This is a genomic window from Cellulomonas sp. Marseille-Q8402 (genome assembly GCF_965119525.1).
On record NZ_CBCPLX010000001.1, the window covers coordinates 2,274,360 to 2,328,721 of the forward strand.

Annotated in this window: 58 protein-coding genes, 1 tRNA gene, 1 other RNA gene and 1 pseudogene (2 of these 61 cut by a window edge); 28 read left to right on the forward strand and 33 right to left on the reverse strand. The window is 75.6% G+C overall.

Annotated features, from left to right (window positions below):
- From ACWPWW_RS10480 to ffs, 3 genes are all read right to left on the reverse strand, one after another.
- Positions 1–1,126, reverse strand: the 5' portion of a protein-coding gene (locus ACWPWW_RS10480; protein ID WP_454050240.1) for an FtsX-like permease family protein. It extends 248 nt beyond the left edge of the window; only the first 1,126 of its 1,374 coding nucleotides appear in the window; its start codon is at positions 1,124–1,126; the stop codon falls past the left edge of the window.
- Positions 1,123–1,866: an ABC transporter ATP-binding protein gene (locus ACWPWW_RS10485; RefSeq protein WP_454050241.1), complete on the reverse strand. Its 744-nt coding sequence runs from the start codon at positions 1,864–1,866 to the stop codon at positions 1,123–1,125. Before ACWPWW_RS10485 ends, ACWPWW_RS10480 begins: the two co-directional genes overlap by 4 nt.
- A gap of 136 nt (positions 1,867–2,002) precedes the next feature.
- Positions 2,003–2,099, reverse strand: an RNA gene (gene ffs, locus ACWPWW_RS10490) — signal recognition particle sRNA small type.
- A gap of 244 nt (positions 2,100–2,343) precedes the next feature.
- Between ffs and ACWPWW_RS10495 the strand changes: the two genes are divergently transcribed.
- Together ACWPWW_RS10495 and ACWPWW_RS10500 are read left to right on the forward strand one after the other, a co-directional pair.
- Positions 2,344–2,709 (forward strand): hypothetical protein, encoded by a 366-nt coding sequence (locus ACWPWW_RS10495; RefSeq protein WP_454050242.1) that lies wholly within the window; start codon positions 2,344–2,346, stop codon positions 2,707–2,709.
- A gap of 28 nt (positions 2,710–2,737) precedes the next feature.
- Entirely contained in the window at positions 2,738–3,112 is a 375-nt protein-coding gene (locus tag ACWPWW_RS10500) for a roadblock/LC7 domain-containing protein (protein WP_454050243.1), read from the forward strand.
- A 38-nt stretch (positions 3,113–3,150) separates the two neighbouring features.
- On the opposite strand, the gene ACWPWW_RS10505 is transcribed toward ACWPWW_RS10500, so the two are convergent.
- Complete coding sequence (locus ACWPWW_RS10505) at positions 3,151–3,849, reverse strand: AAA family ATPase (protein WP_454050244.1); 699 nt, start codon at positions 3,847–3,849, stop codon at positions 3,151–3,153.
- A gap of 111 nt (positions 3,850–3,960) precedes the next feature.
- Between ACWPWW_RS10505 and ACWPWW_RS10510 the strand changes: the two genes are divergently transcribed.
- From ACWPWW_RS10510 to ACWPWW_RS10530, 5 genes are all read left to right on the forward strand, one after another.
- Positions 3,961–4,045: transfer RNA gene (locus ACWPWW_RS10510), tRNA-Ser, on the forward strand.
- A 365-nt stretch (positions 4,046–4,410) separates the two neighbouring features.
- Positions 4,411–4,890, forward strand: coding sequence for a response regulator transcription factor (locus tag ACWPWW_RS10515; RefSeq protein ID WP_454050245.1), 480 nt, complete (start codon positions 4,411–4,413; stop codon positions 4,888–4,890).
- 108 nt (positions 4,891–4,998) lie between these two features.
- Positions 4,999–6,168, forward strand: a complete 1,170-nt coding sequence (locus ACWPWW_RS10520; RefSeq protein WP_454050246.1) for a glutathione-independent formaldehyde dehydrogenase — start codon at positions 4,999–5,001, stop codon at positions 6,166–6,168.
- Positions 6,169–6,293: 125 nt separating this feature from the next.
- Positions 6,294–6,956 carry a DUF1345 domain-containing protein gene (locus ACWPWW_RS10525; RefSeq protein ID WP_454050247.1) on the forward strand — a complete coding sequence of 221 codons (663 nt, stop codon included), beginning with the start codon at positions 6,294–6,296 and terminating at the stop codon, positions 6,954–6,956.
- Positions 6,953–7,960 (forward strand): hypothetical protein, encoded by a 1,008-nt coding sequence (locus ACWPWW_RS10530; RefSeq protein WP_454050248.1) that lies wholly within the window; start codon positions 6,953–6,955, stop codon positions 7,958–7,960. Before ACWPWW_RS10525 ends, ACWPWW_RS10530 begins: the two co-directional genes overlap by 4 nt.
- Positions 7,961–8,024: 64 nt before the next feature.
- Here ACWPWW_RS10530 and ACWPWW_RS10535 read toward each other — a convergent pair whose 3' ends face one another.
- From ACWPWW_RS10535 to ACWPWW_RS10545, 3 genes are all read right to left on the reverse strand, one after another.
- Positions 8,025–8,399 (reverse strand): VOC family protein, encoded by a 375-nt coding sequence (locus ACWPWW_RS10535; RefSeq protein WP_454050249.1) that lies wholly within the window; start codon positions 8,397–8,399, stop codon positions 8,025–8,027.
- A 118-nt stretch (positions 8,400–8,517) separates the two neighbouring features.
- On the reverse strand, positions 8,518–9,405 hold the full coding sequence (locus tag ACWPWW_RS10540) for a glycosyltransferase family 2 protein (RefSeq protein ID WP_454050438.1): 888 nt from the start codon (positions 9,403–9,405) through the stop codon (positions 8,518–8,520).
- A gap of 181 nt (positions 9,406–9,586) precedes the next feature.
- A complete protein-coding gene (locus tag ACWPWW_RS10545) occupies positions 9,587–10,408 on the reverse strand; it encodes a DUF5926 family protein (protein WP_454050250.1) in 822 nt (273 codons plus the stop codon).
- A gap of 82 nt (positions 10,409–10,490) precedes the next feature.
- Here ACWPWW_RS10545 and pgm point away from each other — a divergent pair, with 82 nt between their 5' ends.
- Together pgm and ACWPWW_RS10555 are read left to right on the forward strand one after the other, a co-directional pair.
- A complete protein-coding gene (gene pgm / locus ACWPWW_RS10550) occupies positions 10,491–12,161 on the forward strand; it encodes a phosphoglucomutase (alpha-D-glucose-1,6-bisphosphate-dependent) (RefSeq protein WP_454050251.1) in 1,671 nt (556 codons plus the stop codon).
- A gap of 104 nt (positions 12,162–12,265) precedes the next feature.
- Positions 12,266–12,430: a hypothetical protein gene (locus ACWPWW_RS10555; protein WP_454050252.1), complete on the forward strand. Its 165-nt coding sequence runs from the start codon at positions 12,266–12,268 to the stop codon at positions 12,428–12,430.
- A gap of 30 nt (positions 12,431–12,460) precedes the next feature.
- On the opposite strand, the gene ACWPWW_RS10560 is transcribed toward ACWPWW_RS10555, so the two are convergent.
- Positions 12,461–13,117, reverse strand: coding sequence for a DUF998 domain-containing protein (locus ACWPWW_RS10560; protein ID WP_454050253.1), 657 nt, complete (start codon positions 13,115–13,117; stop codon positions 12,461–12,463).
- A gap of 95 nt (positions 13,118–13,212) precedes the next feature.
- Between ACWPWW_RS10560 and ACWPWW_RS10565 the strand changes: the two genes are divergently transcribed.
- Positions 13,213–13,890: an HAD family hydrolase gene (locus ACWPWW_RS10565; RefSeq protein ID WP_454050254.1), complete on the forward strand. Its 678-nt coding sequence runs from the start codon at positions 13,213–13,215 to the stop codon at positions 13,888–13,890.
- A gap of 23 nt (positions 13,891–13,913) precedes the next feature.
- Here the strand turns inward: ACWPWW_RS10565 and ACWPWW_RS10570 are convergent, their stop codons facing one another.
- Complete coding sequence (locus tag ACWPWW_RS10570) at positions 13,914–14,210, reverse strand: GNAT family N-acetyltransferase (RefSeq protein WP_454050255.1); 297 nt, start codon at positions 14,208–14,210, stop codon at positions 13,914–13,916.
- Between the two features lie 67 nt (positions 14,211–14,277).
- Here ACWPWW_RS10570 and ACWPWW_RS10575 point away from each other — a divergent pair, with 67 nt between their 5' ends.
- Positions 14,278–15,552, forward strand: coding sequence for an MFS transporter (locus ACWPWW_RS10575; protein WP_454050256.1), 1,275 nt, complete (start codon positions 14,278–14,280; stop codon positions 15,550–15,552).
- Between the two features lie 139 nt (positions 15,553–15,691).
- Here the strand turns inward: ACWPWW_RS10575 and ACWPWW_RS10580 are convergent, their stop codons facing one another.
- Entirely contained in the window at positions 15,692–19,555 is a 3,864-nt protein-coding gene (locus ACWPWW_RS10580; protein WP_454050257.1) for an SCO7613 C-terminal domain-containing membrane protein, read from the reverse strand.
- A gap of 236 nt (positions 19,556–19,791) precedes the next feature.
- On the opposite strand from ACWPWW_RS10580, the gene ACWPWW_RS10585 reads away from it, so the two are divergent.
- On the forward strand, positions 19,792–21,564 hold the full coding sequence (locus tag ACWPWW_RS10585; protein ID WP_454050258.1) for a pyruvate dehydrogenase: 1,773 nt from the start codon (positions 19,792–19,794) through the stop codon (positions 21,562–21,564).
- A gap of 261 nt (positions 21,565–21,825) precedes the next feature.
- On the opposite strand, the gene ACWPWW_RS10590 is transcribed toward ACWPWW_RS10585, so the two are convergent.
- Complete coding sequence (locus ACWPWW_RS10590) at positions 21,826–22,518, reverse strand: FadR/GntR family transcriptional regulator (RefSeq protein WP_454050259.1); 693 nt, start codon at positions 22,516–22,518, stop codon at positions 21,826–21,828.
- Positions 22,519–22,761: 243 nt separating this feature from the next.
- Here ACWPWW_RS10590 and ACWPWW_RS10595 point away from each other — a divergent pair, with 243 nt between their 5' ends.
- Complete coding sequence (locus tag ACWPWW_RS10595; protein WP_454050260.1) at positions 22,762–23,304, forward strand: gluconokinase; 543 nt, start codon at positions 22,762–22,764, stop codon at positions 23,302–23,304.
- On the forward strand, positions 23,304–24,704 hold the full coding sequence (locus ACWPWW_RS10600) for a GntP family permease (RefSeq protein WP_454050261.1): 1,401 nt from the start codon (positions 23,304–23,306) through the stop codon (positions 24,702–24,704). The genes ACWPWW_RS10595 and ACWPWW_RS10600 overlap by 1 nt, the downstream gene beginning before the upstream one ends.
- A gap of 58 nt (positions 24,705–24,762) precedes the next feature.
- Here ACWPWW_RS10600 and ACWPWW_RS10605 read toward each other — a convergent pair whose 3' ends face one another.
- On the reverse strand, positions 24,763–25,035 hold the full coding sequence (locus tag ACWPWW_RS10605) for a helix-turn-helix transcriptional regulator (RefSeq protein WP_454050262.1): 273 nt from the start codon (positions 25,033–25,035) through the stop codon (positions 24,763–24,765).
- Positions 25,036–25,102: 67 nt separating this feature from the next.
- Here ACWPWW_RS10605 and map point away from each other — a divergent pair, with 67 nt between their 5' ends.
- Positions 25,103–25,882: a type I methionyl aminopeptidase gene (gene map, locus ACWPWW_RS10610; protein WP_454050263.1), complete on the forward strand. Its 780-nt coding sequence runs from the start codon at positions 25,103–25,105 to the stop codon at positions 25,880–25,882.
- Here map and ACWPWW_RS10615 read toward each other — a convergent pair.
- Together ACWPWW_RS10615 and ACWPWW_RS10620 are read right to left on the reverse strand one after the other, a co-directional pair.
- Entirely contained in the window at positions 25,833–27,590 is a 1,758-nt protein-coding gene (locus ACWPWW_RS10615; protein WP_454050264.1) for an NAD(P)/FAD-dependent oxidoreductase, read from the reverse strand. The two genes, map and ACWPWW_RS10615, sit on opposite strands and share 50 nt — an antisense overlap.
- 13 nt (positions 27,591–27,603) lie before the next feature.
- Positions 27,604–27,939, reverse strand: a complete 336-nt coding sequence (locus ACWPWW_RS10620; RefSeq protein WP_454050265.1) for a YtxH domain-containing protein — start codon at positions 27,937–27,939, stop codon at positions 27,604–27,606.
- Between the two features lie 140 nt (positions 27,940–28,079).
- Between ACWPWW_RS10620 and ACWPWW_RS10625 the strand changes: the two genes are divergently transcribed.
- The 4 genes from ACWPWW_RS10625 (at position 28,080) to ACWPWW_RS10640 (ending at position 31,798) form a co-directional block, all read left to right on the forward strand.
- Positions 28,080–29,471, forward strand: a complete 1,392-nt coding sequence (locus ACWPWW_RS10625; RefSeq protein WP_454050266.1) for an APC family permease — start codon at positions 28,080–28,082, stop codon at positions 29,469–29,471.
- Between the two features lie 56 nt (positions 29,472–29,527).
- Entirely contained in the window at positions 29,528–30,346 is an 819-nt protein-coding gene (locus tag ACWPWW_RS10630; RefSeq protein WP_454050267.1) for a nucleotidyltransferase domain-containing protein, read from the forward strand.
- A gap of 130 nt (positions 30,347–30,476) precedes the next feature.
- Positions 30,477–31,292 (forward strand): polyphosphate kinase 2, encoded by an 816-nt coding sequence (gene ppk2, locus ACWPWW_RS10635; protein WP_454050268.1) that lies wholly within the window; start codon positions 30,477–30,479, stop codon positions 31,290–31,292.
- A gap of 26 nt (positions 31,293–31,318) precedes the next feature.
- Positions 31,319–31,798, forward strand: a complete 480-nt coding sequence (locus ACWPWW_RS10640) for a GNAT family N-acetyltransferase (RefSeq protein WP_454050269.1) — start codon at positions 31,319–31,321, stop codon at positions 31,796–31,798.
- 35 nt (positions 31,799–31,833) lie between these two features.
- Here ACWPWW_RS10640 and ACWPWW_RS10645 read toward each other — a convergent pair whose 3' ends face one another.
- Complete coding sequence (locus tag ACWPWW_RS10645) at positions 31,834–32,487, reverse strand: sugar O-acetyltransferase (protein WP_454050270.1); 654 nt, start codon at positions 32,485–32,487, stop codon at positions 31,834–31,836.
- A gap of 221 nt (positions 32,488–32,708) precedes the next feature.
- Here ACWPWW_RS10645 and ACWPWW_RS10650 point away from each other — a divergent pair, with 221 nt between their 5' ends.
- The 3 genes and pseudogenes from ACWPWW_RS10650 to ACWPWW_RS10660 all read left to right on the forward strand — a co-directional run bounded on the left by ACWPWW_RS10650 (position 32,709) and on the right by ACWPWW_RS10660 (position 35,825).
- Positions 32,709–33,161, forward strand: a complete 453-nt coding sequence (locus ACWPWW_RS10650) for an ATP-binding protein (protein ID WP_454050271.1) — start codon at positions 32,709–32,711, stop codon at positions 33,159–33,161.
- A 101-nt stretch (positions 33,162–33,262) separates the two neighbouring features.
- Positions 33,263–34,840: pseudogene (locus tag ACWPWW_RS10655) on the forward strand (glycosyl hydrolase 53 family protein); the annotation flags it as partial.
- Positions 34,841–35,684: 844 nt separating this feature from the next.
- The gene (locus tag ACWPWW_RS10660) at positions 35,685–35,825 is read left to right on the forward strand and encodes an LPXTG cell wall anchor domain-containing protein (protein WP_454050439.1); all 141 of its coding nucleotides are present in this window, start codon (positions 35,685–35,687) and stop codon (positions 35,823–35,825) included.
- A 58-nt stretch (positions 35,826–35,883) separates the two neighbouring features.
- Here ACWPWW_RS10660 and ACWPWW_RS10665 read toward each other — a convergent pair whose 3' ends face one another.
- The 7 genes from ACWPWW_RS10665 to ACWPWW_RS10695 form a co-directional block, all read right to left on the reverse strand.
- Entirely contained in the window at positions 35,884–36,807 is a 924-nt protein-coding gene (locus ACWPWW_RS10665; protein ID WP_454050272.1) for a carbohydrate ABC transporter permease, read from the reverse strand.
- Between the two features lie 17 nt (positions 36,808–36,824).
- Complete coding sequence (locus tag ACWPWW_RS10670; protein WP_454050273.1) at positions 36,825–37,841, reverse strand: carbohydrate ABC transporter permease; 1,017 nt, start codon at positions 37,839–37,841, stop codon at positions 36,825–36,827.
- A gap of 6 nt (positions 37,842–37,847) precedes the next feature.
- The gene (locus ACWPWW_RS10675) at positions 37,848–38,747 is read right to left on the reverse strand and encodes a phosphodiesterase (RefSeq protein WP_454050274.1); all 900 of its coding nucleotides are present in this window, start codon (positions 38,745–38,747) and stop codon (positions 37,848–37,850) included.
- Positions 38,744–39,547, reverse strand: a complete 804-nt coding sequence (locus ACWPWW_RS10680) for a tyrosine-protein phosphatase (RefSeq protein ID WP_454050275.1) — start codon at positions 39,545–39,547, stop codon at positions 38,744–38,746. The genes ACWPWW_RS10675 and ACWPWW_RS10680 overlap by 4 nt, the downstream gene beginning before the upstream one ends.
- A 2-nt stretch (positions 39,548–39,549) precedes the next feature.
- Positions 39,550–40,914 carry an extracellular solute-binding protein gene (locus ACWPWW_RS10685; RefSeq protein ID WP_454050276.1) on the reverse strand — a complete coding sequence of 455 codons (1,365 nt, stop codon included), beginning with the start codon at positions 40,912–40,914 and terminating at the stop codon, positions 39,550–39,552.
- Positions 40,915–40,977: 63 nt separating this feature from the next.
- Positions 40,978–42,123 (reverse strand): ABC transporter ATP-binding protein, encoded by a 1,146-nt coding sequence (locus ACWPWW_RS10690; protein WP_454050277.1) that lies wholly within the window; start codon positions 42,121–42,123, stop codon positions 40,978–40,980.
- A 144-nt stretch (positions 42,124–42,267) separates the two neighbouring features.
- Complete coding sequence (locus tag ACWPWW_RS10695; RefSeq protein WP_454050278.1) at positions 42,268–43,152, reverse strand: MurR/RpiR family transcriptional regulator; 885 nt, start codon at positions 43,150–43,152, stop codon at positions 42,268–42,270.
- 117 nt (positions 43,153–43,269) lie between these two features.
- Between ACWPWW_RS10695 and ACWPWW_RS10700 the strand changes: the two genes are divergently transcribed.
- Positions 43,270–43,680, forward strand: coding sequence for a hypothetical protein (locus ACWPWW_RS10700; RefSeq protein WP_454050279.1), 411 nt, complete (start codon positions 43,270–43,272; stop codon positions 43,678–43,680).
- Positions 43,681–43,746: 66 nt separating this feature from the next.
- Positions 43,747–43,977, forward strand: a complete 231-nt coding sequence (locus ACWPWW_RS10705) for a hypothetical protein (RefSeq protein WP_454050280.1) — start codon at positions 43,747–43,749, stop codon at positions 43,975–43,977.
- Between the two features lie 28 nt (positions 43,978–44,005).
- Here ACWPWW_RS10705 and ACWPWW_RS10710 read toward each other — a convergent pair whose 3' ends face one another.
- The 7 genes from ACWPWW_RS10710 to ACWPWW_RS10740 form a co-directional block, all read right to left on the reverse strand.
- Positions 44,006–44,512, reverse strand: coding sequence for a hypothetical protein (locus tag ACWPWW_RS10710; protein WP_454050281.1), 507 nt, complete (start codon positions 44,510–44,512; stop codon positions 44,006–44,008).
- Between the two features lie 99 nt (positions 44,513–44,611).
- The gene (locus ACWPWW_RS10715; protein ID WP_454050282.1) at positions 44,612–46,258 is read right to left on the reverse strand and encodes an ABC-F family ATP-binding cassette domain-containing protein; all 1,647 of its coding nucleotides are present in this window, start codon (positions 46,256–46,258) and stop codon (positions 44,612–44,614) included.
- Between the two features lie 41 nt (positions 46,259–46,299).
- Entirely contained in the window at positions 46,300–46,647 is a 348-nt protein-coding gene (locus tag ACWPWW_RS10720; RefSeq protein WP_454050283.1) for a DUF3817 domain-containing protein, read from the reverse strand.
- 71 nt (positions 46,648–46,718) lie between these two features.
- Positions 46,719–46,928 carry a hypothetical protein gene (locus tag ACWPWW_RS10725; protein WP_454050284.1) on the reverse strand — a complete coding sequence of 70 codons (210 nt, stop codon included), beginning with the start codon at positions 46,926–46,928 and terminating at the stop codon, positions 46,719–46,721.
- A 107-nt stretch (positions 46,929–47,035) separates the two neighbouring features.
- Complete coding sequence (locus ACWPWW_RS10730) at positions 47,036–47,959, reverse strand: pseudouridine synthase (RefSeq protein ID WP_454050285.1); 924 nt, start codon at positions 47,957–47,959, stop codon at positions 47,036–47,038.
- A 22-nt stretch (positions 47,960–47,981) separates the two neighbouring features.
- Complete coding sequence (locus tag ACWPWW_RS10735; protein ID WP_454050286.1) at positions 47,982–48,548, reverse strand: dienelactone hydrolase family protein; 567 nt, start codon at positions 48,546–48,548, stop codon at positions 47,982–47,984.
- 29 nt (positions 48,549–48,577) lie between these two features.
- Positions 48,578–48,964 (reverse strand): winged helix-turn-helix transcriptional regulator, encoded by a 387-nt coding sequence (locus ACWPWW_RS10740; RefSeq protein ID WP_454050287.1) that lies wholly within the window; start codon positions 48,962–48,964, stop codon positions 48,578–48,580.
- Between the two features lie 74 nt (positions 48,965–49,038).
- On the opposite strand from ACWPWW_RS10740, the gene ACWPWW_RS10745 reads away from it, so the two are divergent.
- A complete protein-coding gene (locus ACWPWW_RS10745) occupies positions 49,039–49,407 on the forward strand; it encodes a DoxX family protein (RefSeq protein WP_454050288.1) in 369 nt (122 codons plus the stop codon).
- A gap of 10 nt (positions 49,408–49,417) precedes the next feature.
- On the opposite strand, the gene ACWPWW_RS10750 is transcribed toward ACWPWW_RS10745, so the two are convergent.
- From ACWPWW_RS10750 to ACWPWW_RS10765, 4 genes are read right to left on the reverse strand one after another with little or no spacing between them, the layout of a single operon-like run.
- Entirely contained in the window at positions 49,418–49,846 is a 429-nt protein-coding gene (locus ACWPWW_RS10750; protein ID WP_454050289.1) for a pyridoxamine 5'-phosphate oxidase family protein, read from the reverse strand.
- Positions 49,843–51,342, reverse strand: coding sequence for a gluconokinase (locus tag ACWPWW_RS10755; protein ID WP_454050290.1), 1,500 nt, complete (start codon positions 51,340–51,342; stop codon positions 49,843–49,845). The genes ACWPWW_RS10750 and ACWPWW_RS10755 overlap by 4 nt, the downstream gene beginning before the upstream one ends.
- A 58-nt stretch (positions 51,343–51,400) precedes the next feature.
- Positions 51,401–51,985: a pyridoxamine 5'-phosphate oxidase family protein gene (locus ACWPWW_RS10760; RefSeq protein WP_454050291.1), complete on the reverse strand. Its 585-nt coding sequence runs from the start codon at positions 51,983–51,985 to the stop codon at positions 51,401–51,403.
- The gene (locus tag ACWPWW_RS10765) at positions 51,982–52,314 is read right to left on the reverse strand and encodes an ArsR/SmtB family transcription factor (protein WP_454050292.1); all 333 of its coding nucleotides are present in this window, start codon (positions 52,312–52,314) and stop codon (positions 51,982–51,984) included. The genes ACWPWW_RS10760 and ACWPWW_RS10765 overlap by 4 nt, the downstream gene beginning before the upstream one ends.
- Here ACWPWW_RS10765 and ACWPWW_RS10770 point away from each other — a divergent pair.
- From ACWPWW_RS10770 to ACWPWW_RS10780, 3 genes are all read left to right on the forward strand, one after another.
- Complete coding sequence (locus ACWPWW_RS10770; RefSeq protein WP_454050293.1) at positions 52,286–53,158, forward strand: NADPH-dependent F420 reductase; 873 nt, start codon at positions 52,286–52,288, stop codon at positions 53,156–53,158. The genes ACWPWW_RS10765 and ACWPWW_RS10770 overlap by 29 nt on opposite strands.
- Before the next feature lie 122 nt (positions 53,159–53,280).
- Positions 53,281–53,940: a type IV toxin-antitoxin system AbiEi family antitoxin domain-containing protein gene (locus ACWPWW_RS10775; protein WP_454050294.1), complete on the forward strand. Its 660-nt coding sequence runs from the start codon at positions 53,281–53,283 to the stop codon at positions 53,938–53,940.
- Positions 53,941–54,059: 119 nt separating this feature from the next.
- Positions 54,060–54,362, forward strand: partial view of a hypothetical protein gene (locus tag ACWPWW_RS10780; protein WP_454050295.1) — the 5' end (the start) only. It continues 366 nt past the right edge of the window; the window shows 303 of its 669 coding nt (coding positions 1–303); the start codon lies at positions 54,060–54,062; its stop codon lies off the right edge, out of view.

Sequence of the window (54,362 nt, forward strand, 5' to 3'; positions counted from 1 at the left end):
CCACCGGGGTCCCGGCCAGCACCTGCAGCGCGAGCTCCCGGCGCCGGTCCAGCACCGACGCGGCCTGCGTGATGCCCGCGGACGCCGCGGCGACCAGGAACGTGATGACCAGGGTCAGCAGCGCGCCGCGCACCAGGTCACCGGTGAGCGTGGCGTTCGCGGCCCGCTCGGCCGGGCTCGCGTCGAGGGGGGTCGCCGAGGCGATCATCGGCACGACCGCGAGCGCCCCGGCCACGAAGCCCGCCAGGCCCAGCCCGCCGACCACCCGCCAGGTCGCGCGCGGGTCGTCCACCAGGCGCCGCGCGGCGAGCAGCTGCGCGGGCGTCCGCGCCCGCCGGGCGCGCAGCCGGCCGAGCAGGCCGAGCACCCACGGGCCGATCAGGTTCAGCGCGGCGAACCCCAGCGCCAGCGAGACGACCCCGAACGCGACGGCGGCCGCACCGAAGGCGCCGAGCGCCGACGTGACCACCATGAAGCCGCCCATCGCGACGACGGCCAGCACGGCGCGGACCGCCCGCATCGCCGGCGGCGTCTGCCGGCGCGCGACGCCGAGCGGCGAGACGACCACCCGGCGCAGCGAGACCACGCCGCTGACGACGGCCAGCAGCGGGACGGCGACGCACGTCGCCAGCAGCACCGGCCAGCCGACCCAGAGCTCGGCGGCCGAGAACGTGGACCCCTGGAACGGCACGCGGGTCCAGACGGGCAGCAGCAGCCCGTACCCGACGACGCCGGCGAGCGCGCCGAGCAGCCCCTGCCAGGCGGTCTCGACCACCGTCAGCGCCACCACCTCGCGCGGCGTCACCCCCAGCAGGCGCAGCGTCGCGAGCCGGGCGTCGCGCCGGGCCACCCCGAGCCGGGCCGCCGACCCGCCCAGCGTCAGCAGCGGCACCACCAGCAGCACGACCGCGGTCCAGGCGAGCACGACGTAGAAGTCGCCGTTCTCCCGCTGGTACGCGCCGACGGGACTCGCCGCACGGTCCAGGAACCCGAGCAGCCCGCCGACGACGGACAGGACCAGCGCCGTCGTCACCGCGAACGCCGCGACCGCGAGCGCGGTCGTGAGGACCGCGTCCCGGCCGCCGGCCCGGCGCAGCCGCGGGGCCAGGGCGAGGACGGTCCTCATCGCGCACCGTCCCGGCGCACGTCCGACACCACGCGCCCGTCGCGGACCTCGACGCGCCGGTCGCACCACGCCGCCACGTCCGCGTCGTGCGTCACCAGCACCAGGGACGCGCCCGCGAGCCGCGTCGTCTCCGTCAGCACGCGCATCACCTCCTGGCCGGTGGCCTGGTCCAGCGCGCCCGTCGGCTCGTCGGCGAACACCACCTCCGGGCCGGTGATCAGCGCCCGCGCCACCGCGACCCGCTGCGCCTGCCCGCCCGAGAGCTCGCCCGGCCGGCGGCCCTCCGTGCCCGCGAGCCCGAGCGAGGCCAGCCACCGCCCGGCCAGCGCTGTCGCCTCCCGGCGGGACGTGCCGAGCAGCATCGGCGCCAGCGCGACGTTCTCGATCGCCGGGAGCTCCGCCAGCAGCTGGCCGAACTGGAACACGAACCCGTACTGCCGCCGCCGCACCAGCGAGCGCTGCCGCTCGTCCAGGTCGTGCAGCGCGCGGCCCGACAGCTGCACCGTGCCCGCGTCGGGCACCAGGATGCCGGCGAGGCAGTGCAGCAGCGTCGACGTGCCCGACCCCGACGGGCCCATCACCGCGACCGACTCCCCCGCGGCGACGTCGAGGTCGACGCCCGCGAGCGCGGTGGTCGGCCCGAACCGCTTCACCACCCCGCGGGCGGCGAGCCGGGCGTGCGGCGGCGACGGCGCGGCAGCGGGCGCGCCCCAGGACTGGGCGGGGGTCTCGTGGCTCATGCGTCCAGCCTCCGGCGCGCGGCGCGGGCGCCGCGTCGGCCCGGGGTCGCGGCCCCCACGCCGTCGCGGTGCGACCGGGGGCGGACGCCCGCGGTGGCGTCCGCCCGGGGTGGGAGGCGCGTGTCCCCCCGGGGACGCGAAGGACCCCCCGCACACCCGCCAGAGCTCGCCTGCCCTTGCTGCCTTCCGGCCCTGGGGGGGTTCAGCGAGATGACGCCGCACGAGGGGTCTGCCGCCATCGTAACGCAGGCGGGCGGACGCCCTGCGCGCCCGTGGCCTGCGTCACGGACGGCGCCGGATCCCGGCGTGGGAGCGCGGCGTCGCCCGTCTGCGCAGGTCGGATCACCCGACCGCCCGGTTCAGGGGGTCGTCCCACCTGTCGATACGGCTGAGTGCGGCGCGACCTCTGCGGTCGACGCCGCCACCCCCCGACCGACCCCCGGTGGCACCTGGCCGCCGCATGCGAAAGGCACCTGCGTGGCAACCGTTGACTCCACCCTGACCGCGGCCATGGCGATCGAGGGTGCGACCGCCGTCGCCCTCGTGGACTTCGACTCCGGCATGACCCTCGGCTCCGCCGGCGGCGGCCTGGACCTGGACCTGGCCGCGGCCGGCAACACCGAGGTCGTGCGCGCGAAGTTCCGCACCCTGCAGTCGCTCGGCCTGTCGGACGGCATCGAGGACATCCTCATCACCCTGACCTCGCAGCTGCACCTGATCCGGCTGCTGCAGAGCGACCACGGCCAGGGCCTGTTCCTGTACCTCGTGCTCGACCGCAGCCGCGCCAACCTGGCCATGGCCCGGCGCCAGCTGCTGAACCTCGAGCGCGAGCTCGCCATCTGACGGACGAGGACGAGGAGGACGGCGCGGCATGATCATCCGCCAGAACGGCATGCAGGTGTCGGCGAGCCTGCGGCACGCCGTCGAGGGGATCCGACGCGTCATCCTCGTGCAGCGGGACGGGACGCCGTTCAGCGACGACGGCCCGGAGCACGACCGCGACCGGCTCGCCGCCCTGGTGGTGCACTGCCTGGAGATGGCGCACCACACCGCGGCCGGCGCCGAGCTGCACGGCCTGGCCACCTGCACCGTGCGCACCGACGAGGGCGCCGTGCTCGTCACCCCGGTCGGCGACCGGTTCGCGCTGGCCGTCGTGGTGGAGCCGCAGGTGAACCTGGTGCTGCTGCAGCGCGCGATCGCCCCGCAGGTCGAGAACCTGCTGGCGCTGGACGGCGCGGTCGCCTGACCCCCCGGGGTCGGGCGGCCGTGCCGGGTCTGTGGCGGTCAGTCCCCGTCGTCCAGCCGGCGCAGGTAGCGCTCCGGCGCGTCGAGGAACCCGCGCCAGGACAGGACCAGGTCGGTCTCGTCCCACGGCGTCTCCCGCAGCCCGTGCTCGCCGACCTCCAGCACCCGCGCGCCCGGCAGCGCGGCGAGCACCGGCGAGTGCGTCGACAGCAGCACCTGCGACCCGTCGGCGACCAGCCCGCGCAGGTGCGCGAGCAGGGCCAGCGACCCGGTGAACGACAGGGCCGACTCCGGCTCGTCCAGCACGTAGAACCCGGGCCGGACCATCCGCGACGTGGCCACCTCGAGGAACGACTCCCCGTGCGACATCTCGTGGAACACCGGCTCCGGGACCAGCCCGGGGTTGGCCTCGAGGTACGTGTAGAAGCCGTGCATCGTCTCGGCGCGCAGGAAGAAGCCGCGCCGGGGCGCCCCCGCGCCGCGCTCGAGCAGCAGGTGACCGGACAGGCCCGACTCCGACGCGCGCGTCTCGTTGCGCGCCCCCGTCGACCCGCCCTCGGCGCCCATGCCGAAGGCCATCGCCAGGGCCTCGACGAGCGTGGACTTGCCGGCGCCGTTCTCGCCGACCAGCACCGTCGCCGGGCCGAGCTCCCACCCGTCGCGCAGGACCTGCGCCACGGCGGGCACCCGGGCGAACCACGCGCCGGCGGGCACCGGCTCGCGGTCGTCGGCACGCACGCGGCGGACGGGCAGGTCACGAGGTCGCACGGGGTCCAGCCCACCACAGGCGGCGGTCGCCGGGGGCCGGTTACCGGGCACCGGTCCGACTCAGGTACCCTCTTACGGCCGGGAGGATTCGCCTAGTGGCCTATGGCGCACGCTTGGAAAGCGTGTTGGGTGAAAGCCCTCGGGGGTTCGAATCCCCCATCCTCCGCAGGTGAAGGGCCCGTGACCACGTCAGCGCTGGTCACGGGCCCTTCGTCGTCCCCGGAGGCGCTCGTGCTCGGCGGTGGTTAACCTGGCCGCGCCGAGCGGGAGCCCGTGGACGGGTCGGCGTGTCGCAGGTGCACCGCGGTCCGCGCCGCCCGGTCGTGTCGTCGCCGACGTGCCGAGCTCCGACCCGGAACCGGTCGCTGATCCTCGTCGGCCCGCTGCTGCCCAGGGGGAGGCGACAGCACCGTGCCCCAGTCCGACCGTGCCGGTCCCGCGCCCTTCGCCGTGGCTGTCCCCGGCCTCCTCGGCACGCGTGCTCGTCGACCGCTGGATGCGCTCCTCACCGCCGCGAGCCTGATCCGGGAGGTGACGGCGGGAGCCCTCGTGCGCACGGACGGCCGGACCCGGCCGCTGCCAGGCGTCCCGGGTGACCCCCTGCTCGCCCCGGGGTCTCCCGTCCTCGCCGTCGCGTGCGCGCGCATCGCGGCGGGCCAGGTGTACTCGTCGTTCCTCTGGCCCCTCGGCGGCTGGCACGCCCCCCGCGGCCACGCGCGGGTGACGGTCCTGTCCGCGCCTGCGGACGCACCGGGGCGCGGGGGTGGTGCGGTGCTGCTGTCGGCCGGCCCTGCCGTGCACGGGCTGACCCCCCGTGAGCTCGAGGTGCTGGGGCTCGTGGTCGACGGCTGCTCCAACCACGAGATCGCCCGCGTGCTCGTCGTGGCGCCGCGCACGGTCGCCGCGCACGTCGAGCACCTGCTCGTGAAGCTCGGTGCCGCGACGCGGACGCTCGCCGCGGTGCGCGCGGAGCGGGAGGGCCTCTACGTCCCGGCGGTCCCGCAGCCCTGAGCCACGCAGGATCGGCAGGTCTGCCGATACCCACCGCGCGGTACGCCGGGTCCAATGAAGGGACCGCGACGTGCCACCAGCGCCGGGATCCCAGGACGAGGAGCGATCATGAAGGCAGTCGTGTACGACGGGCCGAGGCAGGTCAGCGTCACGGACGTCCCGGACGCCCGTATCGAGCGGCCGACCGACGTCCTGGTGCGGATCACGTCGGCGAACATCTGCGGGTCCGACCTGCACATGTACGAGGGCCGGACAGACTTCGAGCCCGGCCGGTGGTTCGGCCACGAGAACCTCGGCCAGGTCGTCGAGGTCGGCGACGGGGTCGACAAGATCCGGGTCGGCGACTGGGTCGTCCTCCCGTTCAACATCGCGTGCGGGCACTGCAAGAACTGCGAGCGGCAGCTCACCAACTACTGCCTGACGGCGCAGCCGGAACCGGCGCTCGCGGGTGCGGCGTACGGCTTCGCCGACATGGGTCCGTACGGCGGAGGTCAGGCCGAGCTGCTGCGGGTGCCCTGGGGCGACTTCAACTGCCTGCGGCTCGGGGAGGACGCCGAGGAGCGGCAGACGGACTACGTGATGCTCGCGGACATCTTCCCCACCGGCTACCACGCCACCGAGGTGGCCGGCGTGCGGCCCGGCGACCAGACGGTGATCTACGGCGCCGGACCGGTCGGGCTGATGGCCGCCCTGTCGGCGACGATCCGCGGCGCGAGCAAGGTCATGGTGGTCGACCGCCAGCCGGACCGGCTGCGGCTGGCGGAGTCGATCGGGGCGATCGCCATCGACGACTCCGCGGTCGACCCGGTGCAGGCCGTGCTCGACCAGACGATGGGCCTGGGTGCGGACAGCGGCTGCGAGTGCGTCGGCTACCAGGCGCACGAGCCCGACGGCGAGGAGCGCCCCAACCTGACGATGAACCGCCTGGTCGCCTCCGTCCGGTTCACCGGACGGATCGGCACCGTGGGGGTCTTCGTGCCCGAGGACCCCGGAGCCGGCGACGAGCTGGCCAAGCAGGGCCGGCTGGCGTTCGACTTCGGCCTGTTCTGGTTCAAGGGCCAGAAGATCGGCAGCGGCCAGGCGCCGGTCAAGAAGTACAACCGGCAGCTGCGCGACCTGATCGCCGGCGGCAAGGCGGAGCCGTCGTTCATCGTGAGCCACGAGCTGTCCCTGGACGAGGCCCCGGGGGCCTACGAGCACTTCGACAACCGGGACGACGGCTGGACGAAGGTCGTCCTGCACCCGTCGACGACGGGTGAGGAGGCGCGTCGTGGCTGACGAGCTGGCGGGACGGACGGTCGCGGTTCTCGCGGCGGACGGGGTGGAGGACGGGTGCGTCCGCGCGGTGTTCCGTCCCGGCACGTGAGGCACCGGGCGCCGCCCGGGCGGCCGCGGGCGCGCGGGTGAGCGCGCACCGCGGCAGGACCGGTGCGTCGCCGACCATCCTGTCCTCGCGCCGGCTGCTGGTCTGCTTCGGCGGCGGGCTGCTCGTGGCGGCGGTCGCCGTGGTCGCGGGCGTCCCGGAGATCGCGGTGCTCGCCGGCTGGGCCGTCACCGCCGGCGCCGCGCTGGTGTGGGTGTGGCGGATCAGCTGGCCGCGCGACGCGGCGGGCACCAAGCAGCTCGCGGAGGACGAGGCGCGCACGCGCGTCACCGACACGTTCGTCCTGGGCGCGGCCGTGGTGAGCCTCGCGGCCGTCGCGGAGGCGCTCGTCCGCTCCAGCAGCGGCGACGCCGTCGGGGTGGTGACCGTGATCCTCGGGGTGCTGGTGGTGATCCTGTCGTGGGCGCTGGTGAACACGGTCTTCGCCCTGAAGTTCGCGCGGCTGTACTACTCGGGCGGGGACGGCGGCATCGACTTCTGCCAGGAGGAGCCGCCGGCCTACAGCGACTTCGCCTACCTCGCGTTCACGGTGGGCATGAGCTTCGCGGTCCCGGACACGCAGATCGGCACCACGCCGATCCGCAAGGTCGCCCTCGCGCACGCGCTGCTGTCCTACCTGTTCGGGACGGTCGTGATCGCCGTCGCCGTCAACCTGGTCACCAACCTGGGGCAGCAGGGATGACCGCGACGGAACCGGTCCACGTCGGCCTGGTGGCGGACCCGGAGTCGCCCACCGAGATCGCGCGCCGCCTGGAGGACCTCGGCCCGCCCGGGGACGATGCCGACGCCACGTGGGACGTCGAGGTCGTCAGCGAGCCGTTCACCACGGACTCCGAGGACGTCGGCACCGCCGTCGAGCGGCTGGAGGACCACGCGCGCCGGCACGGGTGGGACGTCGTCGTCGGCCTGACCGAGCTGCCGCTGCGCGACGACGACGGCCGGTACCTGCTGGCCACGACGGACGCACCGCGCCGGACGGCGGTCCTGTCGCTGCCCGCGCTGGGTGGGCTCCGCATGCACGCGCGCACGCGCCGTGCGGTGCGGGCGCTCATCAGCGGGCTGGCCGACGCGACCGCGTCCGGGGACCAGGACGTCCGGGTCCCGCGTCCCGGCAGCCGCCTCCGGCTGCTGACGGGCATGGTGCTCGCCAACCGCCCGTGGCTCCTCGTGCCCGGTCTGAAGTCCGCGCTCGTCGCCGCGCTGGCGACCGGTGCCGTCGCCACCATCAACTCCACCGTGTGGCTCCTCGCGGGCTCGCTCTCGACGTGGCGGCTCGTCGTGGCGACGATCGCCTCCGTCGCGGTCGTGGTGGCGTGGCTCGTGGTCGACGGCGGGCTGTGGGACCGGCCGGACGACGGCTCGCCCGAGGCCCGCGACCGCTCCCGCCTCTACAACGTCTCGACGGTCGTGACGCTGACCGCCGGGGTGTTCATCTCCTACCTCGGGCTGTTCGTCGTCAACCTGGCGTGGGCCCTGTTCGTGCTGGACCCGGACGTGATGGGCGGGTACCTCGGCACCACGCTGGGGTACGGCGACCTCGTCCTGCTCGCGTGGTTCGTCGCGTCGGCGGCGACGGTCGGCGGCGGCCTCGGCTCCGGCTTGGACTCGGACGAGGCGATCCGGACCGCGGCGTACTCGAAGCGCGAGCAGGATCGCCGCAGCCGGCTCGCGCGACGCCGGGGCTGAGGGCCGGGCCCGCGACCCGCTCCGGCCCGCGACCCCGTGTCGGCCCCCCGCCGAGCCGGCGCGCCTACTCCGTCCCGTCCCCTTCCGACGTCCCCTCGTACAGCCCGATCTCGTTGCCCTCGGTGTCCAGGAACGACGCCCACCAGCTGGTCGGGCTGATCTCCGTGCGCGGGATGACGACCCGGCCGCCGGCCGCCGTCACCTTCGCGAGCACGTCGTCGATCGAGTCGACCTCGACGTAGGACCGGGGCCGGTCGAGGCTGTCGTCCCGGGGCGCCAGGCCGCCGCCGCTGATCTGGTTCGGCGCCCGCCACATCGGGTAGCCCTCGTATCCGGGGTACTCCTGGATCTCCCAGCCGAACAGCCCGCTGTAGAACGCCTTCGCGCGCTCCATGTCGTCGACCGGGATGTCGATGTGCGTGATGTCGCCGTGTGCCATGGCCAGCTCTCCCCCGAGGCGGGCGACCCTGCGCCGCTGCAGGATCAGCTCACGCCAGCGTAGGGGTCGGCCCGGTCCGAGGACCAGGGTGCCGAGAGCCTCGCGCGAGCCCGGTGGGTCAGGCCGTGGGGCGCCGGGACCCGCCGACCGAACGGAGCCGGCGCGCCGCGACGGCCAGCTGCACGTCGCGGTACTGCGCCGCGCGGTGCATCTGCCCGCGCAGGTCGCTGCCCGACGGCCGGTGCCGCAGGTCGCACGGCACCTCGACGGCGACGAAGCCCTTGCGCAGCAGGTCGATGGTCATGCCGGTCTCGACGCCCCAGCCGCGAGCCAGCGGGGTGGCGGCCTCGAAGGCCTCGCGGGTGAGGCAGCGCATGCCGGACAGCGGCTGCGTGGGGGTCCAGCCGGTCATCGACTGGATCGCCCGGCGGGCCGCGCCGACGACGATGCCGCGACCACCGGCGCCCGGCTGCGGCGGGAGCAGGGCGATCGCCACGTCGGCAGTGCCCTCCAGGACCGGCGGCACCAGCGGCGCCGTGTTCACGGCGGTGTCGCCCAGGTCGCCGTCGATGAACAGCAGGAGGCGCGGCGGCCGGTCCGGGGCGTCGCGCATGGCGACGACGGCGGCGCCGGTCTCCATGGCGGCGGCCTTGCCGCGGTTGTGCGAGTGCCGGACGACGACGGCACCGGCCTCGCGGGCGACGTGCTGCGTGTTGTCCTCGGAGCCGTCGTCGACCACGAGCACGAGGTCGACGTGCGGGATCGCCCGGGCGGACCGGACGGTGGCGGCGATGCGCCGGGACTCGTCCTTGGCCGGGATGACGACCGCGACGCGCTGCCGGGTGCGCCCGGTGCGGGTGGTGGTCGTCGCCGTCTCGAGCGGCGCCGGCGGCTGGTGCCGGCGCGACTTGCGCGGGGCGCCGGCGGGCTTCGCCGGCGGCGGGGTCGCCGCGGCAGGCCCGTCAGCGACCGGTCGGTCCTCGGTCTGGTCCTCCGCCTCGCCCATCACGAGCGCAACCCTATCGATCCGGGCACCTCCCCGCGCTCCGCGGGGGCGGGACACGCGGACGCTCCACACGACGGTCACACCGGGGGCGCGAGCCCGTCACCTGCGGGTCCGTCGGTCGCCTGACGCGACAGGCCGTCCCGAAGCACCGGTGCGGTTCCCGGGGACGGCCCGCGAGCGGTCAGCGGAGCGTGACCTGCCGGGCGACGATGCCGGCGCGGGCGCGGCGCGCGTTCGCGTCGAGCGGCTCGGTGTCGGCGAGCGCGGCCTCGAACGCCGGCGCGAACGCGGCGAGGGGCGCCTCGACGTCCTCGGCCTCGCTGCCGCGGGCCAGCTCCCACACCGGGACGACCAGGCCGTTGGAGCGGAAGTAGCCGATGAACTTGGCGCCCTCGAACCCGGACTCGCGACGGCCGTGCAGCCGGGCGAGACCGTCGATGACCTGCTGCTCGTCGTGCGGCTGCGCCCAGCGCAGGTACTCGCGGGCACCCATGCGGACCCAGTAGGCGGCGTCGACGGCCGCGATCTTCTTGGTGTCGACGACGCCGGCGTCGGCCTCCTCGACGGCGGCCTTCAGCTCGGGCGTCATCTCGGTGTCGGCGGCGATCCAGTAGGCGAAGCTGTCCTCGATCGTGACCTCGAACGGCACGGTCGGGTCCAGCACGTCCTGCAGGCGCGGGCCCGGCTCGGCCAGGCCGAAGGTCTGCACCGCGGTGCCGGGCTCGGAGTCGAGCGCCTCCAGCAGCGCGGCGGCGAGGTCGCGGCTGGCGTCGCCGGAGCCGCCGACGACCTGCAGCGCGAGCAGCACGACGCCGTCGGCGCGGTGCAGCGCGGCCCAGCCGTCGGGCAGGACGGTGGTGACGGTGACGTCGCGCGCACCGTGCTCGGCGTTGGTGCGGGCGGTCGCGGTGGCGGCGGGCACCAGCTCGCGCAGGGCGACCCAGTCGGGCTCACCGGGGAGGCCCTCGAAGGGACGCAGCACGAACTCGACAGAAGAAGGCATGTCCGTCAGCGTACCGACCCGCGCCACGACCGGGCGCCGCGGAAACCGCCGCCGACGACGCTTCGATGGCAGGATCGGGGCCATGGACCCGCGCGCCGGAACCCCCGCCCAGCCGTCCGACCTCGTGGACGTGGAGGCGCTGCTCGCCGCCTACCACGACCGCCGCCCCGACCTCGACGATCCCGCGCAGCGCGTGGTGTTCGGCACGAGCGGTCACCGCGGCTCCAGCCTCGACGGCGCGTTCAACGAGCTGCACATCGTGGCGATCACCGCCGCGATCGTCGAGTACCGCCGCAGCCAGGGGACCGACGGCCCGCTGTTCATCGGCCGCGACACCCACGGGCTGTCCGAGCCGGCATGGCGCACGGCGCTCGAGGTGCTGGCCGCGGCCGGCGTCGAGGTGCGGGTGGACGCCCGCGACTCGTGGACCCCGACCCCCGCGGTGTCGCACGCGATCCTGCTGCACAACGGCGCGGCGACGTCCGAGGGCGTCCGCGCCACCGGGCCGGGCCTGGCCGACGGCATCGTCGTGACCCCGTCGCACAACCCGCCGCGCGACGGCGGGTTCAAGTACAACCCGCCGCACGGCGGACCCGCCGGCTCCGAGGCCACGAAGTGGATCGCCGACCGCGCCAACGAGCTGCTGGCGTCCGGGGTGGACCGCGTGGCGCGCGTGAGCCTGGACGCGGCGCTCGCCGCCGACACGACGCGCAAGCACGACTTCCTCGGCGCCTACGTCGACGACCTGCGGCACGTGCTGGACCTGGACGCGATCCGGTCCGCCGGCGTGCGGATCGGCGCGGACCCGCTCGGCGGCGCGTCCGTGGAGTACTGGGGCGCCATCGCCGAGCGCTACGGCCTGGACCTGACCGTCGTGAACCCGCGGGTCGACCCGCAGTGGTCGTTCATGACGCTCGACTGGGACGGCAAGATCCGGATGGACTGCTCGTCGCCGTCGGCGATGGCCTCGCTGGTGACCGCGATGAGCGGGGACGCCCCGTACGACATCGCGACCGGCAACGACGCGGACTCCGACCGGCACGGCATCGTCACCCCCGACGCCGGCCTGATGAACCCGAACCACTTCCTCGCCGTGGCGATCGGCTACCTGTACGGCGGCGCGCGACCCGGCTGGCCCGCGGACGCCGCCATCGGCAAGACGCTGGTCTCGTCGTCGCTGATCGACCGGGTGGCGGGCAGCCTGGGCCGCCGGCTGCTGGAGGTCCCGGTCGGCTTCAAGTGGTTCGTGCCCGGCCTGCTCGACGGCTCGGTCGGGTTCGGCGGCGAGGAGTCGGCGGGCGCGTCGTTCCTGCGCACCGACGGCACGGTGTGGACCACGGACAAGGACGGCATCATCCTGGCGCTGCTGGCCTCGGAGATCCTCGCGACCACCGGGAAGTCGCCGTCGCAGCACCACGCGGACCTGGTCGCCGGGTTCGGCGAGTCCTGGTACGCCCGGGTCGACGCCCCGGCCACCCTCGAGCAGAAGGCCACGCTCGCGAAGCTGTCGCCCGAGCAGGTCACCGCGACCACCCTGGCCGGCGAGGACATCACCGCCAAGCTCACGTCGGCGCCCGGCAACGACGCCCCGATCGGCGGCCTCAAGGTGACGACGGAGAACGCCTGGTTCGCCGCACGGCCGTCGGGCACCGAGAACGTCTACAAGATCTACGCCGAGTCGTTCGTCAGCCCCGAGCACCTCGCGCAGGTGCAGGAGGCGGCCAAGGACGTCGTCTCCGACGCGCTCGGCTGACCGGGCCCGTCCGCAGGTCACCGTGGCCGTCCGCGCTCGCCGCGCGGGCGGCCACGCGCGCGCCTAGCGTGGGCGGCCCACCCCGCTGAGCGAAGGAGCGCGCGATGAGCGAGCACGCCGAGACGACGCCGGACAACCTCCCCGACGCCCTGGTCGACCCCGACGTGGACGAGGTCCGCGACGAGGAGATCAGCGACGACGAGGTCGCACGCTCGATGCCCGACGCGAGCACGAGCGACCAGGACCCCGCCTCGTTCCTCAACCCCTGACGGACCGCACCCGCGCGGGCGGCGTGCCGGTCAGCGGCGCGCCGCCCGGCGCAGGGCGAGGACGCACGCCAGCGGTGCGAGCGACTGCGCCCCGGCGAGCGCGCGCTCGCTGAGGCCGACCCGACCCCCGCCGCCGGTCAGCTCGACGACGAACCAGGCCAGCAGCCCCAGCAGCACCCCGCTCGCCGCCAGGGCGACCGCGGGTCGCAGCGCGCCCCGGCCCCGCCGCCGTGCCGACGCCGCGGGCCACAGCGCCAGCGCCCCGAACGCGATCCCCGCCGCCACGCCGTGGCCGGCGGGCACCCGGTCGACCGGCAGCAGGCCGACGGCGGCCGTCCCCAGGCCGCCCAGCGCGAGCAGCAGCCGCCCGGGCACCGGGACGCCGCGCAGCCCCGCGGCCGTCACCCCGTGCGCGGCACCCGTGACCAGCAGGCCCGCAGTCATCACCCCGGGGTGCGCGACGGCCGCCGTCGCGAGCTCGCTGATCGTCGCGCGCACCGGGTCGAACCCCGGCTGCAGCGCCGCCGCCAGCGTCCAGCCGCCGATCATCGCGACCGGGGCGGCCACCGCCGAGGCCACGGCCCAGCCGCGGGGGCGGGTGCCGCCGGCAGCCGGCGGGGCGGGGACGGCGGGGCGGTCGACGGCGGGGCGGTCGGCGGCGGGGCGGTCGGCGGCGGGGCGGGGCACCGCCGCACCGTAGCCGCCGGTCGCGACGTGCGCCCGGCGTGCGCCGCCCGTCCCGCCGGGTCGCGGGCCGGGCACGTAGCCGCTAGACCGGACGCATGACCGACCGTGCCACGCCCGCCGCCGTGCTCTTCGACATCGACGGGACCCTCGTCGACTCCAACTTCCTGCACGTGCACGCGTGGACGCTGGCGTTCGCGGAGGCCGGCCACCCCGTCGACGCGTGGCGCATCCACCGGCGCATCGGCATGGGCTCCGGCCGCCTGCTCGCCGAGCTGCTGGGCGACGACGCGGACCGGCTCGCCGACGACGTCAAGGAGCGGCACACCGCGCACTACGCCGAGCTCGCCGACCAGCTGCGGGCCTTCGACGGCGCGCGCGACCTGGTGCGGACGCTCGCGGACCGCGGGCTGCGCGTCGTGCTGTCGACGTCGGCCGCCCCGGAGGAGGTCGAGAAGCTGCGCGCCGTGCTCGACGTCGACGACCTGGTGCAGGTCACCGGCGCGGAGGACGTCGAGGAGGCCAAGCCCGAGCCCGACCTGGTCCAGGCCGCGCTCGACCTCGCCGGTGTCCCCGCCGAGCGGGCGGTGTTCGTCGGCGACGCGGTCTGGGACGTGCAGGCCGCGGAGCGGGCCGGGGTCGTGTGCGTCGGGGTGCTCTCCGGCGGGACGTCCGAGGCCGAGCTGCGGGACGCCGGCGCCCGGACGGTCGTCGAGGACGCCGCGGCGCTGCTGCGCGACCTGGACCGGACGCCGGTGGGCGAGCTGCTCGGCTGACCCGTCACGGCGGGCCGGCACCGTCAGCGCGCGGGGTCGGCCACCAGGTCCGCGTACTCGGCGTGCTCCGCCACGAAGTCCCGGACGAACGGGCACTGCGGCTCGATCCGCATCCCCGCCGCCCGCACGGTGTCCAGCGCCTCGCGGACCAGCGTCGTGCCGACGCCGTGCCCCTCGTGCCGGGGGTCGACCTCCGTGTGCGTGAACACCACGACGCCGGGGGCACGCCGGTACGAGGCCACCCCCAGCACGGTGCCCTCGGCGTCGCGGATCTCGAACCGGTCGTCGGCGGGCAGGTCGGTCACGGTGTACGTCGTCATGCCCCGAGTATCCGTCGGGGCCGATATGCCGGCGCGCGGCGTCGGCGGCGGGTGCGAGACTGACGCCGTGCTGGGGCCCTACCGCGACGTGCTCTCCCGCCCGGGGGCGCTGTCGTTCTCCGCAGCCGGCGTCGTCGCCCGGCTCCCGATGTCCATGGTCGGCATCGGCATCGTCCTGATGGTCGAGGCGCTGTACGACTCGTACGGCCTGGCCGGCAGCGTGTCGGCGGTCTGCGTGCTCGCGCAGGCCGTGTGCTCGCCGCAGCTCGCCCGCCTCGTCGACCAGCACGGGCAGGCCCGGGTGATGCGGCCGGCGATCGGCATCTCCGCCTCCGCGCTGGTCGCGCTGGTGCTGTGCGCGACGGCGGGCGCACCCGTCTGGACGCTCTACGCCACCGCCGTGCTGGTCGGCGCGACCGTCGGGTCCTTCGGCGCCCTGGTCCGCGCCCGCTGGTCGTACGTCCTGGACGACCCGCGCGCCGTGCACACCGCGTACTCGCTGGAGTCGGCCCTGGACGAGCTCGTGTTCGTCGTCGGCCCGATCCTCGCGACGACGCTGGCCACGTCCGTCGCGCCGTCCGCCGGACTCGTCGTGCCCGTGGTCGGCATGGTCGCCGGCGGGTTCTGGTTCCTCGCGCAGCGCCGGACCCAGCCGCCCCCGCACCCGCGGGCCGACGGCGTCACCGCTCCCGACGGCACCCCCGTGCGCCGGACCTCGGTGATGCGGTCCGGCGGGATGGTCGTGCTGGCGGTCGTGTTCGTCGCCATGGGCTCGATCTTCGGCGCCACCGACGTCAGCACCGTGGCCTTCGCCGAGGAGGCGGGCCGGCCCGGGCTCGCCGGCGTGGTGCTGGCCGTGTTCGCGTGCGGGTCGCTGATCTCCGGCCTGCTGTACGGCGCGCGGCACTGGACGACGCCGCTGTGGCGCCGGTTCACGATCGGCATCGTGGCGCTGGCGGTCGGCGCGGCGCTGTTCGTGGTGGTGTCGTCGATGGTCGTGCTGGCGGTGGTCATGTTCGTCGCCGGGTTCGCCATCGCGCCCACCCTGATCAACGGCAACGCGCTGGTGCAGCACTTCGTCGCGCGCGAGCGGCTCACCGAGGGGCTGACCTGGGTCGGCACCTCGCTCGGCGTCGGCGTGTCCGTCGGGTCCTGGGTCGCGGGCAGCCTGATCGACCGGCAGGGCTCGCACGGCGGGTACCTGGTCGTGGTCGGCGCGGCGGCGCTCGCCGTGGTCGCCGTGCTGGCGTCGCTGCGCACGCTCCGCGCCGGGACCACGGGTCTCGACGCGACCACGCCCGTCGCGGCGATGCCCCTGCCCGGGGACGCCCGCGGGAACTGAGGCTCCGCCCCGCCCGCGCGGCCCGCGCGGCCCGCGCGGCCCGCGCGGCCCGCGCGATCGCGAGTGTGCTGCCGACACGTCGAGCGAGCACCCAGCGGATACCCGCTCGACGTGTTCCGTGCCCGCTCGACGTGGAGCGTCAGCGCAGCGCGCGGGGCTCGCCGGCGGCGTCGCCGTCGTGCGCGGCGGAGCGACGGCGCTCGGCGAAGATGCCCAGCACCAGCAGCAGCCCGCCCGCGGCGAGCAGGGTCAGCAGCCACGGCCCGGCGGAGATGGTGCGGCCGATCTGCGCCGCGAACACGCTGACCACCGCGACGGGGAGTGCCGCCGCCCCGACGACGAGCGGTGCCCGGAGCAGCTGCCGGGCGCCGATCAGCATGAACGACAGCGCGAGGACCACCACCAGGATCGCCCGCCAGGTGAGCGGGTCGGTCCAGATGGCCAGCATCGACGGACCCAGCGTGGCGACGATGCCCGGGGTGAGCGTCGCGGCGGACGTGCGGTGGCCGACCGGCCAGCTGTCGCCCGCGCGCCGTGCGGCGGCCGGCTCCGCGAGCGCCGCCTGCAGCGCCACCCAGCCCATCGCCACCAGCGCGAGCCCGAGCGGCAGCGCGAACACCTCCACGCGCAGCTCGCGCGGGCTCCATGCCCCGATCCCCCAGGCCAGTGCCGCGAGCCAGAGCGTCCAGCCCGGCGGCACGACGGTGTCGAGGACCCCGCGCTGGCGCCGGGCCTCGGCCCGGACGGCGGCGACGGCCAGCGCGAGGAGAGCGAGCTCGACCAGCAGGCCGATCCAGACCAGCGCCCAGGACGGTCGCACAGCGCTCAGGGCCCCGACGGTGCCGGCGACCAGGGCCGGGGCCAGCGCCCAGCGCCGGAGCGTCGCAGACCGCCGGGTGGCGAGCAGACCGAGCGCCCCGAGCAGCGCGGCCCCGACGGCCGACCAGAGCAGGGCCGCGCCGAACAGCCGGGCGTTGGTGACGCCGCCGCCGACCGGGGTGGCGGCGGCGAGGTGCGCGGCGCGGACGGCTCCCGCGAGGGCCGCGGCCGCGCCACCGAGCACGAGCGGCCGGGCCAGCGCCGACAGCACCGGTCGGGGACCGGCCGGTGCGCGGCGCTCGAGCAGCCCGACCACCACGGCGACCGCGGCGAACCCCAGGAGCGCGGTGCTGCGGATGCCGACGTCGCGCCCCGCCAGGGCGAGCAGCAGCGTCGGCACGACCAGCAGCGCGGTGCCGGACGCGACGAGCGGCCGCCACCGGTCGCCGCGGCGGGACAGCAGCGCCCCGATCACGACGGCCGCGAGCGCCGGGGGTGCCGTGTACGCCTCGACGAGGCCGACGCCCCACCAGACCAGCGCGGACCAGACGACGCCGGTCCAGAGCGCCGCCGCGACCCACCAGACCGGGCGTCGGTCAGGCCGCTGGGCGACGACCGACGCGCCGGCGGCGAGCACCGCGCAGAGCACCAGGACCGTGTCGGCGCCGGTGGGCGTCCGCGCGACGCCGAGCAGCAGCGCCACGGCGGCCGTGCCGGCGGAGGCGAGCTCGATCGCGAGGCGGGCCCGATCGGCCGCCACCCCGGGGACGCGCCGCCGCAGCCGGTCCGCGACCGCGGGCGCCACGACGGCCGCGGCGGCCGCGAGCACCGCGACGACCGGCAGCAGCACCGGCGACCCGGACCCGGGCAGCAGCAGGGCGCCGGCGCAGATGACGACGACGGACACGGTCGGCACCACCAGCGCGGCGGCGAGCACCCGGAGCCAGGACGGCACGGGACGGGCACGGGTGTCGAGCAGGACGGCCTCGAGCAGCAGCAGCGCCGCGGCCCCGGCCGCGCCCCACCAGGTCCGGTCGACGGCCACCACGGCGACGCCGAGCACCGCGGGCAGCGGTGCCACGACGAGCACGCCGAGCCAGGTGGCCTGACCGACCCCGCGCAGGACCGTGAGCAGCGCGGCGACCAGCGACAGCGCCACGGCCACGGCGCCCACGACGCCGAACGCGTCCCACCCCGCCCAGCCGGCCAGCAGGACGGCGAGCACCGCGCCGCCGTAGAGGGTGCCCGCGGCGACGAGGAGACCGCGCAGCTCGGTGACGACCAGCGGGCGCGCGCGCAGGAGCAGCAGCAGCACCGCGAGCGCGCCGAGGGCGGTCGTCGGCCACGACACCCAGGTCAGCACGCCGAGGAACGCGATCTGCACGAGAGCCGCGACGACCAGGGTGCCGCGCCACGGGCCACGGCCGACGGGCGCGCCGGCGGCCGGGAACCACCGCGCGCCCTCCACGAACGCGACGGCGAGGACGAGCTCCGCCACCAGCAGCGGCACCGCCCAGGGGCGCAGCAGGCCCGCGGCCACCCAGAGCGTCAGCACGACGGCCGGCGGCAGCAGGGCGCGGCCGACCAGGTGCACCGCCGGCTCCCGCCAGGTGACCGGCGCCGGGACGGCGGGGGCCGCGCCGGGCACGGGCACCACGACCGGCTGCGCGGCCACCGGCGCGAGCCGCACCCGGCCGATCGCCGCCAGGATCCCGGCCGCCACGACCAGCGCCAGCACCGGTCCCACGCCGGCGCCGGCGACGTCCGCGTCGAACACCCCGCCGTCGAGCCGGTCGAGCGACCCCGATCCGGCGGCGGTGCCGACGCCGGCGAGCAGCGCGAGCGTGCCGCCGATCCCCGCCAGCACCCCGGCGCCCGCCAGCGCGAGCACCGCCACCCAGCCCCCGGCCACCTGCGCGCGGTACAGCGGGTCCGTCGCGCGGTCCTGGCCGGGTCGGCCCGGGAGCAGCACGAGCAGCGCCCACACCACGGCTCCGGCGAGCGGCGCGGCACCGGCCGGCGCCGGGAGCACGGACACCACCGCGAACGCCCCGGCGGCCACGGTGAGCACCGCCGCGCCCGCCACCCACGGCGCCGCCTGCCCGGCGGGCGCCTGCGCCCGGGCCACCACGGCCGCGAGGAGCAGCGCGAGCGCGGTGCCACCGGTCTCCCAGGCGGCGACCGGGGGCGGTACCAGGAGCGCGTTCACCAGCGCGGCGCCGACGAGGCCCAGCGCCGCGAGCGCGAGCAGCGCGTCGACCACCCGGGCCGGTGCGCCGAACCGCTCGCCGACCGCCCGGCGGTGCCCGACGCGCACCAGCGTCACGAGCGCGGCCGCGAGCAGCCCGAGGTGCCAGGCCCACCGCCCGGTGACCGCACCGGCCACGCACAGCGGGACCAGCGGCAGCACGAGCACGGCGACGGTCCACGAGCGGACCCGGGCGGCCAGGCCCGCGGCCGTGAGCCCGAGCCCGACGGCCAGCAGCAGCGCCGCGAGGACGAGCCGGCGCGCGCTGCCGTCCACCAGCGCGGCGACCACCCAGGCGTCGACCACGGCGAGCACCGCGACCAGCCCGCCGACCGCCTCCGCCGACGACCCGACGCCCATCCGCCGCAGCGCCAGCGTCCCGCCGACCGCGAAGCCCGTGACCAGGAGGAGCACCGCGACCCGCGCGAGGGGCGCCTCGTCGAGGACGAAGAACGCGAACACCAGCGCGGCCGCGGCGACGAGGCCGGCCCCGGCGAGCACGAAGAGCCGCACGACGTCGAAGGGACGCTCCGGGACCGGTGCGCCCGCCACGGGGGACGGCGGGCCACCGGCAGGCGGCGTCCAGGCACGCGCCGGTCCCAGGGCGCCGACGGGCACCCGTGGCACCGGAGGCACCGGCCCCGGCCCGGCGAACCCCCGGGGCGGCACCGGCACCGGCCCCGCCGGGTACCAGGCACCGCCGGCCGCGGTCCCTGCACCGGCCTGCTGCGCCCGCACCCGGGCGACGAGCGCCTGCCGGTCGTCGAGCGCCCGGGCCGCGGCGTACGAGGCCGCGGCGATCCGGACGCCGTCCGCGCCGGCGAGGTCGAGGCCGCACCGCCCGCAGCGCGGCGCGGGGAGCGGTGCGCCGCAGGCGGGGCAGCGCGTGAAGTCGGTGAGCTCGCGCCGTACGGCGTCCGCCGAGATGTGGTCCACGTGCCGAGCGTGCCAGCCCGCAGGGGTGTGAGTGGCGTCGTCCACAGATCCTGCGCAGCGTTTCACCAGGTTGCGCGCGCACCGGGTGGCGGTGCCGTGCCGCCCGAGGTGCCGCCGGGCCGGGTCCGCGCCAGGCTGGAGGGGCCGTGCGTGACCGGCGAGACAGCGTCCCCGGGTGGCACGGCGCCGATTCATGGGACGAATATGGCTCCACACGACAACGACAGGAGCGCAGCGTGGCACGCAGCAGCACGGTGGCCGACCAGCTCGTCGCCCAGGTGGTGGCGGCCGGCGCGAAGCACATCTACGGCATCGTCGGAGACAGCCTCAACCCGGTGGTGGACGCGGTCCGCCGGTTCCAGAAGGACGGCGTGGACATCCAGTGGGTGCACGTCCGGCACGAGGAGGCCGCCGCGTTCGCCGCCGCCGCGGAGGCCGAGATCACCGGGAACCTCGCGGTGTGCGCCGGCTCGTGCGGGCCGGGCAACCTGCACCTGATCAACGGCCTGTACGACGCGAACCGCAGCCGGGTCCCGGTGCTGGCCATCGCCTCGCACATCCCCAGCACGCAGATCGGCACGCAGTTCTTCCAGGAGACGCACCCCGACCGGCTGTTCGTCGAGTGCTCCGTGTACTCGGAGATGATCACGTCGCCCGCGCAGGCGCCGCGCGTCATCCGCAGCGCGATCCACCACGCCTACGGCGCCCCGGGCGTCGCCGTGATCACGCTGCCCGGCGACGTCGCCGACCTCGAGGCCCCGGCCCCTGCTCCCGACACGCTGACCCGCCCTCGCTCGCCGCGCGTGGTCCCGGCCGAGGCGGACGTGGCCGCGCTCGCCGACGCGATCGACGGCGCCAAGAAGGTCACGATCCTGGCCGGCGCGGGCGTGCGGGGCGCGCACGACGACGTGATCGCCCTCGCGGACACGATCGCCGCCCCGGTCGGCCACAGCCTGCGGGGCAAGGAGCACATCCAGTACGACAACCCCTTCGACGTCGGCATGACGGGCCTGCTCGGGTACGGCGCCCTGCAGGCGTCGATGGACGAGGCCGACCTGCTGATCCTGCTCGGCACGGACTTCCCGTACGACCAGTTCCTGCCCGCCGACGTGCGCACCGCGCAGGTCGACATCGAACCCACCCGCCTGGGCCGCCGGACCCGCACCGACCTCGCCGTCGTGGGCGACGTCGGCGAGACCGTCCGCGCGCTGCTGCCGCTGGTCGGCCGCAAGAAGTCGCGCCGGTTCCTGGACCAGATGCTCAAGAAGCACGAGAAGGCGATGTCCGGCGTGGTGGGCGCCTACACCAAGGACGTCGAGCACCACACGCCGATCCACCCCGAGTACGCCGCCGTGCTGCTCGACGAGGAGGCCGCCGACGACGCGGTGTTCACCGTCGACACCGGCATGGGGAACGTGTGGGCCGCGCGCTACCTCACGCCCAACGGGCGGCGGCGCGTCATCGGGTCGTTCCTGCACGGGTCGATGGCCAACGCCGTGCCGCACGCGATCGGCGCGGCGTTCGCGGCCCGGGACGGCGGTGCCGGCCAGAAGCACGTCGTGGCGATCGCCGGCGACGGCGGCCTGTCGATGCTGCTCGGCGAGCTGATCACGCTGGTGCACTACCAGCTGCCGGTCAAGATCATCCTGTTCGACAACGCGACGCTCGGGATGGTCCGGCTGGAGATGCTGGTCGACGGCCTGCCGAGCTTCGGCACCGACTCCCCGGCCATCGACTACGCGGCCGTCGCGCGGGCGGTCGGCATCCCGGCCGTGCGCGTCGAGGACCCGGCCCAGATCCGTACAGCGCTGCGCGAGGCGTTCTCGCACGACGGCCCCGCGCTGGTCGACCTGGTCACCGACCCGCGCGCGCTGTCGCTGCCGCCCAAGATCACGCGGCAGCAGGTCAGCGGCTTCACCGCCGCCATGAGCAAGGAGATCCTCGGCGGCGGCATGGGCGAGGTCATGGCGATGGCCCGCTCCAACCTCCGCAACGTCCCCCGCCCCTGACCCCCACACCCGCCCCACCCCACCCCACCCCCCCCCACGCCCCCGGCCCCCACGCCCCCGGCCCACCACCACCACGCCCTCACGCCGAGGTAGTGCGCCGTCGCCGAGGTAGTGCGACATCCCGCACTACCTCGGCGCGTACGCACTACCTCGGCGAACGGGTCGGGCGGGGGCGGGGCGGGGTCGGGGCGGGGTGGGGGGCGGGGTCCGGGTGGGGCAGAGCGGAGCGGGGCGGGGCGGGGCGGGGCGGGCTTCGGGGGGTCAGTGCAGGTCGCCGAGCGCGGCGCGGATCTCGGCCGTGATCACGGTCATCGCCCGCTCGGCGGCCTCGGGGTCGCGCGCACGGATCGCCGCGGCGACGGCGTCGTGCGCGTCGAGGGCCTCGGGCCGCGGGTGCGCCGGCATCAGCCCGTGACGGGTGCGCCCGGCCAGGACCTCGGCGACCACGTCGACCAGCGCGGCGAACATCTCGTTCCGCCCGGCGCGCAGCAGCAGCGCGTGGAACTCGACGTCGCAGGCGAGGAACTCCTCGAGCCGGCCGGCCTCGCCGAGCTCCCGCATCCGGGCGACGAGCGCGAGCAGCCGGTCGACCTCCTCGCCGTCGGCGTGCCGGGCGGCGGCCGCGGCGGCGACGGGCTCGACGGCCGCGCGCAGCTCGGTGAGCGACCGGAGCTGCCCGAGCCGGCCGGGCCCGGCGAGCCGCCAGCGGATCACGCGCGGGTCGAAGACCATCCAGTCCTCGGCGGGCCGGACGACGAGGCCCACCCGGCGCCGGGACGTGACCAGCCCGAGCTGCTCGAGCGACCGCATGGTCTCCCGGGCGACGGTGCGGGAGATGCCGAACCGCTGCTGCAGCTGCTCCAGCGTGAGCACCGCGCCCTCGGGCAGCGTGCCGGCGGTGATCTCCGCGCCGACCACCTCGAGCACGGTGCTGTGCAGCACCTCCGCAGCCACGCGGTGCCCCCTTTCGACCTGGTCAAGCGGCCGGTCCCGGCGTCGTCGGCGCGCGGGGTGCTGGCAGCCGTGCCAGGGTCGCACACGGGACGGAGGGCAGGCGTCAGACCAGGGCGTCGACCGACAGGTATGACCTTTGACTTCCAAAGATCGCACCTTTGTGCCAGAGTGTGCGGCGCCCCGGGGCGATCCGAGGGCGCCGGACGCTCGCCGCCCGGACAACGACGTCAAGGAGGGGCTGCCATGCCGGAGGTCCAGCACCTGGTGGTGATGGGTGTCTCAGGGTCGGGCAAGACCACGACCGCCCAGATCCTCGCCGAGCGGCTCGGCTGGCCGTTCGCCGAGGCCGACGAGTTCCACCCGCAGGCCAACATCGACAAGATGTCGGCGGGGACCCCGCTGACCGACGAGGACCGGTGGCCCTGGCTGCGCGCGATGCGCGACTGGCTCACCGAGCAGACCCGCGCCGGGCGGTCGACCATCGTCACCTGCTCCGCCCTGCGCGTCGCCTACCGCGACGTGCTCCGCGAGGCCGAGGGCCGGGTCCGGTTCGTGCACCTCACCGGCACGATCGAGTCCATCGGCGACCGCCTGTCGGGCCGCGCCGGCCACTTCATGCCGCCGTCGCTGCTGCCGTCGCAGTTCCAGACGCTCGAGCCGCTGACCGACGCCGAGGACGGCGTGCTGGTCCCGGTCGAGGTGTCCCCCCACTCCGTCGCCGACGCCGCCCTGCGCGAGCTCGGCATCGACCCGGCCACCGCGCGCGTGGCCGCTGAGGAGGCCTGATGCTCACGCTCCCCGCCGCAGCCACGACGCTGCTGGCCGCCGCTGCCGAGGACGCACCCGCCGTCTCCGACACCCGGCTGATCGTCGCCGCCGTCATCGGCATCGCGGTGATCGTGCTGCTCATCGTGTGGCTCAAGCTGCACCCGTTCCTGGCCCTGATGCTCGGTGCCGGCGTCCTCGCCGTCGCCGCGGGCCTGCCCTACGTCGACGCGTTCGCGTCCTTCACCGTGGGGCTCGGCACCACCGTCGCCGGCGTCGGCATCCTCATCGCCCTCGGCGCGATCATCGGCAAGATGCTGATCGACTCCGGCGGCGCCGACCAGATCGTCGACTCGATCCTGGCCAGGACGCCCGTCCAGCGCCTGCCGTGGGCGATGGCGTTCGCGGCGTTCATCATCGGCATCCCGCTGTTCTTCGAGGTCGGCGTCGTGCTGCTGATCCCCGTCGTCATGCTCGTGGCCCGCCGGTCCAAGGTGTCGATGATCGTCGTCGGCATCCCGGCGCTGGCCGGCCTGTCCGCCCTGCACGGCCTGGTGCCGCCGCACCCCGGCCCGCTGATCGCGATCGACGCCCTCGGCGCGGACCTCGGCCTCACCCTCGGGCTCGGCCTGCTCGTCTCGATCCCGACCGTCGCGATCGCCGGACCGCTGCTGGCCAAGCCCATGGCCCGCTGGGTGCCGCTCGCGCCGCCGACGGAGATCCTCGGCGGCTCCGAGCGCGAGGACACCGACCGCCGCCCGTCGTTCGCCGTCGCGATCACCGTCGTCCTGCTGCCGGTCGTCCTGATGCTGGCCCGCACGCTGGCCGAGACGGTGGGCTTCCAGGAGTCCGGCGTCGGTCAGGTGCTCGACTTCGTCGGCACGCCGCTGGTCGCGCTGCTCATCACGACCCTGGTGTCGCTGGTGCTGCTCGGGACGCGGCAGGGCCGCGACCGCAGCCAGGTCAGCAAGCTGGTGGACTCCTCGTTCGCCCCGATCGCGTCGATCCTGCTGATCGTGGGCGCCGGCGGCGGCTTCAAGCAGACGCTGGTCGACTCCGGCGTCGGCGACGTCATCGCCAAGGGCCTCGCGGACGCGCCGATCTCCCCGCTGCTCGCGGCCTGGCTGGTCGCCGTGCTGATCCGCGTGGCCACCGGCTCGGCCACGGTCGCCACCGTGACCGCCGCGGGCATCGTCGCGCCGCTGGCCGCCGACCTGTCGCCGACGCACGTCGCCCTCATGGTCCTGGCGATCGGCGCGGGCTCGGTGTTCCTCAGCCACGTGAACGACGCCGGGTTCTGGCTGGTCAAGGAGTACTTCAAGATGACGGTCGGCCAGACGTTCAAGACCTGGTCGCTGATGGAGTGCGTGCTGTCGGTGACGGCGCTGATCGTGGTGCTGCTGCTCAGCCTCGTGATCTAGCGGGCTCCACCGCCCGCGACGAGGGCCCCGCCGGTCGTGACCGGCGGGGCCCTCGTCGTCACCGGGAGACGAGCCGGTCGTCCCGCTCGAGCCGGTTGACCTCGGCCCACACGGCGTCCAGCGAGAGGCCGAGGACGTCGGCGATCGCCGCGACCGTCGGGAAGGCCGGCGTCGCGACCCGGCCCGACTCGATCTTCCGCAGCGTCTCGGGCGAGACCCGCGCGTCGAGCGCGACCTCCAGCATCGAGCGCTCGCCGCGGGCGCGGCGCAGCAGGGCACCGAGGCGCTGCCCGCGCTCGAGCTCGGCGGGGGTGAGCGGGAGCCGGACCATGCCGCCGATCCTAGTCCCGGTATAGTCTGGCCGGTATTGTTATCCGAACCGCGCGAAGGACACCCGCATGATCGAGATCCTCGACCCCGCCGAGGTCGCCCGGGCGCGCGTCACGGGCACCCTGGTCGCCGACATCCTGCACACGGCGAAGGCGCGTGCGACCGTCGGCACCAACCTGCTGGAGATCGACCGGTGGGCCCAGGAGATGATCCTCGCCGCCGGCGCGCAGTCCTGCTACGTCGACTACGCCCCGTCGTTCGGTCGCGGACCCTTCGGCCACTACATCTGCACCTCGGTCAACGACGCCGTGCTGCACGGGCTCCCCCGGGACTACGCGCTCCGGGACGGCGACCTCGTGACGCTCGACCTCGCCGTGCTGCTCGACGGCGTCGCGGCGGACTCCGCGATCAGCTTCGTCGTCGGGGCGTCGCGGCGGCCCGAGGACCTGGCGATGATCGAGGCGACCGAGCGGGCGCTGGCCGCGGGCATCGCGGCGGCCGGCCCCGGCGCGCGCATCGGCGACCTGTCGCACGCGATCGGCTCCGTGCTGACCGAGGCGGGCTACCCGGTCAACGTCGAGTTCGGCGGGCACGGCATCGGGTCGACCATGCACCAGGACCCGCACGTGTCGAACACCGGCCGGCCCGGCCGCGGGTACCGGCTGCGCCCGGGGCTCCTGCTGGCGCTCGAGCCGTGGATCATGGCGGACACGGACGAGCTGGTCACGGACGCCGACGGCTGGACGCTCCGCAGCGCGACCGGCTGCCGCACCGCGCACAGCGAGCACACCATCGCCATCACCGACGACGGCGCCGAGATCCTGACCCTCCCCACCTCGGCGCGCTGACCCGGCCCGCGAGGTCGACGGTTCCGCACCGCCACGTCGCGCGACACGCCGGCCGCACCGCCGAACCCTCGACCTCGCGGCGGCTTCGCGGCGGCCTCGCGGCGGCCTCGCCGGCCGTCAGCCGCGCGGGGCGAGCGGGCGGGTGGCGGGGCCCTCCAGGACCTCGCCGTCGGGGGCGAACCGGCTGCCGTGCAGCGGGCAGTCCCACGAGCCCTCGACCTGGTTCCACGTGACGACGCCGCCGAGGTGCGTGCAGACCGCGGACACCCGGCGGGTGACGCCCCCGACCGTGCACACCGCCTCCGGCCGCAGCCCGGTGCGCTCGACGCCGCCCTGGCCCTCCGGCGGGTCGGGCCGGGCACCGGCAGCGGGTCGCGGCGCCGTCCAGCCCGCGAGCAGCGCGCGCGACCGCCCCGTTGAGCCGGGCGGCGTCGCCCAGGCCGGCGAGCTCGTGCCGGCCCAGCGGCCGCCAGGCCTCGGCCCAGCGCGGCGGGTGGTGGCCCAGCAGGTCGGCGGCGAGCACCAGGGCCGCCGCGACCGCCGTCGTCATCCCCCACTTCGCGTACCCGGTGGCGACGTGCACCCGCGGGTCGCTCGGCAGCAGGCGGCCGACCAGCGGCAGCCCGTCGGCCGACGTGTAGTCCTGCGCCGACCAGACGTGCGTCAGCGCGGCGCCGGGGAAGTGCTCCTGCGTCCAGCCGGTCAGCATGCGGACGGACGCGCCCGTCGGTACCCGGCGGCCGACCGGGTGGCCCGCACCGCCGACCAGCAGCAGGTCCGGCGTCGTCGGGGCGACGGCCGTGGGCGCGTCGCCCGGCAGCACCGGCGGCCGCTCCAGCCCGGGACCGGCCAGGGCCGGGGTCGAGCGCACGGAGCGCGGGTCCGGGTCCACGGAGATCGACATACTCGCCGGCGGCGGCCCGGGCACCCGGAACGCGAGCGCGTACGACCGCTGCGGGTGCAGCCGGGCGAACGCGCCGCCGCGGTCGAGCACCGGGGTGCCGGTGGCGAGCACCACGTGGTCGGCGCCCACGTCGCCGGCCGTCGTCCGCAGGACCACGCCGTCGCCCGGACCGCGCCGGGTGCCGACCACGCGCACGCCCTCGACGATCCGCCCGCCGCGGGCCACGACGTCGGCCGCGAGCGCCCCCAGCACGTCCAGCGGGTCGACCTGGGCCTGGTCGGCCAGGCCGATCGCGCCGGTCACCCGCAGGGGCAGGTCGGTGCTGCGCCGCCAGCCGACGGGCACCCCGGCGCGCTGCGCGGCCGCCAGCTCGGCCTCGACCCGGTCCCGCCCCTCGGCGGTCGTCGCGTACGTGAGCGCCTCGCGCCGCTGGTACGGCACCTCGTGGTCGTCGAGGTAGCGCAGCAGCCAGTCCTTGCCCTCGGCGCTGGCCTCGGCGTACGCGGCGACCACCCGGTCGTCGTGCACGCGGGCCAGGCCGGCCAGGCGGTCGCCCTGCAGCAGGCTGACCTTGGCGGTGCTGCGCCCCGTGGTGCCCGCGCCCACCGTGCGGGCCTCGAGCACCGTGACGCGGCTGCCCGCCCGGGTCAGCAGGAGCGCGGTCGTCAGACCGGTCAGGCCGGCCCCGACGACGACCACGTCCACCGGCTCGTCGCCCGGGTGCGCGCCCTCGCCGGGTGCGAGGTGGTGCGGGTGCGCCGGCGACGGGCGCCGGTCCCACCACAGCGAGGTCCGCGCGGCCACCGGGGCGCTCCGCTCAGATCTGGCTCGCCGGCGGCGGCGTCTCCGGGACGCCCGGGTTGACCGGCGTACCGGGGGTGCCGGCCGTGCCGGGGCTGCCGGCGTCGTCGTCCGAGGAGCGGGACACCGCGCTCTTCACCGCGTCGACGGCCTTGTCCTTCAGCGCGACCCCCTGGTCCTTGGCGAACCGCGTCGCCGTCGACTCGAGGTCGTCGACCGTGGACTGCACGCGCGGGTCGTGCCACGCGTCGGAGGCCCAGCCCTTGATCTTCTCGAACTGCGCACGGCCCGCCCGGGTGCCGAGCACGTAGCCCACGCCCGCCCCGAGCACGAATGCCAGCTTGCCCTTCATGCCTGACCTCCTGGATCGCCTGTCTGGTGGTCCGACCGAGCGTAGGCGCGGGTGTCGCGGCCCGCAGGGTGAGCGGGTCGGCGAGCGGGGAGCGACGTCCCGGAGCACAGTGTCCCCGGGACCAGGGAAGGTGGTGCGGCATGGCGGGATCCACGCAGGTGGCCGAGCAGCCGGCGCTCCGGCGGACGATCGGCCGCACCGTGCTGCTGCTGTTCGTGGTCGGGGACATCCTCGGAGCGGGCATCTACGCGCTCACGGGCACCGTCGCGGAGGAGGTCGGCGGCGCGATCTGGCTGCCGTTCCTGCTCGCGTTCGTGCTGGCGGCGCTGACCGCGACCGCGTACGCGGAGCTCGTCGCCCGGTACCCGCGGGCCGCGGGCGCCGCCCTGTACGCGAACCGCGCGTTCCGTCGGCCGTTCCTCACCTTCCTGGTGGCGTTCGCCGTGATGATGTCCGGCATCACCAGCGCCTCGGCCGCGGCCCGCGCGTTCGGCGGGGACTACCTGACCGAGCTGCTGCCGTTCGGCGTGCCGACGCTGGTGGCGGCGTGGGTGTTCCTCGGGCTCATCACGCTGGTCAACGTGCTCGGCGTCTCGGAGTCGGTGCGGGTCAACGTGGTGCTGACGCTGATCGAGGCCAGCGGGCTGCTCGTGATCATCGGCATCGGGGTGTGGGCGCTGCTGCAGGGCGAGGGCGACCCGGGCCGCGCGCTCCAGCTCGAGACCCCGGGGCCGGCCTGGATGGGCGTCCTCGGCGGCACGGCACTGGCCTTCTACGCGCTGCTCGGCTTCGAGGACTCGGTCAACCTCGCCGAGGAGGCCAAGGAGCCGCGGCGCGACTTCCCCCGGGCGCTGTTCGGCGGGCTGCTGGTCGCCGGGGCGATCTACCTGGCCGTCGCGTTCACCGCCTCGATGCTGGTCGAGACGGACGTGCTGGTCGGGTCCACCGGGCCGCTGCTCGAGGTCGTGAAGGTCGCCGGCGTGGCGTTCCCGCCGTGGCTGTTCGCGCTCATCGCCCTGCTCGCCGTGATGAACACGGCGCTGATCAACATGATGATGGCGTCGCGCCTGGTCTACGGGATGGCGCGGGAGCGGATCGTGCCCGCGGTCCTCGGCCGGGTGCACTCGCGCCGCCGGACGCCGGTCACCGCGATCGCGTTCACCGTCGTGCTCGCCCTCACCCTGACCGCCACCGGTGACCTCGGGGACCTCGCGGACACGACGGTCCTGCTGCTGCTCCTGGTGTTCGCCGTCGTCAACGTCGCGGTGCTGGTGCTGCGGCGCCGCCCGGACACCGCCGACGACCGCCCGGAGCGGGTCGAGGGCGACTCCGCCCGCTCGTTCCGCGCCCCCACCTGGGCGCCGGTGGTCGGCGCGGTCGTCTCGCTGGTGCTCGCCTCACCGCTCACCGGGCGCGAGGGGTCGGTCTACCTGCGGGCGGGGGTGCTGCTGGCGATCGGCGTCGTGCTGTACCTGGTGAACCGGCTGGTGGTCGGACGGGTCGACGCGGACGACACCGCGCTGACGGGCTGACCACGCCCCCGGTCCGGGCTTCCCGGGGGCGGCCTGTCTCTGGTGGGGTGGGGGACGTGCTCCCAACGACGCAGGGCCCGCTCCCGGACGACGACGCCTTCCTCGCGCGCCTCGCCGACACCCTGGCCGCCCTGCCGGCGGTGGAGGCCGTGTCGCTGGGCGGGTCCCGCGCGCAGGGGACGGCCCGGCCGGACAGCGACTGGGACCTCGCCGTCTACTACCGCGGCAGCTTCGACCCGCAGCACCTGCGCGACGTCGGCTGGGACGGCCACGTGTTCGAGGTCGGCGGCTGGGGCGGCGGGGTGTTCAACGGAGGTGCGTGGCTGACCGTCGAGGGGCGGCGGGTCGACGTGCACTACCGGGACCTCGCGGTCGTGGAGCGGGAGGTGGGCCGGGCCGAGCGCGGGGAGTTCGACATCGAGCCGCTGCTGTTCCACCTGGCGGGGTTCCCGACCTACGTCGTGGTCGCCGAGCTGGCCGGCCACCGGGTGCTGCGCGGCAGCCTGCCCCGCCCGGGCTTCCCGGCGGCGCTCCGCCGGGCCGCGCCCGAGGTGTGGGACGCCCGGGCCGACTGGACCCTCGACGCCGCCGAGCAGCACGCGCGCGCCGGTCGGGTCGCCCAGTGCGCCGGGCAGATCGCCGTCGCCGTGACGCAGCGCGCGCACGCGGTGCTCGCCGCGCGCGGGGAGTGGGTGACCAACGAGAAGCGGCTGCTCGACCGGGCGGCGCTGCGCGGCGTCGACGACGTCGTGCTCGGGCTGGGCGCGGAGCCGGACGCGCTGCTCGCCGCCGTCGGGGAGGCGCGCCTGCTGGGGCGCGAGCGGGATGACGACGTGTCGCACGCCGGGGTCGATCCTGGGGAGGAGCCTCGGTGAGCGCGTGCCCGTGACGGTCCCGCTGCCGGACCTGGCGTCCTCCGGGAGCACGAGCGCACGCACGGTCTCCGCCACCTCGCGCTGCCGTGCGCCTCTCCCGGTCCGGACGTCGCGGGCGTACGGTCCGACCATGACGCCGAAGGTGCCCAAGGGCGTGTACGAGGCCGAGCTGTTCCGCCTGCAGTCCGAGCTGGTCACGCTGCAGGAGTGGGTGCGCGCGACCGGCGCCCGCGTCGCGGTCGTCTTCGAGGGCCGGGACGCTGCCGGCAAGGGCGGCACGATCAAGCGGATCAGCGAGTACCTCAGCCCGCGCGTCGCGCGGATCGCCGCCCTGCCCGCGCCGACCGAGCGCGAGCGCGGCCAGTGGTACTTCCAGCGCTACGTCTCGCACCTGCCCGCCGCCGGGGAGATGGTCCTGTTCGACCGGTCCTGGTACAACCGCGCCGGCGTCGAGAAGGTCATGGGGTTCTGCACCCCCGCGGAGCACGAGCGGTTCCTGCAGCAGGCGCCGACGTTCGAGCGGATGCTGATCGACGACGGCGTGCTGCTGCGCAAGTACTGGTTCTCGGTCTCCGACTCCGAGCAGCTCAAGCGGTTCCGGTCCCGCCTGGACGACCCGGTGCGCCGCTGGAAGCTCAGCCCGATGGACCTGGAGTCCATCGCCCGCTGGGAGCAGTACTCCCGCGCCAAGGACGAGATGTTCGCGCACACGGACACGCCGGAGAGCCCGTGGTTCGTCGTCGAGTCGGACAGGAAGCGCAACGCGCGGCTCAACATGATGGCCCACCTGCTGTCGACGATCCCGTACCGCGAGGTCCCGCACGAGCCGGTGCACCTGCCGGCACGCCCGCCGGCCGACGACTACACGCGCCCGCCCCGGGAGCTGTTCACGTCGGTCCCGGACCACGCCGCGCGTCTGCTGGGTGACCCCGAGGCGGACGCCTGACCCGGTGCGTTGTACCGTCGCCGGCGATGAACACGCTCGCGATCGCCCCCGACGACCCCCGCTCCCCCGACGTCGTCGCGCTGCTGACCCGCCACCTCGAGCTCATGTACGCGCAGAGCGCGCCGGAGGACGTGCACGCGCTCGACGTCGACGCCCTGGTGGCCCCGCACATCACCTTCGTCAGCGCCCGCGACGGCGCCGGCGGCCCGCTGCTCGGTGTCGGCGCGCTCGCGGCGATCGAGCCCGGGCACGGCGAGGTCAAGTCGATGCACACGGCGGACGCCGCACGCCGTCGAGGCGTGGCCGGGTCGCTCCTCGCGCACCTGGTCGACCTGGCCGTCGACCGCGGGTACACCCGCATCAGCCTGGAGACCGGCCCCGGCGAGGGGTTCGCCGCCGCCCGGGCCCTGTACGCGCGGGCCGGGTTCGTCGCGTGCGGCCCCTACGGCTCGTACCGCCCGAGCGACGCGTCGGTGTTCATGACGCTGGACCTGACGCCCCGCTGATCCGGGGCCGCACGAGCCCGCGCCGGCCCGCGAGGTCAGGGCAGCGGGAGCGGCTCCGTCGGCAGCGGCGGCAGGTCGCGCGGCGGGCGGTACCGGAACTCGCGGTCCGCGTCGGTGATCGCCCGGATCACCCGCGCCGGCACGCCCCCGACGACGACGTCCGGCGGCACGTTCGCGGTGACGACCGCCCCCGCGCCGACGACGGAGCCGCGCCCGATCGTCACGCCCGGCAGGATCACCGCGCCGGAGCCGATCCAGACGTCGTCCTCGATGTGCACCGGCGCCGAGAACTGGGTCCCGTCCCGGCGCAGGTCGGGGTGCACCGGGTGACCGGTCGTGGTGACGGTGACGTTCGGCGCGAACATCACGCGGTCGCCGACGTGCACCTCGACGTCGTCCACCAGGGTCAGCCCGACGTTGACGAAGATGTCGTCGCCGAGGTGCACGCGGTGCCCGTACATCACGCGGAGCGGCGGCTCGACCCAGACGCGCTCGCCCACGCTGCCGAGCAGCTCCCGGAGCAGCCGCTGCCGCTCCTCGGTCTCCCGCGGGCGGGTGGCGTTGAAGTCGTGCACGAGCTCCTTGCCGCGGACACGCTCCTCGTCCAGCGCCTCCAGACCCGGGCCGGCGTCGGTGTACAGCTCGTGCGCGTCCATGCGGCGGCGCACCTCGCGCTCGCGGTCGTCCATCCCCAGGCCTCTCGTCGGGTCGTCGGCGCCGGCGTCGGGCTCGCGCCGGGCGGGACCATCCTGCCTCTCCTGCCGGGTCCGGCCGCCCCGCTGGTCAGGCGGCGCGGGGGGCGGCGACCACCCCGCGGGCCCCGGTGGCGCTCGCTCCGGGGGCGCCCTACCGTCGTCGGGAACCCACCCCCGAGACCATGGAGGACACCGTGGCACAGCAGGGTGACGAGATGAGCGTGCGTCCGACCGCCGACGCCGGACTGGATCCGTCCCGACCTCCGGAGCGGTTCGCCCCGGTACGGCAGTGGTCGCTGGACTCCGTGACCGACCTGTCCCGCGTGCGCAAGGAGCTGCTGCACGAGGTGACGGCCCCGCACGCCGAGCCGCAGCTCCGGCTGGGCCGGGTGCCGGAGAACATGGTGCTCGTCGCCTCCGAGCTGGCGACGAACGCCCTCCAGCACGGGCACCCGCCGACGCTGCTGTCCCTGCACGTGGACGCGCAGGACTACCTGCTGGACGTGTGCGACAGCAACCTCGACGGCGCGCCGGTGATCGCCGGCGAGCGGCCGTCCGGAGCGGGCGGCTTCGGGCTGCTGATCGCGCGCCGGCTGTCCCAGGACGTCGGCTGGTACACGACGGAGTCGACCAAGCACGTCTGGGCGACGTTCCCCGCGCAGCACTGAGCGCGCGGGCGGGCCTCGCTGCTGGCGTGGCCCGTGACTGTGCACGGTCACAGGTGCGGCGTCCCTGCTGACTGCGTCAAGCGGGAAATCACGGCACAGGGATGGTCACCGGCGACTGTGACCGCTTACAGTCCCTTCACCCGCCGGACGTCGACGTCGCCGTCCGCACGGTCCGTGCGGGCCCCGCGAACGACGACGCTCGACGGAAGAGGACACCCGTGCACGCACTCCCCCGCGGCTCCACCAGGCTGGCGGCGCTCGCCGCCGCTGCCGCGCTCCTGATCACCGCACCACCCGCCGCCGCGGACGACGGCCCGGGCGACCCGGCCGGCCCGGTCGAGGCCGGCATCGTCGTGCCGAAGGTCGAGGGACTCGGCGACGACTTCATCACCGGCGTCGACGTGTCGTCGGTCCTGTCGCAGGAGGCCAGCGGCGTCGTCTACCGCGACGCCTCGGGCGCCGAGGCCGACCTGTTCGCCGTGCTCGCCGACTCCGGCGTCAACTACGTGCGCGTCCGGGTGTGGAACGACCCGTACGACGCCCAGGGCCGGGGCTACGGCGGCGGGACCGTCGACGTCGCCCGCGCGGTCGAGATCGGGCGGCGCGCGACCGAGCACGGCATGCGCGTCCTGGTCGACTTCCACTACTCCGACTTCTGGGCCGACCCCGCGAAGCAGCAGGCACCGAAGGCCTGGGCCGGGTACACCGTGGCGCAGAAGGCCACCGCCGTGCACGACTTCACCGCGGCCGCCCTCACCGAGCTCGCCGACGCCGGCGTGGACGTCGGGATGGTGCAGGTCGGCAACGAGACCAACAACGGCGTCGCCGGCGTGACGGGCTGGGACGGCATGGCGCAGCTGTTCGCCGCCGGCAGCGCGGCGACCCGGGCCGTGCTGCCCGACGCGCTGGTCGCGGTGCACTTCACCAACCCCGAGACGGCCGGGCGGTACGCCACCGCCGCCGCCGAGCTGGCCGCGCGCGGCGTGGACTACGACGTGTTCGCCAGCTCGTACTACCCGTACTGGCACGGCACGCTGAGCAACCTGACCTCGGTGCTGTCCCAGGTCGCCACCACGTACGGCAAGCAGGTCATGGTCGCCGAGACGTCGTGGGCCCGCACGCTCGAGGACGGCGACGGGCACGAGAACGTGATCACCGCCGACACCACCACGCACCAGTACCCGATCTCGGTGCAGGGGCAGGCCTCGGCGTTCCGCGACGTCGTCCAGGCCGTCGCCGACGTGGGCGACGCGGGCATCGGCGTCTTCTCCTGGGAGCCCGCGTGGATCCCCGTCGGCCCGCCGGACCGGCTGGCTGCCAACCAGGTGCTCTGGGAGACCCACGGCTCGGGCTGGGCGTCGTCGGCCGCCGGCGAGTACGACCCCGCGGACGCCGGCGCGCACTTCGGCGGCTCCGCGTGGGACAACCAGGCCATGTTCGACGACTCCGGCCGGGCGCTCGAGTCGCTGCGGGTGTTCTCGTACGTCCGGACCGGGGCGACCGCGCCGCGCGCCGTGTCGTCGGTCGAGCAGGTCCGGGTCACGGTCACCGAGGGCGACCCCGTGACCCTGCCCGCGACCGTGCAGGTGACGTACAACGACGGCTCCGTCGAGGCGCAGCCCGTGACCTGGGACGACGTGCTCGGCGCGATCGACGGCCCGGGCGAGTACCCGGTGCCGGGGACCACGTCCGCCGGGGTCGCGGTGACGGCGACCGTCGTCGTGCAGGCGGTGAACCACGTCCGGGACCCCGGGTTCGAGGACCCCGCCGCGACGGCGTGGACGCTGACCGGCACCGGCGCGCAGATCACGGCCACCGGGGACGCGGCCGCCGGAGCGCGGGCGCTCTCGTTCTGGGCGGACGCGGACTACACCTTCGCGCTCGGCCAGGAGGTCACCGGCCTGCCCGCGGGGCAGTACACGCTGACCGCGACCGCCCAGGGCGGTGGCACCGCGGCCGGGAACACGCTGCTGCTCGGCGCGACGACCGCCGCCGGCACCGCGTCGGCGCCGTTCGCGCTGACCGGCTGGAAGGCGTGGTCGACGCCGTCGGTCCCCGTGACCGTCGGCGCGGACGGCACCGCGACGGTGCACGTGACCGGCACCCTGTCGAGCGGCGCCTGGGGCACGGTCGACGAGGTCCGGCTGGTGCGGGACGCCGGCCAGCCCGTCGACCCCGAGCCCACCCCCGAGCCGACGCCGGAGCCGACGCCGACGCCCACCCCGGCGCCCGAGCCGACGCCCGCCACCCCCGCCACCCCCGCCTCCCCCGCATCCCCGCAGGTCGAGGCTCAGCCGGGGCACCGTCCGCGCCGGCGGCACCGTGACCGTCACGGCGACCGGGCTGCCGGTCCCGGAGGTCGAGGTCGGCGTCGCCAGCACGTACCGGGCCCTCGCCCGCGCGGCCGTCACCGACGGCGCCGTCACGGTGACCGTCACGCTGCCGGCGGATCTCGAGGCGGGGACGCACCACGTCCAGGTGCGCGCCCTCGACGGGACGCTGCTCGCGCAGGTGGAGGTCGTCGTGCTCGCCGCCGGGTCGTCCGCCGGTGCCGGGCTGGCCACCACGGGCGCCGAGCCCGGCGGGGCGCTGGCGCTGGCCGGCCTGCTGCTCGCAGGGGGCGTCGCGCTCGTCGTGCTGCGCCGCCGGTCGCACCGGGCCTGACGCCACGGCGCGCCGGGACGGGCAGGTCGGCCCGTCCCGGCGCGCCGGGTGCGCGACGTCAGCGCAGGCCGGACCGCACGAAGGCGTCGACCACGTACCGCTGCAGGAACAGGTAGATCAGCAGGATCGGCACGCAGGCCAGGCCGCTGGCCGCCATGACCGCGCCCCAGTTGTTGCCCTCGGCCCCGAGGAAGCTGCGGATGCCGACCTGCACGAGCTGGTCGGAGGAGCGCAGCACCAGCGACGGCCACAGGTACTCGTTCCACGCCGAGATGAACAGCATGATCGCGAGGGCCGCGAGCGCCGGCCGCATGTTCGGCACGACCACCCGCCAGAGCGTGCCCCACGACGACCGGCCGTCCATCTGCGACGCGTCGAGCAGGTCGGACGGGAACGCCTGCATGTGCTGGCGCATCAGCATCACCGCGAACGCGGAGCAGAGGTTGGGCACGACCACGCCCGCGACCGTGTCGAGCAGGCCCAGCTGCGAGACCAGCAGGTAGTTCGGGATCATCGTGACCTGGAACGGCACCAGCCAGGAACCGACGAACAGCAGGAACAGCACCTTCCGGCCGGGGAACGACCAGCGGGCGAACCCGTACGCCGCCAGGATCGCGACCACCAGCTGCGCGGCGGCCAGGACCAGCGACATCGCGAAGGTGTTGGCCAGCATCCGGCCCAGCGGGATGGCGTCCCACACGTACGCGAGGTTGTCCCAGCTGACCGGCCAGACGACCGGGCTCTGGGACAGGGCGTCCTCGGGCGCGCGGAGCGCCGTGGCGAACATCCAGTAGACGGGGAACACGCTGACCAGGGCGAGCACGGCCAGGAGGACGTGCGACGCGCTGAGGCCGGTGACCCGCGCGACCGCGGAGCGCCGGGTGCGGCCCGGCGCCGCGACGGCCGCAGCAGGCGCGGGTGCGAGCGCGGCCGGGGTGCCCGGCGCGGTGCCGCCGGTGGCGGGCAGGACGACGAATGCCATGACGGTGCCTCGGTCCCTCAGTTGTCGTAGAAGCTCAGGCGCTCGGTGAGCTCCACGAACACGGCCGCGATCAGGCCGAACCCGAGGAAGAACACCGTGCCGGCGGCGGCGGACAGCCCGGCGTCGAAGTTCCGGAAGCCGAACTGGTAGAGCAGGTAGTAGATGTTCGTCGACGCCGTGCCGGGGCCGCCCTGGGTGAGGATGTCGATCACCGGGTAGGACCACTGCGCCGACAGCAGGATCGTCATCAGCGCCAGGAACACGAGGGTGGGCGACAGCAGCGGCAGCGTGATCCGCCAGGTGATGGTGGCCGAGCCGGCGCCGTCCATCGCGGCGGCGTGCGCGTAGTCGGGGTTGATCCCCGCCAGGCCCGCCGACACCACCAGGACGCCGAACCCGAGCATCTGCCAGCCGACGATCACGATGACCGCCCAGATGACGGCCGACGGGTCGCGGAAGACGTTCCCGATGTCCAGGCCGGCGGACCGGAGCGCCGAGGTCAGCGCGCCGCCCTCCTCCGCGAACAGCCAGCGCCACACGGCGCTCGTCGCGACCGGCGTGATCAGGTACGGCACGAAGATCAGCGCCTGGTAGAAGGTGCGCGCCCGCCCGGTGACCCGCCGTGCCACGAGGGCGAGCACCAGCGGGAGCACCACCGAGCAGACGAGGAACGCGCCGGTGTAGAGGAGCGTGTTCCGCAGCGCGTCGTGCAGCTCGGGCAGCGCCAGCACCGTCGCGTAGTTCTCCAGGCCGACGTAGGTCATCGGCGCCGTCGGGACCAGGTTCCAGTCGTAGACCGAGAGCCGGAACGTCTCGACGAGCGGCTTGTAGACCCACAGCCCCAGCAGCACGACCGCCGGCGCGAGGTACAGGTAGGGCGTGAGCCGGGCGGCCCACCGGGCCCGCGCCGGCCGCTCGTCGCGGACGCGCGGCACCCGCCGACCGGAGGAGGAGGTGCCGGCGACGGAGGCCCGTACCTCCTCCGCCGGAGCAGCCGGCCCGGCCGTGGCCGGGGGGTCGAGGGTGACGAACACGGCGGGCTACTCCTCCACCGAGGCCGCGACCGCGGCGAGCTGCTCGGCCTCGGACATCGCCAGGAACGCGTCGAGCTGCTCCGACGTCATCTCGTAGACCGTGGGGAACTGCCCGATCGGCACCACCGAGTGCACGACGCGGTCGCCGTAGACGTGCACCAGGTTGTACGCCTGCGCGCCGTCCTGGCCGCGGGCGGCCGGGTACCGGACCTGCAGGTCCTGCGTGTAGCAGGTGGCGGACGCCACGGACACGGGCACCCCGGCGAACGTCGACGCCGTCGAGTAGTGCAGGTGCCCGCCGAGGATCCCGCGCACGTCGGTGCCCTGCACGACCTCGGCGAGACGCGCCTGGTCCTTCAGCTCGACGAGCGCCAGCAGCCCGAGCGGGCTCGGCACCGGCGGGTGGTGCAGCGCGAGCAGCGTGCCGTGCGGTGCCGGGGTGGCGAGCACGTCGCGCAGCCACTCCAGCTGCACCTCGTCGATCTCCCCGTGGTGGTGGCCCGGGACGGTCGAGTCGAGCACCACGACCCGCAGGCCGTCGACGTCGTGCACCCGGTCGACCGAGGCGTCGCCGGCCTCGTCGAGCAGCCCCGAGCGGAACGCGGCGCGCTCGTCGTGGTTGCCCATCACCCAGATGACCTCGGCGCCGACGGCGGCCGCGGCCGGCTCCACCATCGCCCGCAGCCGGGCGTAGGCGTCCGGACGGCCGGTGTCGGCCAGGTCGCCGGTGAAGACGATGGCCTCGGGACGCGCGCCCGACCTCGCCAGGCCCTCGAGCATCAGCGCGAGGTTCGCGTCGGAGTCGATCACCTCGTGCAGCTTCTCGCCGTCGCCGACCAGGTGGGTGTCGCTGATGTGCAGGATCGTGTGGTCGGGCAGTCCGTGCTGGCTGTGCAGGGCGCTCATCGCAGGTCCTCCTCGTCGGTGTCGGTGCGGGGCTCGACGAGCCGGGCGCGCAGGGCGGCCAGCTCGTCGTCGGTGAGGCCGTGGGCGCGCAGGTAGGCGGCTGCCGACCCGTGCTCGGTCTCCAGGCGGGTGAGCAGCGCCGTGAGCACCGGGGCCGGGCTCGCCGTGATGATCTCGACGACCTCCGGCGACAGGTCGCCCAGGGACGAGACCGCCGCGAGCGTCGCCTGCGCCCAGTCGCCCGCCAGGTGGTCGGCGCTCAGCGCGTAGTCGGCGGCCACGGCCTCGACCGGGACGCCGACCGCCCGCAGCGCGAGCGCCACGACCAGGCCGGTGCGGTCCTTGCCCGCCGTGCAGTGCACGATCGCGGCGCCGTCGTCGACCCGGGCGAGCGCCGCGACCGCGCGGGTCAGGTTCTCCCCGCGGTCGTCGACCAGCGCGTCGTAGAGCCGGGCCAGGTCGATCCGGCCGTCGAGCAGCGCGGCGGGTGCCGCGTCGGCGAACACCGGCAGGTGCTCGACCGTCACGTCGAGGCCGTCCAGGCGGCTCGGGGAGCCCTCGACCTCCCGGGCGTCCCGCAGGTCGACGACCAGGCGCACGCCGCGGCCCGCGAGCAGGGCGAGGTCGCCCTCCGTGAGCCGGTGCAGCGCGTCCGAGCGGAGCAGCGTGCCCCACCGGGTGCGGCCGACCTGCGACCCGTCGGCGTCCAGCACCGGGTAGCCGCCCGTGTCGCGCAGGTTGTAGGTGCCCTCGAGGGCGATCAGGCGGCTGGTCGTCCCGGCCGTGGCCGGAGTCGGCACGCTCACTCCTCGATCAGGGCCTGGGCGCGCTCCTGCGCGTCGGCCATCGTGGCGGCGGGGTCCTTGCCGTAGAACACGGAGTCCTCGATCGCGGTGGCGAGCAGGTCGTCGACCTGCACGTAGGAGTCGCCCGGGTAGGAGACCCACGGCTCGAGGTCGTCCAGCTGGTCCAGGTTCGGCTGCACGAGCGGGTTGGTCTGCGTCCAGCCGTGCAGCGCGCCGCCCTCCTCGGTCAGCGAGGTGCGCAGGGGCAGGTAGCCGATGCCGGTCGAGATCTTCTCGTAGGCGTGGTCGCTGGTGAGGTAGGTCATCAGCTCCCAGGCGGCGCGCTGCTCGGCCGGGTCCTGGCTGAACATGAACAGCGCCGAGCCGGAGTTGGTCGGCACGACCTGCTGGTCGCCGAACGCCGGCATCCCGGTGTTGGCCAGCTCCCAGCCGCCCGCGGCTGCCGCGCCCATGTAGGTCGCCTGCAGCGCCGACGTGTTGAGCTGGAACACGGTGTCGCCCCGCGCGAAGGACTCGTACTGCGCGGTCGAGTCCTCGTTGGCCAGCACCCCCGCGTCGAACAGGTCGCGCAGCTCCTGCACGGCCGCGACCGCGCCGTCCTCGCCGAACTCGATCGTCGACCGGTCGTCGCTGAGCACCTGGCCGCCCGCGGAGCGGATCATGCCCTGCATGCACCAGGAGCCGCCCTTGACCGAGCAGGCGATGCTGATCGACGGCTTGCCGGTCTGCTCGGTGACCGTCGCGGCGGCCGCCTCGACGGCCTCCCAGGTGGACAGGTCGACGTCGGCGGGCAGGCCCGCGGCCTCGAGCGCGGAGGCGTTGTAGAACAGCACCGGCGTCGAGAACACGTACGGCATGCCGTACAGCTCGCCGTCCCAGTCGCCGAGGGTCGCGGCGCGCTCGTGCATCGGGTGCTCGCCGCCGAGCGCCTCCTCGACGGCCTCGGTGCCGACCAGGCGCTCCACCGGCTGGGCGCCGAGCTCGGTCACCGCGAAGTCGAGCGTGTCGAAGGTCAGCTGGGCGACGTCCGGCGGGTTGCCCGCGAGCATCTGCGTCTGGACGCTGCCGACGGTGTTGCTGCCGGCGGCGCCGGCGCCCTGGGTGGGCTGGGCCTTGACGGTGATGTTCGGGTGCTCGGCCTCGAAGTCGGCGATCAGGCCCTCGATCGTGTCCGTCCAGGCGCCGGCCTGCAGCAGGTTGTAGCTCTCGAAGACGATCTCGACCTGCTCGTCGGGACCGAGCTCGGGGATCACGTCGGTGGTGCTCCCGGCGGAGGCGCCACCAGTGGTGGCGCAGCCCGTGAGGGCGAGCGCGGTGAGGCCCGCCAGGGCCAGCGCGCGCGAGCGGATGGGGGTGCTCATGGGCGTCGTCATCTCCTGCTGAGTGGGGTGGAGGTGCTCAGGGGCGTGCGGTTCGGGAGGGGGTCAGGCCACGGCGAGCGCCGGGTCGGTGCCGGCGGGAGCGGGCGCGCCGTCGGCGACCCACTCCAGGCGGCGCCCGGTGACCCGGTCGAACAGGTGGGTGTGGTCGACGCCCGCGTGCAGGCGCACGTCGTCGCCGACCCGGACGGGCACGGTCCGCGCGGCGCGGACGGCCAGGCGGCGGCCGCCCGTGCGGACGTAGACGACCTGCTCGCTGCCGAGGTTCTCCACCGTGTCGACCGCACCGGCGAACGTGACGCCGTGCGTGCCGGGCCGGTGCGGGTCGCGCGGGACGAAGGTCAGGTGCTCCGGCCGGACGCCGAGCACGGCGTCGACCGGCGGCGTGGAGCCGGCCCACAGGGTGCCCTCGGCGTCCGGTGCCGTCAGCCGGACGTCGCCGCCCGCCGAGGTGATCGTGGCGTCGAGCAGGTTCATCGCGGGGCTGCCGAGGAACCCGGCGACGAACACCGACGCCGGCCGGTCGTAGACCTCCGCGGGCGTGCCGAGCTGCTCCAGGTCGCCCGCGTTGAGCACGGCGATCTTGGTCGCCATCGTCATCGCCTCGACCTGGTCGTGCGTGACGTAGACGAACGTCGCGCCGAGCCGGCGGTGCAGGTCCGTGAGCTCCTGGCGGGTGGCGGTGCGGAGCTTCGCGTCGAGGTTCGACAGCGGCTCGTCCATGAGGAACGCGCGCGGCGCCCGGACCAGCGCGCGGCCGACCGCGACCCGCTGCCGCTGGCCGCCGCTCAGCTGGCGGGGCTTGCGCTGCAGCAGGTGGTCGATCTCGAGGCTGACCGCGACCTCGCCGACCCGGGACGCCACCTCGGCCGCCGGCACCCGGCGCACGCGCAGCGGGAAGGCGAGGTTCTTCGCGACCGACAGGTGCGGGTAGAGCGCGTAGCTCTGGAACACCATCGCCAGGTCGCGGCGCTTGGACGGCTCGTGCGTGATGTCGCGGCCGTCCAGCAGCACCTGGCCGCCGGTCGGCTCGAGCAGCCCCGCGAGCATCCGCAGCAGGGTCGTCTTGCCGCAGCCGCTCGGGCCGAGCAGGACGAGGAAGTCCCCGTCCTCGATGGTGAGGTCGACGCTGTTCACGGCGACGGTGCTGCCGAAGCGGCGCGCCAGGCCGCGGATCTCGATGGCGCTCATCGGTCCTCCGGGATGGAACGGATTTCCACTCCCGGGTTCATCTCCGGAGTGGCGTTACATCCGCAGCATGGAGGCGCCCGGTGAACGCCGGGCGTGCAGCGGGCGAACCTTCGACCCCCGGATCCGGAACAGTCGTCGGGACCGCTACGTGTCGTCCTCGACCTCGTCGGCCACCAGCCCCAGCACCGCCTCGCGGGTCACCCGCCCGGCAGCCGCCGACGCGTCGACCCGCCCGGACACCGCGGTCTGCAGGGCCGACAGCAGCAGGATCTGCGCCAGGTTCCCCGTCACCGCACCGGTGTCCCACGTCCCGTACGACGCCCCGACCACCAGCGTGTGCCGCGCCGCCCGGCCGAGCCGCGAGCGCGCGTAGCCGGTGACCCCGACCACCGTCGCGCCGCTGGCGACCGCGCCGTCGACCGCCTGCAGCGTCACCCCGTTCATCCCGCTGTCGCTCACCGCGAGGCACACGTCCGCCGGCGACAGCAGCCGCGCGCTCAGCTGCTGCGTCACCGCGTCCACCGGCGCCTCGCACGGCCGGCCCGTCGTCAGCAGCCGCAGCGCCGCCATCTGCGCCGCGGGCGCCGACCCGCCGTTGCCGACCACCAGGACCCGCGACGCCCGGGCGATCGCCTCGGCCGCCTGCTCGAAGGCCGCGACGTCCAGGGAGCCGGGGGCGTCGCGGAGCTCGTCCGCCGCCTGCGCGAACAGCGCCGCGATCCGCCCACCCGGTCCCTCCGCGACGGCCGGCTCCGGCCCGGTCGCCTGCGCGGCGCCCACGTCCCGGAGCAGCAGCAGCCGCAGGTGCTGGAACCCGCGGAAGCCCAGGGTCTGGCACGCCCGCACCACCGTCGCGGACGACGTCGACGTCCGCGCCGCGAGGTCGCCGACCGACAGCAGCGCGACCTCCTGCGGCGCCCGGACGCACTCCTCGGCGACGCGCCGCTCCCCCGGGCCCAGCGACGGCAGGATCGAGGCGATGAGGGCGACGGTGCCCCCGACGGGCGGCTCGGCGGGCGAGGTGCTCATCGGGCATCCCTACCACGCGCGGGTGAACCACCGGGGCTGTCCCGGTGGTTCCGGTGCACAACAGGAGCACAGCCCGGGCAGGGCCGGCGCACGGCCGAGGTCGGCAGGGTCGAGCGCATGACCGAGAGCCCTGAGAGCCCCCGCCCGACCTTGCCCGCCCCCGACGCGACGTCCCGGTCGGCGCCGCCGCCCGAGGCCGCCGACCCCGCGGCGCCCGAGACATCCGAGCAGCCCGCGCCGTCCGCGCTCTTCGGGCGCCCCCGCCGCCGGTTCGGCCGCTGGGTCGTGGCCGCCGTCCTGGTGGGCGTGCTCGCCGTCGGCGGGATCGGCGGCTTCGCGATCGGCCGCGCGACGGCGCCGGAGTTCTCCGCCCCGTTCGGCGGGGAGCGCCCGGACGGCGACCGGATGCCGCAGCCGCCCGGGGACCGCTCCGGCGACACCGAGCAGGGGTCCGGGTCGGCGTCCGACGGCTCGACCGGCAGCGCCACCGACGACTCGGCCGCCACGGGCACGTCCGCGACGACCTGACGCCGTAACCGGCCCGGACGCGCCGGACCCGGGCAGGATGGGCTCGGGGCGACGGAGGGGGACGACGTGGGCACCCACGACCGCGGACCGCACGAGGCGGGGACGGACGACCGCGACGACGCGCCGCGGTACGGCGAGCCCGCGCTCGGGCAGCTGCCGGGCATCAACGACAGCCCGACGGGCGCGAGCTTCCGCGACGGCCCGCGCAGCCGTCCGCAGCCGTGGCGCGCGATGCTGCTCACGGCGGTCCCGCCGCTGGTGCTGATCGGCGTGCTGCTGCTGCTCGCGACGCGCTGACCCGCGGGCGATGTTCCGCCGGCCCCGGTCAGCCGCGCACCGGCTCCTGCGGCGGGTCCGGGATCAGCGTCAGGGCCGCCATGAGCGCGCCGAGGACCAGGGCGCCCCGCGTGTGCGGGTAGGACCGCCCGGCGGCGGCCCGGGCCTCCCCGCGGCGGAAGATCCACCGCTCGACGACGACGACCGACGCGATCGACCCGCCGACGAGCCCGAGGCCGACCACCGAGCCGACCACCTTGCCGCGGGTCGACATGGTCCCGACGGCCTCGCGGAGGTCGACGCGCTCCTCCTCGGGCAGCGACGCGCGGTGCGCGCGGGCCTGGTCCCGCGTGCGGACCGCGTCCGGCACGGAGACGGCGACCAGCACCGCGCTCAGCGCCACCTTCGCCCAGCCGCGGGCGGTGCGGGAGCGGATGAGGTCGGGCGTGGCGTAGTAGGCCGCGGTGGCGACTCCGGTCGCTGCGGCGGCGGCGAGCCGGGTGGCCACCGGCGGTGTCGGGGGCGTCGGCGGTGTCGGGGTGGTCGGGGTCGGCATGGCCGGCTCCTCCTCGGTCGGTCGGTCGGGCGTCCCCACGCTAGGCAGGCCGGCCCGTGCGTCACCTCCGCCGTGGGGTGGAGATCCGGGGCCGGCGGCTCAGTCCGCCGTGACCTCGGTGACCTGCCCGTCCTCCACGTGCCAGCGGCGCGTCAGCCGCACCGAGTCGAGCATCCGCCGGTCGTGCGTCACCAGCAGCACGGTGCCGTCGAACGCCTCCAGCGCCTGCTCGAGCTGCTCGATGGCCGGGAGGTCCAGGTGGTTGGTCGGCTCGTCCAGCACCAGCAGGTTGACCCCGCGCGCCTGCAGCAGCGCCAGCGCGGCTCGGGTGCGCTCGCCCGGCGACAGCGACGCCGCGGGGCGGTTGACGTGGTGGCCGCCGAGGCCGAACTTCGCGAGCAGCGTCCGCACGTCGGCGGTCGTCCAGTCCGGCACCTCGCGGGAGAACGCGTCGACCAGCGCGGCGTCGTCCTCGAAGGCGGCGCGCGCCTGGTCGACCTCGCCCACCAGGACGCCCGAGCCGAGGTCCACCCGCCCGGCGTCCGCCGCGAGCCGCCCGAGCAGCAGTCCCAGCAGCGTCGTCTTGCCCGCGCCGTTCGGACCGGTGATCGCCACGCGGTCCCGCCAGTCGAGCTGCAGGTCGACGGGCCCCAGCACGAAGTCGCCGCGCCGGACGCTCGCGGCCCGGGCGGCGACGACCACCGTGCCCGACCGTGGCGCGGCGGCGATGGTCATCTGCAGCTGCCACTCCTTGCGCGGCTCCGCGACGACGTCGAGCCGCTCGATCAGCCGCTCGGTCTGCCGGGCCTTGGCCGCCTGCTTCTCCGAGGCGTCGGCACGGAACTTGCGGCCGATCTTGTCGCTGTCGGTGGCCTTGCGCCGGGCGTTCTTCACGCCCTTGTCCATCCACGCCCGCTGCATCCGCGCCCGCGCCGACAACGCGTCCCGGCGGGCGGCGTAGTCCTCGTAGGCCTCGCGGGCCTGGCGCCGGGCCGTCGACCGCTCGTCGAGGTACGCGTCGTACGTGCCGCCGTAGACGACCACCCGCTGCAGGCTCCGGTCGATCTCGACCACCGACGTCACCGTCCGGCTGAGGAACTCGCGGTCGTGGCTGACGACGACCACCGGCGCGTCCACCCGGTCGACGAAGTCCTCGAGCAGCGCGAGCCCCTCCAGGTCCAGGTCGTTGGTCGGCTCGTCCAGCAGGTAGAAGTCGTACCGGGACAGCAGCAGCGCGGCGAGCCCGACGCGGGCGGCCTGCCCGCCGGACAGCGCGGTCATCGGGAGCTCGGGGTCGACGTCGAGCCCCAGGTCGGCCAGGACGGATCCCCGGCGCGCGTCGAGGTCGCCGCCGCCCAGCGCCATCCACCGCTCCAGCGCCTCGGCGAACTCGTCGTCGGCACCGGGCTCGCCCGCACCCAGGCGCTCGGCGGCCGCGTCCATCGCCACCTGCGCGGGCCCCACACCCGTGCGGCGCTCCAGGTGCGCGCGCACCGACTCGTCCGCCCGGCGCTCGATCTCCTGCGCGAGGAACCCGAGCTGCGCGTGCGGCGGGGACACCGCGACCGCGCCCTCGTCGGGCGCGCGCAGCCCGGCCAGGATGCGCAGCAGCGTGGACTTCCCGGCGCCGTTCGGCCCGACCAGGCCGACGACGTCCCCCGGCGCGACCACCAGGTCGACGCCGGAGAACAGCTCGCGGTCGCCGAAGCCCGCGCCGACACCCTTGGCCTGCACCGTGGCACTCATGCGGCCATTGTCCGGTGCGGGCGGGCCGCACGGCACCACGCTCAGGCGGCGGTGTCGCCCACCGGCTCCTCGGCGCGGGGCGCGTCCAGCCGCCCGCTCCGCCGCAGCCACCGCTCGGCGAGCAGCGTGAACATCGGCGGGACCGACGCGGCCAGCGCCACCAGCGTCACCCACCAGCCCCAGCGCAGCCGGATCCCGGCGACGACGGTGATCCCGGCGTAGGCCAGGAACACGAGCCCGTGCGCCTGCCCGAACACCTGCACGCCGACCTCGGTGGTGTGCGTGACGTGCTTGAGGACCATCCCGACCAGCAGCCCCGCCCAGGTCGCTGCCTCGAGGATCGCGACGATCCGGAACGCCTGCGCGTCCGGGTGGGTCAGCTGCTTCACGGGTGGGCGCTCCTGGGGATCGACGTCCGGGTCGGGACGACGGTAACCCACGGGCGCGGTGCCGGGACGGCTCAGGCCACCAGGTCGAGCACGGCGCCGAGCAGCGCCGTCACCCCGATCCCCAGCGCCGTCCAGAACACCATGCTGCCGCCGACCCAGGCGGTGAACCGCGCACGGCTGCCCGGCTCCCAGAGCGGAGCGGGGTCGAAGCGCAGGTGGTGGACGACGTCGCGCACGGTCGTGCCGGTACCGGACGGCACGGTGGCGGCGGGGCTGGTCATGGTGGCTCTCCTCGTGGGTGAGACGGACGGGCCGGGGTCGCCGGCTCGCCGCCCATCATCGACCCGCCGCCTCGCACGGCCCTGGGCACATGGGCCCGGTCCGGGTGTCAGCCGTCCGCGCGGAGCGGCAGCCCGCGCACGCTCCGGAACTCCCGCGCGCGGCCGTCGACGGGGTCGGTGAACGCCAGCTCCGCGGCGAGCAGCTGCAGCGGCCGGGAGAAGTCGTCGACCTCGACGTCGCGCACCTCGGGGTAGAGGGGGTCGTCCACGATCGGGATGCCCAGTCCGAGCAGGTGCAGCCGCAGCTGGTGCGTGCGGCCGGTGCGCGGCGACAGGCGGTAGACCCCGCGGCCGTCGACCTCCCGCTCGAGCTCCACCAGCGTCTCGGCGTTGACCGGGGCGCCGGGCACGACCTCGGCCTGCCACGACCCGCGCTCCTTGCGGATGTGGTCCCGCACCACGACCGGCAGCTCCAGGTCGGCCCGCAGCGGCGCGAGCGCCCGGTAGGTCTTGCGCACCTCCCGGCGCTCGAACACCGTCTGGTACGGCCCGCGCCACCGGGCCTCGGTCGCCAGCATGAGCAGCCCGGACGTCACCCGGTCCAGCCGGTGCAGCGGGGACAGCTCCGGCAGGCCCAGCTCGGCCCGCAGCCGCACGACGACGCTCTGCATCACGTGCCGGCCGCGCGGGATCGAGGACAGGAACGGCGGCTTGTCGACGACCACCAGCCGCTCGTCGCGGTGCACCACGTGGATCGTGCCGGGGACCTCGGGCTCCTCACGCAGGTCGCGGTGGAAGAACACGAACCGGTGCGGGGCGAAGGGGTCGTCGTCGCGGACCGCGCGGCCGTCCTCGTCGACGAACCGCTGGTCGGCCAGCATCGCGGGCACGTCGACGTGCTCCGGCAGCCGTTCCCGGAGCCAGGCGCCCATGGTCGTGCGCTCCACCGGCCGGGTGCGGTCGAGGTCCGGGGTGCGCAGCCAGGCCGCGCTCAGCCCGTGGCGGGCGGGGAGCGGGGAGCGGGGCGGCACCCGGCGATGCTACGGGCCGCGCTCAGCCGCGGGCCGCGAGGAACGCCAGGACCCGCCCGGTGGCGAGGTCCGCGGCGGCCGGGTCGTGGTCCGGGTGCCCGGGCTCGGCGAACAGGTGCCCGGCGACGGGGTACACGAACAGCTCCGCGCCCGGCACGGTCGCGGTGAGCTCCGCCTCCGCGTCGAGCTCGCGCCACGGGTCCTGCTCGGCGACGTGCGCCTGCGCCGGGACGCCGTCGGGCCACGTGGCGTCCCACCAGGACGGGGCGACGGCGCCGTAGAGGAACACCGCGCCGCGCGCCCCCGGCCGGGCGAGGACCTGCTCGGCGGCCCGCGCGGCACCGAAGGAGAGGCCGGCGTACACGAGCTCGGCGGGGAGGCCCGCGACGGCGTCGCGCGCCCGGCGGGCAAAGACGTCCTCGCCCTGGGCCTCGACGAACGCGACGCCCGCGGCCACGTCGGCGAACGTCGCGCCGTCGAACAGGTCGGGCGTGTGCACGACGTGCCCGGCGGCGCGCAGCGTGCCCGCGAGCGCGTGGACGCCCGCGGTGAGACCACCGGAGTGGTGAAACAGGACGACCTCGGCCATGCGACGACGGTACGCCGGGGCGCCGACGCTCAGCCCGTGCCGACCCGCCCGGCGTCGTAGGCGGCGCGGCTGCGCTCGATCTCCGGGTTGTGCTCGGCCGCCCACTCCGCGAGGGCCGCCGCGGGCGCGATGAGGGTGCGGCCCGTCGCGGTGAGCGCGTACTCGACCCGCGGCGGCACCTCCGGGTAGGAGACGCGCGTGACGAGGCCGTCCCGCTCGAGGTGCCGCAGGGTGAGCGTCAGCATCCGCTGGGAGATCCCCGGCACCCGGGCGCGCAGGTCACCGAACCGCTGCGGTGCGCCGTCCAGCGTCGCGAGCGTCAGCAGCGCCCACTTGTCCCCCATCCGGTCGAGGATCGCCCGGACCGCGCGGCCGGCGTCCCCGCGGATCGAGCAGGCGGTGGTGGTGGCGGTCATGCCGCTCCTCCCGGTCGGTCGGGCACACGCGTGTGCCTTTTGTACGCCCCCGGATGGCCGTCCAGGATGCCCGCATGATCATCGCCTACTGGGTCCTCGCCGCGCTGCTCGCCGCGTTCTACCTCTACTCCGGCGGCAAGAAGGTCGCGCAGGACCGCGACCGGCTCCGCCCGATGATGGCCTGGGTCGACGACCTGCCCCTGGCGGCCGTCCGCGCCCTCGGCGTGCTCGAGCTGCTGGGCGCGGTGGGCCTGGTGCTGCCGCCGCTGGTGGGCGTCCTCCCGGGTCTCGCCGTGGCGGCCGCGATCGGCCTCGCCCTCCTGCAGGTCGGCGCCGGCGCGCTGCACCTCTCCCGGGGCGAGGCACGCCAGACGCCGATGAACCTGGTGCTGCTGGTCCTCGCGGGGGTCACCGCCTGGCTGGCGACGACCTGGATCGGCTGACCGGCGCCGCTCAGAAGACGGTGCGGCGGACCGACTCCGGGTGCAGCACCAGCCGGACCTGCTCCTCGGCCAGGATCCCGGCGAGGTCGGCGGCGCGGACCGGGTCGTCCAGGTCCCAGTAGCGGGCGGCGAGCCGTGCGGCCAGGTCGTGCGCGCCGTCCGTCTCCACGGTGCCGCTCCCGGTCACGGCCACCCAGTGCTCGCGCTCGCCCACGGGGGCGGCGACCACGATCGAGGCGCGCGGGTCACGGCGCAGCCGGCGGACCTTGAGCGTGCCCGGGCCGGTGAACAGCTGCACCGTGCCGTCGTCCGCGACCTCGAACCACACGGGCCGGGGCTGCGGCGGCACCGGACCGGCGGCCGCGGTGAAGAAGCCGTGCAGCGGGCGGCGGAGCAGGCCGAGGTCCTCGGCGGTCAGGGTGCTGCTGCCGTCGGTCACCGGGTCCTCCCGGGTCGGGGGGTGACCAGCGCGTCGTACGCCTCGGCGAACCGGGCGCGCCGCTCGGCGTAGTGCTCGACGTGCGCAGGCACGGGCTCGTAGGTCGACCCCACGGCCCGCGCCGCGCGCGGGACGTCCGGCGCGAGCACGTCCAAGGCGAGCAGGGCCGTGCCGCGCTGCGTCGCGCGCCGGCGGGTGACGTGCGTGACCGGCCGGCCGAGCACGTCGGCGAGGACCTGCAGCCACGCGGGCTGGTCGGAGCTGACCCGGCCCGACGCCGCCACCTCGACGACCTGCGGCGCGGCCGGGTGCAGCTCGTCCGCGACCCGCGCGTACGTGATCGCCACGCCCTCGACGACCGCCCGGAACAGGGCGTCCGGCCCGGTGGCCGCCGACACCCCGGTGAACGTCGCCCGCGCACCGCCGACCCAGCCCGGCGCGCGCTCACCGGTCAGGTACGGGAGCACGAGGGGCGTGCCGGCGTCGGGCGGCGCGGCGAGGACGTCCGCGAGCGCCGGGCTCAGCCGCAGCGTGCTCTGCGCCCAGCTGACCGCGCGGCCGACGTCGTTGATCGCGCCGCCGAGCAGGGTGCGCCGCGCGTCGACGCGGTAGTTCCACAGCCCGAAGGGCAGCGGGTCGGCGGGCCCGTCGACCAGGACCCGCAGCGCGCCGCTCGTCGCGGTGGACGCCGTCATCACGGTCGCGTCCGTCGCCCCGGACCCCACGTTGCTCGCGAAGCCGTCGGTGATCACGGGGAACCACACGGCGCGGGCGAGGGCCGGCCAGCGTGCCGGGGCGACCGCGGGCGCCGGGTCCGTGGGATCCCGCGGCGGGTTCAGGTGGCCGGGATCGATCCCCGTGGCCGCGAGCAGCTCGGCGTCGAGCGCACCGGTGCGCCGGTCGAGCAGGCCGGTCCACGCCACCGTCGACGTCCCGGCCAGCGGGAGCCCGACCAGCCGGTCCAGGACGTACTCGCCGAGCGACCACCAGCCCGCCGCTGCGACCACGACGGCCGGGTCGGCGCCGGCGAGCCACCGGAACCGCGGCGCGTGGTAGCTGGTGTGCAGCCGGGTGCCGGTGCGCTGCTGGACCGCGTGCTCGTCGAGCTCCGCCCGCAGCTCCGCGACCGCCGCCGCGCTGCGGGAGTCCGCGTACGTCAGGCACGGGGTGAGCGCACGGCCCGCCGCGTCGACCGCGATGAGCGACGCGGCGAACGTGTCCAGCGCGACGCCGGCGACCCGGGTGCCCAGCCGCGGGTCCGCGGTCACGGCGTCGAGGACCTGCCCGACCTCCGCCGTCACCTGCTCGGGGTCGATGACCGACATGCCGTCCGGCGCGACCGTGAACGCGTGCGGCACCTTGTGCTGCAGCCCGTGCACCCGCCTGCCGGACGCGTCGTGGACGCCGCCGCGCGTGGCCGTCGAGCCGATGTCGACCGCGAGCACGAGCGGGTCCAGCGCCGCGTCGAGGGCGACGTCGTCGTCGGTCCGGGTCATCGGGAGTCCTCGTCGTCGGCGGCGCGGGGTCTGCTTCGACCCTAGCCGCGGGGGGCCGTCACGGCACGACGCGCCCGCCGGTCCAGGTCGCGTCGGCGCGGGTGAGCACGACCCGCTCGTGCGGATCCGTCGAGATGTCGAGCCGGTCGATCCGGTCGACCCGCACCTCGACCCACGCGAACCGGTCGAACCAGGCGTCCTCGTCCTCGTCGGGCGCCGCCGGCTGCGCACCGGGGGCGAGCGGCGTGCCCGGCGACGACGGCGAGCCGTAGCCGCGCCGGGTGCGCGGCCCCAGGGCGTCCCACCGGCGTCGTCGCTGCTCGGGGTCCGCGACGACGGTCGCGCGTCCCTCCAGCCGGACCTGGACGCCGGTGCCCTCGTCCCAGACGGTCAGCGCCACCCGCGGGTGCTGCTGGATCTCGGCGATCTTCGCCGAGCGCGCGTCGGTCGCGAACGCGAGGCTGCCGGCCTCCGGGTCGCAGTCCCGGAGGATGACCGCCCGGAGCCGGGGGGACGCCGAGGCGTCGACCGTCGCGAGGGTGGCGAGGGTGTACGCGGTGCGCCGGGTCGTCGCCTCGGCCAGCGCGGCCCACGTCGCGGCCGCCGTCGTGCCGGGCCCGGGCGCCGGGTGATCCGGGGTCACGAGCCGGGGGGCGGAGCGATCGCGTCCAGCACCATCGGCAGCAGCCCGGGGAAGCGGCGGTCGAGCTCCTCGGTCCGCAGCCAGTTCCGGTGGCGGGTGCCCTGCACCTCCTGCCGGATCAGCCCGGACTCCCGCAGGACGCGCCAGTGGCGGGTGAGCGCCGACTTGGAGACACCGAAGTCGGACGCGCTGCACGACCTGCCCGGCTCCTCCGCGAGGTAGGCGACGATCGCCCGGCGCACCGGGTCGGACAGCGCCGTCATCACCTCGAACAGCTCGATCTCCTCCTCGGCCGGGATCGTGAGCGGCTGCGCCAGTCGACTGGCCACGGGCCCCCTCCTCGCTCGGTGCGGCACGACATGTACGCGCCAACGTGTACATTGCTATGTACGCGCCTCAGCGTACATCGAGCGGAAGTGGGACCACATGAAGATCGCCGTGATCGGGGCCGGCGCCATCGGCGGCAACCTGGCTCGCGTGCTCGCCCAGGCCGGGCACGACGTCCTGGTCGCCGACGCCCGCGGCCCCGAGGGCGTCGCGACCGAGGTCCTGGCGACCGGGGCCCGGGCCGTCGACCTGGACGCCGTGACCGCCGACCGGGACGTCGTCGTCCTGTCGGTCCCGTTCTCGAAGCAGCCCGAGCTCGCCGGCCTGGTCGCGACCGCTCCGGCGGCGGCGGTGGTGGTCGACACGTCGAACTACTACCCGCACCTGACCGGGCACGTGGCGCAGGTCGACGCGGGCCAGGTCGAGAGCCTCTGGAGCCAGGAGCAGCTGGGCCGCCCCGTCGTCAAGGCGTGGAACGCGGCGCTCGCCGCGACGCAGCAGACCCGTGGACTCCCCTCCGGCGCGCCCGGGCGCATCGCCCTCCCGGTCGCCGCGGACTCGGCGGAGGCACGCCGCACCGTCATGCGGCTCGTCGACGACACGGGCTTCGACCCGGTCGACGCGGGCACCCTCGCCGACTCCTGGCGCCAGCAGCCCGGCACGCCCGCGTACTGCACGGAGCTCGACGCCGCGGCGCTGCGCGACGCCCTGCAGGCGGCGGACCGGGAGGCCGCCCCCGGCCACCGCGACCGCCTCCTGGCCCAGCTCGCCGACCTCGCGGAGGCGCCGTCGCTGGACGAGGTCGTGGCCGCGAACCGGGCGGGCACGGCTCCCGGGAGGCGGTGAGCCGTCCGGCGCGCTCCGCGGCAAGGCTGCGCGACGGTCCGCCCGGGCTCACCGAGCGGGTGCGTCCCCGCAGGCGGGCGGCGCTCCTGACAACCAGGTTCCGTTATGGGAACCCAGTTGTCATGAGTGGATTGGTCCGCACCGTCGACGCCGCCCAGCGGCTCGGGCTGTCGACCCGTCAGGTCCGCAAGCTCGTCGCGGCCGGGAAACTCAAGGAAGCGGCGCGAGGCGTCCTGGACGGGACGTCCGTCGACCTGTACGCAGCCATCGAGCACACGGGTACCCAGGCGTGGGCACCGCAGACGGCCTGGGCGGCAGTGGCGCTCCTGTCCGACGCGGGTGCCCCCTGGATCGGAGGAGCGCAGCTGGCCCGGCTGCGTCGCAGGCTTCGAGGAATGACGCCTCAGCAGCTCGTGGAGCGCACTCGAGGCCGCGCGACCGTCACCCGGTACACGGCACACCGATCGGCACTGCCTCGGATGGCCGGCGAGCTCATCCGTCCTCCCAGGGAGGTTCTCGGACTAGCCGCCACGATGGATGCCGCCCTCGACGGGTACCTCGGCACCGACTCCCTCGAGCGTGTCGTGCGCGCGTACGCGCTCAAGGAGGACCCCGACGGGAACGTCACCCTCCGCACCACCGCGATGGAGGGCGACGTGGTGCGCAGTCTCGCCGCTCGACCCGTGCTGGCCGCACTCGATCTCGCGACGTCTCTCGACACCCGCGAGCGCTCCGCGGGGCTCGATCTCCTGCGCGATGCACTGGACGGACCTCGGCGATGACCGACCGGCTCGTCCTGGACATCCCGGCGCCACCGGGAGGATGGGGACCGCCCTGGCCGAACGTCGCCGAGATCGAGTCCGCTCTTCCCCATGACCGGTGGAGTCTCGTCGGCGGGCTCATGACCCAGCTCCACGCCGCCCACAACGGGATCTACTCGGTGCGCCCGACGGATGACGTCGACATCGTGCTGCACATCGAGACCGCTCGCGGCCTCCCCGGCGCGGCCGCGGCGGCGCTCGAGGGGATCGGCTACCAGCTCCTGACGTCGCTCGACCCGCAGGACACGACCGCTCACCGGTTCGTGCGCGGCGGGCAGGTGGTCGACGTCGTGACCGCGGGACGGCCACCCGTCCCTGCACGCGACGTGGTCGACGTGCTGATCACCGACCACCCGGCGCCACGTGTGGTGGGCCGGTTGCAC

Bases quoted from the DNA above. Each gene is read 5' to 3' on its own strand.
- ACWPWW_RS10485 (WP_454050241.1), bottom strand. From the start codon at position 1,866: ATGAGCCACGAGACCCCCGCCCAGTCCTGGGGCGCGCCCGCTGCCGCG.
- ACWPWW_RS10500 (WP_454050243.1), top strand. From the start codon at position 2,738: ATGATCATCCGCCAGAACGGCATGCAGGTGTCGGCGAGCCTGCGGCAC.
- ACWPWW_RS10520 (WP_454050246.1), top strand. From the start codon at position 4,999: ATGAAGGCAGTCGTGTACGACGGGCCGAGGCAGGTCAGCGTCACGGAC.
- ACWPWW_RS10530 (WP_454050248.1), top strand. From the start codon at position 6,953: ATGACCGCGACGGAACCGGTCCACGTCGGCCTGGTGGCGGACCCGGAG.
- ACWPWW_RS10535 (WP_454050249.1), bottom strand. From the start codon at position 8,399: ATGGCACACGGCGACATCACGCACATCGACATCCCGGTCGACGACATG.
- ACWPWW_RS10540 (WP_454050438.1), bottom strand. From the start codon at position 9,405: ATGGGCGAGGCGGAGGACCAGACCGAGGACCGACCGGTCGCTGACGGG.
- ACWPWW_RS10545 (WP_454050250.1), bottom strand. From the start codon at position 10,408: ATGCCTTCTTCTGTCGAGTTCGTGCTGCGTCCCTTCGAGGGCCTCCCC.
- pgm (WP_454050251.1), top strand. From the start codon at position 10,491: ATGGACCCGCGCGCCGGAACCCCCGCCCAGCCGTCCGACCTCGTGGAC.
- ACWPWW_RS10555 (WP_454050252.1), top strand. From the start codon at position 12,266: ATGAGCGAGCACGCCGAGACGACGCCGGACAACCTCCCCGACGCCCTG.
- ACWPWW_RS10565 (WP_454050254.1), top strand. From the start codon at position 13,213: ATGACCGACCGTGCCACGCCCGCCGCCGTGCTCTTCGACATCGACGGG.
- ACWPWW_RS10570 (WP_454050255.1), bottom strand. From the start codon at position 14,210: ATGACGACGTACACCGTGACCGACCTGCCCGCCGACGACCGGTTCGAG.
- ACWPWW_RS10595 (WP_454050260.1), top strand. From the start codon at position 22,762: ATGCCGGAGGTCCAGCACCTGGTGGTGATGGGTGTCTCAGGGTCGGGC.
- ACWPWW_RS10600 (WP_454050261.1), top strand. From the start codon at position 23,304: ATGCTCACGCTCCCCGCCGCAGCCACGACGCTGCTGGCCGCCGCTGCC.
- ACWPWW_RS10605 (WP_454050262.1), bottom strand. From the start codon at position 25,035: ATGGTCCGGCTCCCGCTCACCCCCGCCGAGCTCGAGCGCGGGCAGCGC.
- map (WP_454050263.1), top strand. From the start codon at position 25,103: ATGATCGAGATCCTCGACCCCGCCGAGGTCGCCCGGGCGCGCGTCACG.
- ACWPWW_RS10620 (WP_454050265.1), bottom strand. From the start codon at position 27,939: ATGAAGGGCAAGCTGGCATTCGTGCTCGGGGCGGGCGTGGGCTACGTG.
- ACWPWW_RS10625 (WP_454050266.1), top strand. From the start codon at position 28,080: ATGGCGGGATCCACGCAGGTGGCCGAGCAGCCGGCGCTCCGGCGGACG.
- ppk2 (WP_454050268.1), top strand. From the start codon at position 30,477: ATGACGCCGAAGGTGCCCAAGGGCGTGTACGAGGCCGAGCTGTTCCGC.
- ACWPWW_RS10640 (WP_454050269.1), top strand. From the start codon at position 31,319: ATGAACACGCTCGCGATCGCCCCCGACGACCCCCGCTCCCCCGACGTC.
- ACWPWW_RS10645 (WP_454050270.1), bottom strand. From the start codon at position 32,487: ATGGACGACCGCGAGCGCGAGGTGCGCCGCCGCATGGACGCGCACGAG.
- ACWPWW_RS10650 (WP_454050271.1), top strand. From the start codon at position 32,709: ATGAGCGTGCGTCCGACCGCCGACGCCGGACTGGATCCGTCCCGACCT.
- ACWPWW_RS10665 (WP_454050272.1), bottom strand. From the start codon at position 36,807: ATGGCATTCGTCGTCCTGCCCGCCACCGGCGGCACCGCGCCGGGCACC.
- ACWPWW_RS10675 (WP_454050274.1), bottom strand. From the start codon at position 38,747: ATGAGCGCCCTGCACAGCCAGCACGGACTGCCCGACCACACGATCCTG.
- ACWPWW_RS10685 (WP_454050276.1), bottom strand. From the start codon at position 40,914: ATGAGCACCCCCATCCGCTCGCGCGCGCTGGCCCTGGCGGGCCTCACC.
- ACWPWW_RS10690 (WP_454050277.1), bottom strand. From the start codon at position 42,123: ATGAGCGCCATCGAGATCCGCGGCCTGGCGCGCCGCTTCGGCAGCACC.
- ACWPWW_RS10695 (WP_454050278.1), bottom strand. From the start codon at position 43,152: ATGAGCACCTCGCCCGCCGAGCCGCCCGTCGGGGGCACCGTCGCCCTC.
- ACWPWW_RS10700 (WP_454050279.1), top strand. From the start codon at position 43,270: ATGACCGAGAGCCCTGAGAGCCCCCGCCCGACCTTGCCCGCCCCCGAC.
- ACWPWW_RS10710 (WP_454050281.1), bottom strand. From the start codon at position 44,512: ATGCCGACCCCGACCACCCCGACACCGCCGACGCCCCCGACACCGCCG.
- ACWPWW_RS10715 (WP_454050282.1), bottom strand. From the start codon at position 46,258: ATGAGTGCCACGGTGCAGGCCAAGGGTGTCGGCGCGGGCTTCGGCGAC.
- ACWPWW_RS10725 (WP_454050284.1), bottom strand. From the start codon at position 46,928: ATGACCAGCCCCGCCGCCACCGTGCCGTCCGGTACCGGCACGACCGTG.
- ACWPWW_RS10735 (WP_454050286.1), bottom strand. From the start codon at position 48,548: ATGGCCGAGGTCGTCCTGTTTCACCACTCCGGTGGTCTCACCGCGGGC.
- ACWPWW_RS10740 (WP_454050287.1), bottom strand. From the start codon at position 48,964: ATGACCGCCACCACCACCGCCTGCTCGATCCGCGGGGACGCCGGCCGC.
- ACWPWW_RS10745 (WP_454050288.1), top strand. From the start codon at position 49,039: ATGATCATCGCCTACTGGGTCCTCGCCGCGCTGCTCGCCGCGTTCTAC.
- ACWPWW_RS10755 (WP_454050290.1), bottom strand. From the start codon at position 51,342: ATGACCCGGACCGACGACGACGTCGCCCTCGACGCGGCGCTGGACCCG.
- ACWPWW_RS10775 (WP_454050294.1), top strand. From the start codon at position 53,281: ATGAGTGGATTGGTCCGCACCGTCGACGCCGCCCAGCGGCTCGGGCTG.